The 56,598-nt window shown below is 68.1% G+C and carries 51 protein-coding genes and 1 riboswitch (2 of these 52 only partly in view); of the genes, 12 read left to right on the forward strand and 39 right to left on the reverse strand.

Annotated features, from left to right (window positions below; genetic code table 11):
• From astA to BM060_RS00845, 14 genes are all read right to left on the reverse strand, one after another.
• Positions 1-827, reverse strand: the 5' portion of a protein-coding gene (gene astA, locus BM060_RS00780; RefSeq protein ID WP_074976402.1) for an arginine N-succinyltransferase. The gene continues 193 nt to the left of window position 1, outside the view; 827 of the gene's 1,020 nt are visible here — the first part of the coding sequence; it begins with the start codon at positions 825-827; its stop codon lies off the left edge, out of view.
• A gap of 98 nt (positions 828-925) precedes the next feature.
• The gene (gene aruF, locus BM060_RS00785; protein WP_074976404.1) at positions 926-1,942 is read right to left on the reverse strand and encodes an arginine/ornithine succinyltransferase subunit alpha; all 1,017 of its coding nucleotides are present in this window, start codon (positions 1,940-1,942) and stop codon (positions 926-928) included.
• 159 nt (positions 1,943-2,101) lie between these two features.
• Positions 2,102-3,322, reverse strand: coding sequence for an aspartate aminotransferase family protein (locus BM060_RS00790; protein WP_074976406.1), 1,221 nt, complete (start codon positions 3,320-3,322; stop codon positions 2,102-2,104).
• A gap of 646 nt (positions 3,323-3,968) precedes the next feature.
• A complete protein-coding gene (argR, locus tag BM060_RS00795) occupies positions 3,969-4,952 on the reverse strand; it encodes a transcriptional regulator ArgR (RefSeq protein ID WP_074976408.1) in 984 nt (327 codons plus the stop codon).
• A 34-nt stretch (positions 4,953-4,986) separates the two neighbouring features.
• Complete coding sequence (aotP, locus tag BM060_RS00800; protein ID WP_009620746.1) at positions 4,987-5,751, reverse strand: arginine/ornithine transport ATP-binding protein AotP; 765 nt, start codon at positions 5,749-5,751, stop codon at positions 4,987-4,989.
• Positions 5,752-5,766: 15 nt separating this feature from the next.
• Positions 5,767-6,879 carry a succinylglutamate desuccinylase/aspartoacylase family protein gene (locus BM060_RS00805; protein ID WP_074976410.1) on the reverse strand — a complete coding sequence of 371 codons (1,113 nt, stop codon included), beginning with the start codon at positions 6,877-6,879 and terminating at the stop codon, positions 5,767-5,769.
• A gap of 16 nt (positions 6,880-6,895) precedes the next feature.
• Entirely contained in the window at positions 6,896-7,594 is a 699-nt protein-coding gene (locus BM060_RS00810) for an ABC transporter permease (RefSeq protein ID WP_043267718.1), read from the reverse strand.
• 13 nt (positions 7,595-7,607) lie between these two features.
• Positions 7,608-8,297: an ABC transporter permease gene (locus BM060_RS00815; protein ID WP_009620741.1), complete on the reverse strand. Its 690-nt coding sequence runs from the start codon at positions 8,295-8,297 to the stop codon at positions 7,608-7,610.
• A 425-nt stretch (positions 8,298-8,722) separates the two neighbouring features.
• Positions 8,723-9,502 (reverse strand): ABC transporter substrate-binding protein, encoded by a 780-nt coding sequence (locus BM060_RS00820; protein WP_074976413.1) that lies wholly within the window; start codon positions 9,500-9,502, stop codon positions 8,723-8,725.
• Between the two features lie 777 nt (positions 9,503-10,279).
• Entirely contained in the window at positions 10,280-12,235 is a 1,956-nt protein-coding gene (gene acs / locus BM060_RS00825) for an acetate--CoA ligase (RefSeq protein ID WP_074976416.1), read from the reverse strand.
• A gap of 149 nt (positions 12,236-12,384) precedes the next feature.
• Complete coding sequence (dctM, locus tag BM060_RS00830) at positions 12,385-13,665, reverse strand: C4-dicarboxylate TRAP transporter large permease protein DctM (RefSeq protein WP_074976418.1); 1,281 nt, start codon at positions 13,663-13,665, stop codon at positions 12,385-12,387.
• Positions 13,662-14,294: a TRAP transporter small permease gene (locus tag BM060_RS00835; protein ID WP_074976420.1), complete on the reverse strand. Its 633-nt coding sequence runs from the start codon at positions 14,292-14,294 to the stop codon at positions 13,662-13,664. Before BM060_RS00835 ends, dctM begins: the two co-directional genes overlap by 4 nt.
• 31 nt (positions 14,295-14,325) lie before the next feature.
• A complete protein-coding gene (locus tag BM060_RS00840; protein WP_074976422.1) occupies positions 14,326-15,324 on the reverse strand; it encodes a TRAP transporter substrate-binding protein in 999 nt (332 codons plus the stop codon).
• 225 nt (positions 15,325-15,549) lie between these two features.
• Entirely contained in the window at positions 15,550-16,497 is a 948-nt protein-coding gene (locus BM060_RS00845) for a LysR family transcriptional regulator (RefSeq protein ID WP_058488791.1), read from the reverse strand.
• A gap of 322 nt (positions 16,498-16,819) precedes the next feature.
• On the opposite strand from BM060_RS00845, the gene BM060_RS00850 reads away from it, so the two are divergent.
• Together BM060_RS00850 and BM060_RS00855 are read left to right on the forward strand one after the other, a co-directional pair.
• Complete coding sequence (locus tag BM060_RS00850) at positions 16,820-18,988, forward strand: FUSC family protein (RefSeq protein ID WP_074976425.1); 2,169 nt, start codon at positions 16,820-16,822, stop codon at positions 18,986-18,988.
• A 773-nt stretch (positions 18,989-19,761) separates the two neighbouring features.
• A complete protein-coding gene (locus tag BM060_RS00855) occupies positions 19,762-20,025 on the forward strand; it encodes a DUF2790 domain-containing protein (protein WP_074976796.1) in 264 nt (87 codons plus the stop codon).
• Positions 20,026-20,101: 76 nt separating this feature from the next.
• Here the strand turns inward: BM060_RS00855 and BM060_RS00860 are convergent, their stop codons facing one another.
• Positions 20,102-21,400: a phospholipase C/P1 nuclease family protein gene (locus BM060_RS00860; protein ID WP_074976427.1), complete on the reverse strand. Its 1,299-nt coding sequence runs from the start codon at positions 21,398-21,400 to the stop codon at positions 20,102-20,104.
• Between the two features lie 206 nt (positions 21,401-21,606).
• Here BM060_RS00860 and BM060_RS00865 point away from each other — a divergent pair, with 206 nt between their 5' ends.
• Positions 21,607-23,271, forward strand: coding sequence for an MFS transporter (locus BM060_RS00865; protein ID WP_074976429.1), 1,665 nt, complete (start codon positions 21,607-21,609; stop codon positions 23,269-23,271).
• A gap of 239 nt (positions 23,272-23,510) precedes the next feature.
• On the opposite strand, the gene BM060_RS00870 is transcribed toward BM060_RS00865, so the two are convergent.
• The 11 genes from BM060_RS00870 to BM060_RS00920 form a co-directional block, all read right to left on the reverse strand.
• A complete protein-coding gene (locus tag BM060_RS00870; protein WP_074976431.1) occupies positions 23,511-24,245 on the reverse strand; it encodes an adenosylcobinamide-GDP ribazoletransferase in 735 nt (244 codons plus the stop codon).
• Positions 24,242-24,847 (reverse strand): alpha-ribazole phosphatase family protein, encoded by a 606-nt coding sequence (gene cobC, locus BM060_RS00875; RefSeq protein ID WP_074976433.1) that lies wholly within the window; start codon positions 24,845-24,847, stop codon positions 24,242-24,244. The genes BM060_RS00870 and cobC overlap by 4 nt, the downstream gene beginning before the upstream one ends.
• Positions 24,844-25,899, reverse strand: a complete 1,056-nt coding sequence (cobT, locus tag BM060_RS00880) for a nicotinate-nucleotide--dimethylbenzimidazole phosphoribosyltransferase (RefSeq protein ID WP_074976436.1) — start codon at positions 25,897-25,899, stop codon at positions 24,844-24,846. The genes cobC and cobT overlap by 4 nt, the downstream gene beginning before the upstream one ends.
• Entirely contained in the window at positions 25,896-26,417 is a 522-nt protein-coding gene (gene cobU / locus BM060_RS00885; RefSeq protein ID WP_074976438.1) for a bifunctional adenosylcobinamide kinase/adenosylcobinamide-phosphate guanylyltransferase, read from the reverse strand. The genes cobT and cobU overlap by 4 nt, the downstream gene beginning before the upstream one ends.
• A gap of 119 nt (positions 26,418-26,536) precedes the next feature.
• Complete coding sequence (locus BM060_RS00890) at positions 26,537-27,997, reverse strand: cobyric acid synthase (protein ID WP_074976799.1); 1,461 nt, start codon at positions 27,995-27,997, stop codon at positions 26,537-26,539.
• A gap of 8 nt (positions 27,998-28,005) precedes the next feature.
• Positions 28,006-28,992, reverse strand: coding sequence for a threonine-phosphate decarboxylase CobD (cobD, locus tag BM060_RS00895; protein ID WP_074976440.1), 987 nt, complete (start codon positions 28,990-28,992; stop codon positions 28,006-28,008).
• A complete protein-coding gene (cbiB, locus tag BM060_RS00900; RefSeq protein WP_074976442.1) occupies positions 28,985-30,022 on the reverse strand; it encodes an adenosylcobinamide-phosphate synthase CbiB in 1,038 nt (345 codons plus the stop codon). Before cbiB ends, cobD begins: the two co-directional genes overlap by 8 nt.
• Complete coding sequence (gene bluB / locus BM060_RS00905) at positions 30,019-30,669, reverse strand: 5,6-dimethylbenzimidazole synthase (protein ID WP_074976444.1); 651 nt, start codon at positions 30,667-30,669, stop codon at positions 30,019-30,021. The genes cbiB and bluB overlap by 4 nt, the downstream gene beginning before the upstream one ends.
• Positions 30,666-31,961 (reverse strand): cobyrinic acid a,c-diamide synthase CobB, encoded by a 1,296-nt coding sequence (locus BM060_RS00910; RefSeq protein ID WP_074976446.1) that lies wholly within the window; start codon positions 31,959-31,961, stop codon positions 30,666-30,668. Before BM060_RS00910 ends, bluB begins: the two co-directional genes overlap by 4 nt.
• Positions 31,961-32,572 carry a cob(I)yrinic acid a,c-diamide adenosyltransferase gene (gene cobO, locus BM060_RS00915; RefSeq protein WP_074976448.1) on the reverse strand — a complete coding sequence of 204 codons (612 nt, stop codon included), beginning with the start codon at positions 32,570-32,572 and terminating at the stop codon, positions 31,961-31,963. Before cobO ends, BM060_RS00910 begins: the two co-directional genes overlap by 1 nt.
• Positions 32,573-32,800: 228 nt before the next feature.
• Positions 32,801-33,021, reverse strand: a riboswitch (cobalamin riboswitch).
• Between the two features lie 22 nt (positions 33,022-33,043).
• Complete coding sequence (locus BM060_RS00920) at positions 33,044-35,083, reverse strand: FUSC family protein (RefSeq protein WP_074976450.1); 2,040 nt, start codon at positions 35,081-35,083, stop codon at positions 33,044-33,046.
• A 131-nt stretch (positions 35,084-35,214) separates the two neighbouring features.
• On the opposite strand from BM060_RS00920, the gene BM060_RS00925 reads away from it, so the two are divergent.
• The 4 genes from BM060_RS00925 to BM060_RS00940 are packed head-to-tail and all read left to right on the forward strand — an operon-like array spanning position 35,215 to position 38,704.
• On the forward strand, positions 35,215-36,363 hold the full coding sequence (locus tag BM060_RS00925; protein WP_074976452.1) for an MlaE family ABC transporter permease: 1,149 nt from the start codon (positions 35,215-35,217) through the stop codon (positions 36,361-36,363).
• Positions 36,360-37,148 carry an ABC transporter ATP-binding protein gene (locus tag BM060_RS00930; protein ID WP_074976455.1) on the forward strand — a complete coding sequence of 263 codons (789 nt, stop codon included), beginning with the start codon at positions 36,360-36,362 and terminating at the stop codon, positions 37,146-37,148. The genes BM060_RS00925 and BM060_RS00930 overlap by 4 nt, the downstream gene beginning before the upstream one ends.
• Entirely contained in the window at positions 37,149-38,087 is a 939-nt protein-coding gene (locus BM060_RS00935) for an MlaD family protein (protein ID WP_074976457.1), read from the forward strand. It begins immediately after the preceding gene.
• Positions 38,084-38,704, forward strand: a complete 621-nt coding sequence (locus BM060_RS00940) for an ABC-type transport auxiliary lipoprotein family protein (RefSeq protein WP_074976458.1) — start codon at positions 38,084-38,086, stop codon at positions 38,702-38,704. Before BM060_RS00935 ends, BM060_RS00940 begins: the two co-directional genes overlap by 4 nt.
• 199 nt (positions 38,705-38,903) lie before the next feature.
• Here BM060_RS00940 and BM060_RS00945 read toward each other — a convergent pair whose 3' ends face one another.
• The 9 genes from BM060_RS00945 to hflK (BM060_RS00985) form a co-directional block, all read right to left on the reverse strand.
• Positions 38,904-39,929: a Fic family protein gene (locus tag BM060_RS00945; protein WP_074976460.1), complete on the reverse strand. Its 1,026-nt coding sequence runs from the start codon at positions 39,927-39,929 to the stop codon at positions 38,904-38,906.
• A gap of 90 nt (positions 39,930-40,019) precedes the next feature.
• Positions 40,020-40,787 carry a precorrin-6A synthase (deacetylating) gene (gene cobF, locus BM060_RS00950; RefSeq protein ID WP_074976801.1) on the reverse strand — a complete coding sequence of 256 codons (768 nt, stop codon included), beginning with the start codon at positions 40,785-40,787 and terminating at the stop codon, positions 40,020-40,022.
• Between the two features lie 2 nt (positions 40,788-40,789).
• Entirely contained in the window at positions 40,790-41,047 is a 258-nt protein-coding gene (locus BM060_RS00955; protein WP_009618451.1) for a hypothetical protein, read from the reverse strand.
• A 103-nt stretch (positions 41,048-41,150) separates the two neighbouring features.
• Positions 41,151-41,354 carry a hypothetical protein gene (locus BM060_RS00960; protein ID WP_009618454.1) on the reverse strand — a complete coding sequence of 68 codons (204 nt, stop codon included), beginning with the start codon at positions 41,352-41,354 and terminating at the stop codon, positions 41,151-41,153.
• A 69-nt stretch (positions 41,355-41,423) separates the two neighbouring features.
• Positions 41,424-43,394, reverse strand: a complete 1,971-nt coding sequence (locus tag BM060_RS00965) for a cation-translocating P-type ATPase (RefSeq protein WP_074976462.1) — start codon at positions 43,392-43,394, stop codon at positions 41,424-41,426.
• 12 nt (positions 43,395-43,406) lie between these two features.
• Positions 43,407-43,895: a hypothetical protein gene (locus BM060_RS00970; RefSeq protein WP_245322964.1), complete on the reverse strand. Its 489-nt coding sequence runs from the start codon at positions 43,893-43,895 to the stop codon at positions 43,407-43,409.
• A gap of 99 nt (positions 43,896-43,994) precedes the next feature.
• The gene (gene hflK, locus BM060_RS00975; RefSeq protein WP_074976464.1) at positions 43,995-45,020 is read right to left on the reverse strand and encodes a protease modulator HflK; all 1,026 of its coding nucleotides are present in this window, start codon (positions 45,018-45,020) and stop codon (positions 43,995-43,997) included.
• Positions 45,013-46,038, reverse strand: a complete 1,026-nt coding sequence (gene hflC, locus BM060_RS00980) for a protease modulator HflC (RefSeq protein WP_074976467.1) — start codon at positions 46,036-46,038, stop codon at positions 45,013-45,015. The genes hflK (BM060_RS00975) and hflC overlap by 8 nt, the downstream gene beginning before the upstream one ends.
• On the reverse strand, positions 46,035-48,008 hold the full coding sequence (hflK, locus tag BM060_RS00985; protein WP_074976470.1) for a protease modulator HflK: 1,974 nt from the start codon (positions 48,006-48,008) through the stop codon (positions 46,035-46,037). Before hflK (BM060_RS00985) ends, hflC begins: the two co-directional genes overlap by 4 nt.
• Positions 48,009-48,198: 190 nt before the next feature.
• Here hflK (BM060_RS00985) and BM060_RS00990 point away from each other — a divergent pair, with 190 nt between their 5' ends.
• From BM060_RS00990 to BM060_RS01010, 5 genes are all read left to right on the forward strand, one after another.
• Positions 48,199-49,197: a D-cysteine desulfhydrase gene (locus BM060_RS00990; RefSeq protein ID WP_074976472.1), complete on the forward strand. Its 999-nt coding sequence runs from the start codon at positions 48,199-48,201 to the stop codon at positions 49,195-49,197.
• Positions 49,198-49,309: 112 nt separating this feature from the next.
• On the forward strand, positions 49,310-50,113 hold the full coding sequence (tcyJ, locus tag BM060_RS00995) for a cystine ABC transporter substrate-binding protein (protein WP_074976474.1): 804 nt from the start codon (positions 49,310-49,312) through the stop codon (positions 50,111-50,113).
• A complete protein-coding gene (gene tcyL, locus BM060_RS01000; protein ID WP_174672424.1) occupies positions 50,113-50,784 on the forward strand; it encodes a cystine ABC transporter permease in 672 nt (223 codons plus the stop codon). The genes tcyJ and tcyL overlap by 1 nt, the downstream gene beginning before the upstream one ends.
• Positions 50,781-51,545, forward strand: a complete 765-nt coding sequence (gene tcyN, locus BM060_RS01005) for an L-cystine ABC transporter ATP-binding protein TcyN (protein WP_074976477.1) — start codon at positions 50,781-50,783, stop codon at positions 51,543-51,545. The genes tcyL and tcyN overlap by 4 nt, the downstream gene beginning before the upstream one ends.
• Before the next feature lie 129 nt (positions 51,546-51,674).
• Complete coding sequence (locus BM060_RS01010; protein WP_074976479.1) at positions 51,675-52,373, forward strand: pirin family protein; 699 nt, start codon at positions 51,675-51,677, stop codon at positions 52,371-52,373.
• 49 nt (positions 52,374-52,422) lie between these two features.
• Here the strand turns inward: BM060_RS01010 and rffA are convergent, their stop codons facing one another.
• The 4 genes in view from rffA to BM060_RS33505 are tightly spaced (at most 10 nt apart) and all read right to left on the reverse strand, a layout consistent with a single transcriptional unit that may run on beyond the window.
• Positions 52,423-53,568 (reverse strand): dTDP-4-amino-4,6-dideoxygalactose transaminase, encoded by a 1,146-nt coding sequence (rffA, locus tag BM060_RS01015; protein WP_074976481.1) that lies wholly within the window; start codon positions 53,566-53,568, stop codon positions 52,423-52,425.
• 4 nt (positions 53,569-53,572) lie between these two features.
• Positions 53,573-55,201: a hypothetical protein gene (locus tag BM060_RS01020; protein ID WP_074976483.1), complete on the reverse strand. Its 1,629-nt coding sequence runs from the start codon at positions 55,199-55,201 to the stop codon at positions 53,573-53,575.
• Positions 55,198-56,154 (reverse strand): lysylphosphatidylglycerol synthase transmembrane domain-containing protein, encoded by a 957-nt coding sequence (locus BM060_RS01025; RefSeq protein ID WP_083426700.1) that lies wholly within the window; start codon positions 56,152-56,154, stop codon positions 55,198-55,200. The genes BM060_RS01020 and BM060_RS01025 overlap by 4 nt, the downstream gene beginning before the upstream one ends.
• Before the next feature lie 10 nt (positions 56,155-56,164).
• A protein-coding gene (locus BM060_RS33505; RefSeq protein WP_074976488.1) for a CatB-related O-acetyltransferase crosses the window boundary here: on the reverse strand, positions 56,165-56,598 show its 3' portion. 259 nt of this gene lie beyond the right edge of the window; the window shows 434 of its 693 coding nt (coding positions 260-693); the start codon falls outside the window, past its right edge — the gene reads right to left on this strand; the stop codon is at positions 56,165-56,167.

The following is a 56,598-nucleotide window of genomic DNA, read 5'->3' on the forward strand; positions in this document are numbered from 1 at the left end:
GCCAGCACCAGCGCCTGGCTGTCGGCGATGGCGCGGATCTTCTCGGTCGGCGCCTCGATGGCCGGGCCTGCGTCGAAGATGTCGACGTAGCCCTGGTAGCTGAAGCCCTCGGCCTTGAGCATGGCCAGCGCCGGCTCGGTGTCCGAGTGCACGCGGCCGATCACGTTGCGCGCCTCTTCCGAGAGGAAGCAGGTGTATAGCGGGAACTTCGGCATCAGTTCGGCGATGAAGGCCTTGTTGCCGACACCGGTCAGGTAGTCCGCCTGGCTGAACTCCATCTTGAAGAAGTGCCGGCCCAGGCTTTCCCAGAACGGCGAGCGGCCGTCGGCGTCGGACATGCCGCGCATCTCGGCGATCACCTTGTCGCCGAACAGCTCGCGGAACTCGGCGATGAACAGGAAGCGCGCCTTGGACAGCAGGCGGCCGTTGAGGCCCGTGCGGTGGTCGGCATGCAGGAACAGCGAGCACAGCTCGGACTGCCCGGTGAGGTCGTTGGCCAGGAACAGCGTGGGGATCTCGCGGTGGATGCCCAGTTCCTGGGAGGCGCTGACGGTGAGGCCGACGCGGTAGTTGTACCAGGGCTCGCGCAGGCCGACGGCGCCGGCCACGGCGCAGATGCCGACGACCTTGCCGGCATCGTCCTCGAGGACGAACAGGTAGTCGGCGTCGGCGCGCTCGGCTTCGCCGCGGAAGGCCTTCTCGGCCCAGCCGACGCGGTGCGCCAGGCGCTGTTCGTTGGCCGGCAGCGTGGTCAGCCCGGTGCCGGTGCTGCGCGCCAGTTCGATGAGGGCCGGCAGGTCGGCGCTGGTGACAGGACGAACGATCATATTCACTCCGTTTCGGCTTCAGGCCGCAGGCTGCAGGCCACAGGCGAAAGCTTCCGTTTGGGCCCGCAGCCTGCCGCTGGCAGCCTGCAGCCCCTGACTCATACCGCTACCAGACGCACGCTGGCGCCTTCGCCGATGCCCAGGGCCTCGGCGGTTTCGGCGCTGAGGGTCACCGGCTTGCCGGGCACCCAGTCCAGTTCGGCGACCACGGCGCGGTAGTCCTGCAGCAGGCCGTTGGTGACCAGGTAGCTGCGCGTGGCCTTGGGCACCTCGCCGATGCGCACCGGCACCAGGCGGCTCTGGGCGATGGAGCGGATGCCCGAGGTGCGCGCATGCAGGGTCGGGCCGCCATCGAAGATGTCGATGTAGTTGTCGGTCTCGAAGCCTTCGCGCATCAGGATGTCGAAGGTGATCTGCGCCCGCGGGTGCACCTGGCCCATGGCTTCCTGGGCCTCGTCCGGCAGCAGCGGCACGTAGATCGGGTAGTGCGGCATCAGCTCGGCGAGGAAGGTGCGGCTCTTCAGGCCCGAGAGCTTCTCGGCCTCGCTGTAGTTGAGGTCGAAGAAGTTGCGCCCCACGGCGTTCCAGAACGGCGATTCGCCCTGGTCGTCGCTGTAGCCGACGATCTCGGTGACCACGGCGTCGGCGAAGCGCTCCGGGTGGCTGGCCATGAACAGCAGGCGGCCGCGGGAGTTGAGTTCGGCGATGGACGTGTTCACCAGCTCGCGCTGCACGTAGAAGCTGGTCAGCAGGCTGTTGCCGGTGAGGTCGTGGCACAGCGAGAGGACGTGGATCTTGTTGTGGATCTTCAACTCGCGCGAGGCGTGCACGAAGGTCTCGTTGCGGAAACTGTAGAAGGGCTCGGAGAAGCCGGCCGAGGCGACTATGGCCGAGCAGCCGACCAGTTGCCCGGTCTGCGTGTCCTCGAGGACGAAGAAGTAGCTTTCCTCGCCGTTGTAGCTGACTTCGGCGGCGAACGAGGCCTCCGAGGCCAGGATCTTTTCCTTCAGCCGTTCCGCGTCGTCCGGCAGCGACGTGACGCCGACCGGGCTGTCCGCGGCGAGACGCTGCACCTGCTGCAGGTCGGCCACTTGGGCGGGGCGCATCACCAGCATGGCGTCACTCCTCTAACCAGACAAAACCATATGAACTTCCCCGTCGCGTCGCGGGCACGGCACAGCCTGCGCCAACGCATTCGGGGCCTGCGAAAAACGGCCGGGCAAGCCGGCCGCGTCGAACCGGCGCCGGCGGGATGCCCGGCGCCGTACTGCGGATCAGCCGCGGGTGAGCTTGGCCACCGCGCGTTCCAGGCGATCCAGGCCTTCGTCGATGTCGGCGTCGTCGATCACCAGGCTGGGCGCGAAGCGCACCACGTCCGGGCCGGCCTGCAGGATCATCAGGCCTTCGCGCTCGGCGGCGTTGAACACGTCCTTGGCCTTGCCCTTCCAGGCATCGGCCAGCACCGCGCCGATCAGCAGGCCGAGGCCGCGGACCTGGGTGAAGATGCCGTATTCCTGGCCGAGCTTCTCCAGGCGCGCCTTGAAGCGCTCGTGTTTGGCGCGCACGCCTTCAAGCACTTCAGGCGAATTGATCACATCGAAGGCCGCGCCGGACACCGCGCAGGCCAGCGGGTTGCCGCCGTAGGTGGTGCCGTGGGTGCCGACGACCAGGTGTTCGGCGATCTTCGCGGTGGTCAGCATGGCGCCGATGGGGAAACCGCCGCCCAGGCTCTTGGCGCTGGAGAGGATGTCCGGGACCACGCCGTAGTGCTGGTAGGCGTAAAGGTAGCCGGTACGGCCGAAACCGCTCTGCACTTCGTCGAAGATCAGCAGCGCGCCGTTGTCGTCGCACAGCTTGCGTACGCCTTCCAGGTAGGCCTTGTCGGCCGGCAGCACGCCGCTCTCGCCCTGCACCGGCTCGATGATGACCGCGCAGGTCTTGTCCGAGATGGCCGCCTTGAGCGCGTCCAGGTCGTTGAACGGGATGTGGGTGATGCCTTCGACCTTCGGCCCGAAGCCGTCGGAGTACTTGGCCTGGCCGCCGACGTTGACGGTGAACAGGGTGCGGCCGTGGAAGCTGTTGACCATCGAGATGATCTCGTACTTCTGCGGGCCATAGACGTCGTGGGCGTAACGGCGCGCCAGCTTGAGCGCGGCCTCGTTGGCCTCGGCGCCGGAGTTGGCGAAGAACACCCGCTCGGCGAAGGTGGCGTCGATCAGCTTCTGCGCCAGGCGCAGGGCCGGCTCGTTGGTGAACACGTTGGATACGTGCCAGATCCTGTTGGCCTGCTCGGCCAGCGCGCCCACCAGCGCCGGGTGGCAGTGGCCCAGGGAGTTCACGGCGATGCCACCGGCGAAGTCCACCAGCTCGCGGCCGCTCTGGTCCCAGACTCGCGAACCCTGCCCACGCACCGGAATGAAAGCGGCCGGGGAGTAGTTGGGGACCATCAGCTGGTCGAAGTCGGAGCGTTGTACCTGAGCGTGCGGAGCGGACATCGGTGTTCTCCTGCCTGGTGAGGCGGCTATCGATGGAAGGATTGTAGGGACGAAAGACCGGTTGGCATTGCCGCCAAGCGACAACTTCTTATAGCGCCAACCCGTGGATTTCCGAGGCTTTCGGAAATGCGACAGAAAGCGTCGGTAAGGCGCAGTGTAAAGCCAGGGCGGGCCTGCGGGTACAAGGCGCGGGGGAATTTGTTCGATGGTCGGACGGGGGAAGGTTGGGTGGGGTTTTCGTGGGGGAGAGAGGACGCCTGGCCCTTCCTCTCCGGGACGCTCGGCGTTGCCGGGAAATCCCGATTGTTCGCGAGCAAGCTCGCTCCTACGAAAAGCCCACGCAGCACCGCGCTTGCTCTTGTAGGAGCGAGCTTGCTCGCGAAGGGGGTTCCCCGGTGGCTACGGTGCCTGGGCTCGGCTCCGCCCCTCTCCCCAACCCTCTCCCTGAAGGGAGAGGGGGCTTGTCCGTGCCGAGAGGAGGCATGGTTTCAGCCGGTAATTTCTGTGCTAGCCGGCTAACGCCGAAACATCAGCATCTGCCCAACGGCCCCCTCTCCCTTCAGGGCGGGGCGCGCAGCCAAGGGCTAGGGAGAGGGAACGCGGCCACGCCCAACATCAGCGTAACCGGGAGCCTCCCCCACTCAGCTCACCCCCGCTCCCCCGGCCCCAGCGCACCATCGGCAGCCCCCTGCCCACGACGCTGGTTCCGGTCCTCACGAGGGGTAACGCCAAAGAAATTACGGTAAGCACTGGAGAAGTGCGGCCCACTGGAAAACCCGCAGGACAGCCCGATCTGGATGATCGACTTGCTGGTCTGCATCAGCATCTGCCGCGCTCGGTTCAGGCGCAGTTCCAGGTAGTACTGGCTGGGCACGCGGGTCAGGTACTGTTTGAAGATGCGCTCCAGCTGGCGGCGCGACACGCAGACGTGCTGGGCGATCTCGTCGGTGGTCAGCGGCTCTTCGATGTTCGCTTCCATCAGCAGCACCGCCTGGGTGAGCTTCGGATGGCTGGAACCGAGGCGGTTCTTCAGCGGGATGCGCTGGCGCTCGCTGCCTTCGCGGATGCGCTCGACCACCAGTTCCTCGGATACCGCGCCGGCCAGTTCCGCGCCGTGGTCGCGGGACAGCACCGCCAGCAGCAGGTCGAGCACGGCCATGCCGCCGCAGGCGCTGAGGCGGTCGCGGTCCCACTCGAACAGGTGGTTGGTGGCGATGACCTTGGGGTAGCGCTCGGTGAAGTCGTCGTGCCAGCGCCAGTGCACCGCGGCGCGGTAGCCGTCGAGCAGGCCGAGCTGGGCCAGCGGGTAGATGCCGGCGGACAGCGCGCCGACGCTGGCGCCGCCGCGGGCCAGCTGCTTGAGCGCGGCGGCCAGCGGCGCGGAGACCTGCTGCGGTGCCTCGTCGGCGACCAGGAAGACGCGCTGGCACTGCTCCAGCACGCCCAGCCAGGCCTGCCCCGGCAGGCGCCAGCCCTCGCCCTCGGCGGGTTGCTCGGCGTTCATGAACACCGGGTCGTAGAGCGCTTCGGGGTGCAGGCGCCGGGCGACCCGCAGGGCCTCCTCGGCGAGCGCCAGGGTCAGCGCGCGGGTCTGGGGCCAGAGCAGGAAACCGATGCGTTGGGCAGTCATGCGGAGGCTTCTGTCGACGTCGTCGGGGGACAGCTTACTTCAAGCTGCCGGAAAGGAACTGCTTGAGGCGGTCCGATTGAGGATTTGCCAGAACTTCCTTCGGGCAACCGCGCTCTTCCACCAGGCCCTTGTGCAGGAACACCAGTTGGTTGGAGACCTCGCGGGCGAAGCCCATCTCGTGGGTCACCACCACCATGGTGCGGCCTTCCTGGGCCAGGTCCTGCATGACCTTGAGCACCTCGCCGACCAGCTCCGGGTCCAGCGCCGAGGTCGGCTCGTCGAACAGCATCACCTCCGGCTCCATGGCCAGGGCGCGGGCGATGGCCACGCGCTGCTGCTCGCCGCCGCTCATGTGCGCCGGGTAGGCATCCTTGCGGTGCGCCACGCCGACCTTGGCCAGGTAGTGCTCGGCCTTCTCCAGGGCTTCCTTCTTCGACACGCCGAGCACGTGCACGGGCGCCTCGATGACGTTGTCCAGGGCGCTCATGTGCGACCACAGGTTGAAGTGCTGGAACACCATCGACAGGCGCGAGCGCATGCGCTGCAGCTGGCGGGTGTCGGCGGCCTTGAGCGCGCCGTCCTTGTTCGGCACCAGCTTCAGCTCCTCGCCGTTGAGCAGGATCTTGCCGGCGTGGGGCTGCTCCAGCAGGTTGATGCAGCGCAGGAAGGTGCTCTTGCCCGAGCCGGAGGAGCCGATGATGCTGATCACGTCGCCCGCTTTCGCCGCCAGGGAAACGCCCTTGAGCACTTCGTGGGTGCCGTAGCGCTTGTGCAGGTCTTGGATTTCCAGTTTGTACATGTCGGTTACTCGAATTCAGTCGTTGATCAGCCGGCCCGTACGGAACGGCTCGCGCCCGGCCACCTTGGCCATCCAGTGTCCCGCCAGCGCGTAGCGCCCCCGCTCGAGGGCGAAGAGCACGCCGGCGGTCCCGGCGTACACGGTGCTGACCTTGTCGTTCAACGGGTCCACCACTTCGAACAGCGCCTCGCCCTTCTCCACCCACTCGCCGGCGCGTCGCAGGAAGCTGACCACCCCGGCGTGGGGCGCGGCGAGGTATTCGGTGCCCTCGAAGGGCATGCCTTCGCAGCATTCGGCCGGCGCTTGCGGCCATTCGCCGGCGATCAGCCCCTGTTCGGCGAGGAAGGCCAGGATCGCCTCGGCGTTGTCACGCGCCTGCTCGACGCGGGTATCGCCCATGCTGCCCAGCTCGACCGTGGTGGCCATGCATGCCGCAGGCACGGCGGCCTGTGGATAAGCACGGGCCAGGCGCAGCCAGGGCAGCGAGCAGGATTCGTCGAAGGAGTTGCCGCCGGAGTCCTCGGCCAGCAGCGCCACGCCCGCCTTCAGCCGCGCGGCCAGGGAACGCCACTGCGGCCAGTGCTGCGGGATGGCGTAGAGGTGGATGCAGGCCTCGAAGTCGCAGTGCAGGTCGAGCACCACGTCGGCGTCGCAGGCATGGCGCAGCAGCAGGCGCTGCATGGCTTGCAGCTCGGAGGTGGCCGGCGCCAGCGCGTCGAGGACTTCTCGCATGTGCTGGCGGATCAGTTGCACGTTGGCCTCGGCATCGGCGCCCAGCTGGCCGGCGACGCGCGGCTCGACCAGGGATGCCAGGTCGACGAAGCCACGGTTGAAGTTCTGCCCGCTGTTCGCCTCGAAACGCCCGAGGTGGCTGGCCTGCAGCCACTGGCCGAGGCCGATGGGGTTGGCCACCGGCACCAACTCGACCGTGCCCCGCAGGCGGCCTTCGGCCTCCAGCGCGGCCAGGCGCAGCTTCAGCTCCCAGGCGGTGCGCATGCCCGGCAGCTCGTCGGCGTGCAGGCTGGCCTGGATGTAGGCCTTGCGCGGGCCGGCGCCGTAGCGGAACACGCTCAGGCGACGTTCGCTGCCGAGGCTGGCGCAGGGCAACAGGTGATCGATGCGTTGCATGCTCCCCTCCTCCGGCTCAGTGCTTGCGCGGCGCCAGGTAGGCCAGCCAGCGGCGTTCGGCGGCCTTGAACAGGCGCACCAGGATCAGCGTCAGGATCAGGTAGAAGACCCCGGCGGTGATGAAGGCCTCGAACGGCAGGTAGTACTGCGAGTTCACGGTGCGCGCGGCGCCAGTGATGTCCACCAGGGTGACGATGGAGGCCAGGCTGGTGGTCTGCAGCATCATGATCACCTCGTTACTGTACTGCGGCAGCGCGCGGCGCAGCGCCGAGGGCAGGAGGATGCGGCGGTACATCTTCAGGCGCGACATGCCCATGGCCTTGGCCGCCTCGATCTCGCCATGGGGCGTGGCCTTGAGGCTGCCGGCGAGGATTTCCGCGGTGTAGGCGCTGGTGTTGATGGCGAAGGCCAGGCAGGCGCAGAAGCTGGCATTGGACAGCCAGGGCCAGAAGACGCTGTTGCGCACCGCCTCGAACTGGGCCAGGCCGTAGTAGATCAGGAACAGCTGCACCAGCATGGGCGTGCCGCGGATCACGTAGGTGTACAGCCAGGCCGGCAGGTTCACCGCCGGGCGCTTGGACACCCGCATCAGCGCCAGCGGCACGGCCAGCAGCAGGCCCACGGCCAGGGAGATCAGCAGCAGCTTGAGGGTCACCAGCAGGCCGCCGAAGTACAGCGGCAGGTTTTCCCAGATGACGGTGTAGTCGAAGATCATCGCGTGGCTCCCCTTACAAATCCGCGACCTTGACGCCCACCGAGTAGCGGCGCTCGAGCAGGCGCAGCAACAGCAGCGAGACGCTGGTCACCACCAGGTAGAGGGCGGCGACGAACAGGTACCAGGTGAACGGCTCGCGGGTAGCGTCCGCGGCCTGCTTGGCCTTGAACATCATGTCCTGCAGGCTGACCACCGAGATCAGCGCGGTGGCCTTGACCAGCACCAGCCAGTTGTTGGTGAAGCCGGGGATGGCCAGGCGGATCATCTGCGGCACCTGCACGCGGAAGAACACCTGCAGGTGGCTCATGCCGTAGGCGAAACCGGCCTCGGCCTGGCCCTTGGGGATGGCCATGAAGGCGCCGCGGAAGGTTTCCGAGAGGTAGGCGCCGAAGATGAAGCCGAGGGTGCCGACGCCGACGACGAAGGGGTTGAGGTCGATGTAGTCGTCGTGGCCCAGCAGCGGCGCGACGCGGTTCACCAGGTCCTGGCCGCCGTAGAAGATCAGCAGGATCAGCACCAGGTCGGGTACGCCGCGGATCACCGTGGAGTAGGCGTCGCCGCACCAGGCCAGCCACCTGACCGGCGACAGGCGGAAGGCCGCGCCGACCAGGCCGAGCACCGCCGCCAGGGCCATCGACAACAGGGCGAGCTGGAGGGTCAGCCAGGCACCATCGACGATGGTGGCCGCGTAACCGTTGAACATGGTCAGCACCTCATGCAACCGCTCGCCGCAGCGGCGAACGCAGAACGACGGGCCACGGAGCCCGGGAAAACCGGCCGCGGTCGCCCAGCGTCCGCCGCCCAATAAAAAAGTGGCACAAACAGCAGGGACCGTTACCGTTTCGTCACGGCCGCGCCGGAACAATTTTTTGCGCGGGGCAAGGTGCACGCGTCACGGCTCGGTCATCCCAGATGAACAGCGAGCGAGGCCCCCGCACAAAAAATAGCCCGTCCCTTCGGGTTGCGCGGCAAATGACGCCATGCGTCGTTGCGGGATTTGGCAAGGGAACACCATTGCCTGCATCCCGCGCCTAGCCTGGCGTCATTTGTCACAGCAACGCGACTCGCGCCGAAACGGCAACGGTCCCCGGGCCTCGGCCCGGGTTTGCGCCACTTTCCGGTCAGGGGTCAGTTCGAGCCGTAGACGTCGAACTTGAAGTACTTGTCCTGGACCTGCTTGTACTTGCCGTTGGTGCGCAGCGCGGCGATGGCCGCGTTGAACTTGCCGGCCAGGGCGCTATCGCCCTTGCGCACGGCGATGCCCACGCCTTCGCCGAAGTACTTCTCGTCGGTCAGTTGCGGGCCGACGAAGGCGAAGCCCTTGCCGGCGTCGGTCTTGAGGAAGCCGTCGTCGAGGTTGACCGAGTCGGCGACCACCGCGTTCACGCGGCCGGCCACCAGGTCCATGTTGGCTTCCTGCTGGGAGTTGTAGCGCACCACTTCCACGCCGGCCGGGGTCAGCTCGCCGGAAGCGTAGCGGTCCGCGGTGCTGCCGCGCAGCACGCCGACCTTCTTGCCCTTGAGGTCGGTCAGCGGATCGTTCAGCGCCGAGCCTTCCTTCATCACGTAGCGGGCCGGGGTGTTGTAGTACTTGTTGGTGAAGTCCACGGACTTCTTGCGCTCGTCGGTGATGGTCATCGACGAGAGGATGGCGTCGATCTTGCGCACTTTCAGCGCCGGGATCAGGCCGTCGAATTCCTGCTCGACCCAGGTGCACTTGACCTTCATCTCTTCGCACAGGGCGTTGCCGATGTCGACGTCGAAGCCGGCCAGCTGGCCATCGGGGGTCTTGAAGGAGAACGGCGGGTAGGCCGCTTCGATGCCGATACGCACGGGCTTGTCGTCGGCGTGGGCCATAGCGGTGATAGCGGAGAGCGCCAGCGCGCCGAGAAGTGCGAACTTCTTCATCAGTAACTCCTTCGAGGGTAGGACTTCGATTGGCAGGAGAAAGGGGTTGGCCCAGGCTGCCCGTGCAGAAGTGAAGGTTCTTGTCGTCTGCGCGCATTGCCGTGGCGGGTTTCTCGTGGAAAACCACGCCATCCAGGGTGAGCGGCATTCTAGCGACAGCCCCTGGGCGGTTATTTCTTCAATGCGACAACTAATTATAGAAGCACCGGAGAGCGGGCTCCGACGTCTTGACGGGGCGGATTTTAGGTGATCAAGGCGGGAAGAGTAAAACCAATTTTCATTGCAGATATCGGGCCAACGGATGTACGCCTCAATGAATACGGGGCCTCCAGCCTGTGGGCGGTTTTCTGGAGTTCAGAAAAGGCGCACAGAAAGCGTGCGAAATGTTTCCAGGCGCCTCATTTTGTCGCAGCGGGGCGGGGCGGTGTTACCGCATGCCGTTCGGCGTCGGGCATCAACCTGTAGGAGCGGGCCCTGCCCGCGATTCGCGCGCAGGGCGCGCTCCTACATGGGAATGGCGTGGGCAGGGTGGCGTAGGAGCGGATCTCATCCGCGAATCGCGCCGGGACAGCCGGCTATCGCGGATGAGATCCGCTCCTACGTTGCAGGCGAGCATGGCTTCTCGTAGGAGCGAGCTTGCTCGCGAACACACTCCGCTGCGGGGCCCATTCGCGAGCGAGCTCGCTCCTACGAAGAGCATCCTGGCGCGGTCTGTCCTACAGTGGAAGAAAGAAAAACGCCCCGGCAAGCCGGGGCGTTTTTCGTTGCGGAGGCGGATCAGGCAGCTTTCATCGCCCGGTGGGTGTCCACCAGGTGCTGCACCACGCCCGGGTCGGCCAGGGTGGAGATGTCGCCCAGGGCGTCGTACTCGGCGGTGGCGATCTTGCGCAGGATGCGGCGCATGATCTTGCCCGAGCGGGTCTTCGGCAGGCCCGGGGCCCACTGGATGACGTCCGGGGTGGCGATCGGGCCGATCTCCTTGCGCACCCAGGCCTTGAGTTCCTGGCGCAGTTGCTCGTTGGCTTCCTCGCCGGCGTTCAGGGTGACGTAGACGTAGATGCCCTGCCCCTTGATGTCGTGCGGCACGCCGACCACCGCGGCCTCGGCCACTTTCGGGTGGGCGACCATGGCGCTCTCGATCTCGGCGGTGCCCATGCGGTGGCCGGAGACGTTGAGCACGTCGTCGACGCGGCCGGTGATCCAGTAGTAGCCGTCCTCGTCGCGGCGGGCACCGTCGCCGGTGAAGTACATGCCCTTGAAGGTCTTGAAGTAGGTGTCGACGTAACGGTCGTGGTCGCCGTACAGGGTGCGCGCCTGGCCCGGCCAGGAGTCGAGGATCACCAGGTTGCCCTCGGCCGCGCCCTCGATGATGTTGCCCAGGTTGTCCACCAGGGCCGGCACCACGCCGAAGAACGGCTTGGCGGCGGAGCCCGGCTTCAGCGCGTGGGCGCCCGGCAGCGGGGTCATCAGGCAGGCGCCGGTCTCGGTCTGCCACCAGGTATCGACGATCGGGCAGCGCGACTGGCCGACGGTCTCGTAGTACCACTGCCAGGCTTCCGGGTTGATCGGTTCGCCCACCGAGCCCAGCAGGCGCAGGCTGGAGCCGTCGGCGCCTTCGACCGCGGCCTTGCCCTCGGCCATCATGGCGCGGATGGCGGTGGGCGCGGTGTAGAGGATGTTGACCTTGTGCTTGTCGACGATCCTGGCGACGCGGCTGATGTCCGGGTAGTTCGGCACGCCTTCGAACAGCACGGTGGTCGCGCCGTTGGCCAGCGGACCGTAGACCACGTAGCTGTGGCCGGTGACCCAGCCGATGTCGGCGGTGCACCAGAAGACCTCGCCGGGACGGTAGTCGAACACCCGCTCATGGGTCAGCGAGGCGTACACCAGGTAGCCGCCGGTGGTGTGCAGCACGCCCTTGGGCTTACCGGTGGAGCCGGAGGTGTAGAGGATGAACAGCGGGTCCTCGGCGCCCATTTCCTTCGGCGCGCAGGTGGTGCCGGCGACCTTCATCAGGTCTTCGTACCAGACGTCGCGGTGCGCGTTCCACTTGATGTCCGAACCGGTGCGCTTGCAGACGATGATCTTCTGCACGCTGTTGGTTTCCGGGTTGGTCAGGGCGTCGTCGACGTTGGACTTGAGCGGGGTCTTCTTGCCGCCGCGCACGCCTTCGTCGGCGGTGATCACGATCTTCGAGCGGCAGTCGATGATGCGCCCGGCCAGGGCTTCGGGGGAGAAGCCGCCGAACACCACGGAGTGGATGGCGCCGATGCGGGTGCAGGCGAGCATGGCCACCACGGCTTCCGGGATCATCGGCATGTAGATGGTCACCACGTCGCCGCGGTGCACGTCCTGGCCGCGCAGGGCGTTGGCGAACTTGCAGACCTGCTCGTGCAACTGGCGGTAGGTGATTTCCTGGTGCTCGGACGGGTCGTCGCCTTCCCAGATGATCGCCACCTGGTCGCCGCGCTCGGCGAGGTGCCGGTCCAGGCAGTTGTAGGAAACGTTGAGCGTGCCATCGGCGAACCACTTGATGTCCACGTGATGGTCGTCGAAGGACGTCTGCTTGACCTTGGTGAAGGGCTTGATCCACTCCACCCGCTGGGCCTGCTCGCGCCAGAAGCCGTCGGGGTTGACCACCGACTGCTGGTACAGCTTCTTGTAGCTGGCTTCGTCGGTCAGGGTATTGGCGGCCACTTCGGGACGCACGGGATACACGGATGCCGCACTCATGACGCATTACCTCGGTTCGGAGTGTTGTTCTTGTTGGGACCAAGTTGTAACGGCCGGGGTGCGCAGGGACCATACGACCATGGTCTTACCAATCCTTAGTCGTAGTGATCGGCCCCATCAGCCCGGCTGACGGGGCCTGCGGCAATGCGTCACAGTCCCAATAGACGAGGCAGTCCGAGGGAGATCAGGGGTACGTAGGTGATCAGCAGCAGGAACACCAGCAGCACGCTCAGCCACGGCAGGGCCGCGCGCACCGTGGCACCCAGCGGCATGCCGGTGACCGCCGAGGTGACGAACAGGTTGAGCCCCACCGGCGGGGTGACCAGGCCGATCTCCATGTTCACCACCATGATGATGCCCAGGTGGATGGGGTCGATGCCCAGCTCCATGGCGATGGGGAAGAGGATCGGCGCCAGGATCAGGATCACCGCCGACGGTTCCATGAAGGCCCCGGCGACCAGCAGCAGGACGTTCACCAGCAGCAGGAACTGCCAGGGGCGCAGGCCCAGGTCGACCATCCAGGCGGTGACCTGCTGGGGAATCTGCTCGGTGGTCAGCACATGGGCGAAGAGCATGGCGTTGGCGATGATGAACATCAGCATCACCGACAGCTTGCCCGACTCCAGCAATACCCGCGGCACCTCGCGCCAGGCCAGGTCCTTGTGCACGCACAGGGCCACCCAGGCGGAGTAGACCGCGGCCACGGCAGCCGCCTCGGTGGGGGTGAACAGGCCGCCGTAGATGCCACCGAGGATGATCACCAGCAACAGCAGCCCCCACACCGCCTCGCGCACGGCGCCCAGCAACTGCGCCAGGCTGGCCCTCGGCAGCGCCGGCAGGCGGCGCACCCGCGCCACCACGTAGATCGCCAGCATCAGCACCAGGCCCAGCAGCACGCCGGGGATCACCCCGGCCATGAACAGCGTGCCCACCGACTGCTCGGTGGCCGCGGCGTAGACCACCATGACGATCGACGGCGGGATGAGGATGCCCAGGGTGCCGGCGTTGCACAGGATGCCGGCGCCGAAGGCCTGCGGGTAGCCGGCGCGGACCATGCCGGCGATGGCGATGGAGCCCACCGCGGCGACCGTGGCCGGGCTCGAGCCGGACAGCGAGGCGAACAGCATGCAGGCCAGCACCGCGCCTATGGCCAGGCCGCCGCGGATGTGCCCGACGCAGGCGTTGGCCAGGGCGATCAGCCGCCGCGCCACGCCGCCGGTGGTCATGAAGGCGCCGGAGAGCAGGAAGAACGGGATGGCCAGCAGGGTGTAGTGCTCGCTGGTCTCGAACAGCTTGATGGCCAGCGAGCGCACCGAATCCTGGCTGAACAGCATGAGGGTGAGCGAGCCGGCCAGGCCCAGGGAGATGGCGATGGGCACGCCGATGAACATCAGCGCGAACAGCAGGATGAACAGAACCAGCACCGTCATGGCCGCACCTCCTCGGCGTCCTGCAGCTTCAGCGCCTCGGCGGCCTCATCGGCCAGGCCGAGCCCGGTCTGCCGTCCGCGCAGGATGCGCACCAGCACCTGGAGGAAGCGGACGAACACCAGGGCGAAGCCCAGGGGCACGACCAGCGCTATGTGCCACTGGCGCACGCCGAAGTGGGCCAGGTCCTCGGCGCCGATGCCGGCGCCGCGCAAGGTGTTCACCCAGTCGAAGCTGCCCACCGCGAGCAGGCCGGCGTAGGCCAGGCAGCACAGGCAGGCGAGCAGGCCGAGCCAGCGCTGCACGGGGCGCGACGCCAGGCGCACCAGTACATCGACGCCGATGTGCCCGGCCGTGCGCACGCCATAGGCCAAGCCGAGGAAGATCAGGGCGGCGAACAGCGCCTTGGTCAGCGCGTTGCTCCAGCTCATGTCCTGGGCCAGGCCGAGGATGGCGTCGCCCACGGCGTAGCTCGGGCCGCTGAGCGCCGGCCAGGCGTCGCCCAGGTCGTAGAACAGGGTGAAGACGTTGGTCACCACTACGTAGAAGAAGGTCACCAGGGCCATGGCCGCCAGCAGCAGGGCGATGAGGCCCTCCTCCAGGCGCTCGCAGGCACGCTTGAGTCGTTGCATGACTTCGCTCCGGGATGGTTCGGGGGAGGATTCAGAGAGGATGGTTGGCCGCTTCCGCGGCCTGGATCAGCTCGGGGCCGATGTCGTCGGCGAACTTGCGCCACACCGGCTGCATGGCCTGGCGCCAGCTGGCGCGCTGGGCCGGGGTGAGTTCGTGGATCTGGCTGGCGCCGCTGCCGGCGATCTGCTGGCGGGCCTGCAGGTTGAGCTCGGCGGCCTGGCGGTTGACCTCCGCCGAAACCTCGTCCATCACCGCCTGCAGCGGCTCGCGCAGGTCCGCCGGCAGGCCGTTCCAGAAGGCGGCATTGGTGATCACCATGTAGTCCACCAGCCCGTGGTTGGAGGCGGTGAAGTGCTTCTGCACCTCGAAGACCTTCTGACTGGCGTAGTTCGACCAGGTGTTCTCGGTGCCATTCACCACGCCGCTCTGCAGGCCTTGGTAGACCTCGGCGAAGGACATCTTGCGGGAGATCGCGCGCAGGGCGCGGAACTGTTCGTCGAGCACCGCCGAGGCCTGCACGCGGAACTTCAGGCCGCGGGCATCGGCCGGCTCGAGCAACGCGCGGTTGGCCGACAACTGCTTCATCCCGTTGTGCCAGTAGCCCAGGCCGAGGATGCCCTTGTCCTGCATGCTGGCCAGCAGCGCCCTGCCCTGCGGGCTGCGCTGGAAGCGGTCGACGGCGTCGATGTCGTCGAACAGGAACGGCAGGTCGAAGACCTGGATGGATTTGGCGTAGTGCTCGAACTTGGCCAGCGACGGCGCCAGTATCTGCACGTCGCCCAGCAGCAGCGCCTCCATTTCCTTGCCGTCGCCGAACAGCGAGGAGTTCGGGTAGACCTCCACGCGCACCCGGCCGGGCAGGCGCTCCTCGGCCAGGCGCTTGAACAGCAGCGCGCCCTGGCCCTTGGGGGTGTTCTCCGCCACCACATGGGAGAACTTGATGACCACCGGAGCCTCGGCAGCCTGCGCCAGGCCGGCGCCGAACACTGCCAGGACGCCCAACAGCGCCCGTAAAGTCGAACCTAACATCGCGTCACCCTCGTTTTTCTTGTATTGGCGAGGCAGGCCGCAGGGCGGCCGGGGCTGCCCAGACTGACGCAACGATGGCGTTCGGAGAATTCGCGATTTCCCAAGGCCGCATTCGGAACTCCGGAATGCGGGCACGAAAACGCCGAGGGCCGGGGGATGTAGGAAAACTCGGGAAGAAGGAAGGCGCCGCCCGGGCGGACGGCGCGGATCAGACGGCCTGGCGCCTCAGTTGGGCAGGCGCGCGCTGTGTTCGAGCATCAGTTGCTCGTCCTCGGCGAGCATGCCGGGGATGCAGTCGCGGAGGAATTCGACCCAGGTGCGGATCTTCGCATCGAGGAACTGCCGCGACGGGTAGAGCGCGTAGATGTTCAGGTGGAACAGGCTGTAGCCGGGCATCACCCGCACCAGGCTGCCGTTGCGCAGCCCCTCCACCGCCGAGTAGACCGGCAGCGCGCCTATGCCCATGCCGGCCACCACCGCCTCGGTCAGGGCGTCGGCGGTGTTGACCTGGAAGTGGGTGTGGTCGATGTGCGCCAGCTCTTCGCCGTCCGGGCCGTGGAACAGCCACTTGTCCAGCGACATCACGCTGTTCACCAGGCGCAGGCAGCGGTGCCCGGCCAGTTCCGCCGGCACCTTGGGCGAGCCATGCCGCGTCACGTAGGCGGGGGCCGCGCAGAGCACGCTGTGGGTCTGCCCCAGGCGCTTGGAGACGAAGCCGGAGTCGGGCAGCTCGGGGGCGATCACCACCGAGATGTCGTAGCCCTCGTCGAGGATGTCGGTGGTGCGGTTGGCCAGGGTCAGGTCGAAGCTGACTTCCGAATACATCTCGCTGTACTGGGAGATCGCCTTGATCAGGTAGTGCTGGCCGATGCCGGTCATGGCATGCACCTTGAGCTTGCCGGCCGGGCGCGAGTGGGCGTCGCTGGCCTCGGCCTCGGCTTCCTCGATGTAGCCGAGGATCTGCTGGCAGCGCAGCAGGTAGCGCTGGCCGGCTTCGGTGAGGGCGATGCGGCGGGTGGTGCGGTGCAGCAGGCGGGTACGCAGGTGGGCTTCGAGCTTGGCCACGGTACGCGAGACGTAGGCCGTGGTGAGGTCCATGCGCTGGGCGGCGGCGGTGAAGCTGCCGGTCTCGGCGACACAGACGAAGGCACGCATGTTGTGCAGCAGGTCCATCATTTCTCCTGAGAGCCTGTCCGCGCGCCGTGCCGGGCGATGCCGGCTACAGCAAAGTCTTGTTACAGATTCGCGACAGGCGGCGAATTGTCGCATAACTGCCCACGGCGAATTGTTGTTTTTCAGGCAACAATAATTCGCCCAACTGTCAGCTTATCCTGCCTCCGGCGGTTTTCTAGAATCGCCTCCCCACCGCGGCCCCTCCGCAGTTCCCAGGATTCACAGCTGTGTTCCGCCATACGCGCCAGGCTCGTTTCGCCCCTGCTCCGTCGCCCTTCCCGCAGCCCTGCGGTTGCACAGTTCCCGACTCGCCGCTGCCCCGATGAACAGCCTCACCCGCATCAGCGCGCGCCTGCCCGGCGCCGACGCGCTGCGCCAGGCGGCGTCCGCCTGGGCCCATAGCGACGGGGTGACCTGGGTGTTCATCGGCAAGACCCTGCTCACCGCCTTCCTCGCCCTGTGGCTGGCCTACCGCCTGGAGCTGCCGCAGCCGAACACCGTGCTGGTCAGCGCCTTCATCGTGCTGCAGCCGCAGAGCGGGCAGGTCCTGGCCAAGAGCTTCTACCGCATCCTCGGCACCCTGGCCGGGCTCACGGTGATGGTCACCTTCATCGCCCTGTTCGCCCAGGAGCGCGTGCTGTTCCTGCTCTGCGTGTCGATCTGGGTCGGCCTGTGCACCGCCGGCGCCGCGCGCTACCGCGATTTCCGCGCCTACGCCTGCCTGCTGGCCGGCTACACCGCGGTGATGATCGGCATCCCCGCCACCCTGCACCCGGAGGGCGCCTTCATGGCGGCGCTGTGGCGGGTGCTGGAGATCACCCTGGGCATCTTCTGCACCGGCTTGGTCAGCGCACTGGTGCTGCCGCAGACCAGCAGCGCCGTGCTGCGCAATGCCCTGGACACACGTTTCGGCGACTTCGCCGGTCTGGCCGCCGCCGGCCTGGAAGGCACCCTCGACCACGCCCGCTTCGAGCAGGCCGCCGCGCGCATCGCCGCCGAGGCCGTGGGCCTGGAGAACCTGCGCAACGTCACCGCCTTCGAAGACCCGCACATGCGCCTGCGCAGCGGCCGCCTGGCGCGCCTGAACAGCGAGTTCATGCAGTTGACCACGCGCTTCCATGCCCTGCAGCGCCTGCTCGACCGCCTGCGCGAACGCCAGGCCGGCGCCGTGCTGGAAGTGCTGATGCCATGCCTGGTGGAGGTCGGCGGCCTGCTCGCCGGCTGGCATGGCCGGCCGCTGCGCGACGCCGACGCGGCCTTCCTCGCCGCCCAGCTGGAGCACTGCCGCCAGCAACTGATGCCGCACATCCGCGAGGCCCGCGCCAGGCTCGCCCACGCCTGCCCGCGGGAGGCCGACCAGTTGGACTTCGAGACCGCCGCCGAGCTGCTGTTCCGCTTCGCCGGCGACCTCCACGACTACGCCCAGACCCACGCCTCCCTGGCCGCCCACAGGCACGCCCGCGAGCAGTGGAAGGAGCGTTTCACGCCCAAGGCCAACGCCGTGGCCGCGGCGGTGGCCGGGCTGCGCTGCGCGCTGCTGGTGCTGGTCGGCGGGGTGTTCTGGATCGAGACCTCGTGGCTCAGCGGCGCCACCTTCACCCTCACCTCGGTGCTGATCGCCGCGCTGTCCTCGGCCTCGCCCAACCCCAAACGCCTGTCGCTGCAGCTGACCTTCGGCACCCTGCTGGGCGCCACGCTGGGCTTCATCCTCACCTTCCGCGTGCTGCCGCACCTGGATGGCTTCCCGCTGCTGTGCATGGTGCTGGCGCCGGTGTTCGCCCTCGGCGCCTTCCTCATCACCCGCCCGCAGTGGAGCGGCTACGGCGTGGGCCTGCTGGTGTGGTTCTGCATCGCCTCGCTGCCGGCCAACCTGGCGCGCTACGACGCCTACACCTTCATCAACGAATACCTGGCCATGCTGCTGTCCATGGGCATGGCGGTGGTGGCGGCCATGGTGATACTGCCACCGAACCGCCCCTGGCTGTGGGAACGCCTGGAGGCCGAACTGCGCATGCGCGTGGTGCACACCATCAGCGACCCGCTGAAGGGCCTGTCGGCCGGTTTCGAAAGCGGCACCCGCGACCTGCTCAACCAGGCCTACGGCCTGGCCAGCGGCCGCCCCGACGTGCAGCGCCGGCTGCTGCGCTGGATGTTCCAGGTGCAGGAGGTGGGCCTGGCGATCATCGAGCTGCGTCGCGAGCAGGCGGTGCTGCCCGACGAGCCCTGGTACGCCGAGCACATGCCCTGGCGCCGCGCCATCCGCGCCATGGGCCGGGCGCTGATCCGCCTGTTCATCCAGCCCAGCGAGCACAACCGCCTGCGCGCCCTGGCGGCGGTGGAGCACGCCATCCACAGCACCCGCAGCACCCAGGAACCGCGCCCGCCGCACTTCGACACCTCGCCGCTGCGGCGCATGTGCAGCTACCTGCACTTCATCCGCACCTCGCTGCTCGACCCCAGCTCGCCGCTGCGGGAGAGCTCGCGGGGTTGAGGAAGCCGCGCGCTCCTACCGGCTTCTCGTAGGCGCGAGCTTGCTCGCGAACAAACGCGGTGCCATGCGGTTCGCGAGCAAGCTCGCTCCTACGAAGAGCACCTCGGCGCAGTCGACAAGACAGTTGCTCCGTGAGGCATGACATTTCCCCGTAGGAGCGGACCTTGTCCGCGATAGCCGGAACCACCGGCGCGATTCGCGGATGAGATCCGCTCCTACGCCGCCCCACCCACGCCATTCCCCTGTAGGAGCGCGCCCTGCGCGCGAATCGCGGGCAGGGCCCGCTCCTACAGCAGAGAACATAACGCCAACGGTTCCCGGGAAGCACAGGCGTAGGAGCGGACCTTGTCCGCGATAGCCGGACGTACCGGCGCGATTCGCGGATGAGATCCGCTCCTACGCCGCCCCACCCACGCCATTCCCCTGTAGGAGCGCGCCCTGCGCGCGAAATCGCGGGCAGGGCCCGCTCCTACACCGGCCCCTATCGCACAACGACCGCGACACGACCGCGCAGCGTCATCATGGCCACCCTCGCCCCGCGAACCCGCGCCGTTGCTGGATTGTTGCCTTTTAGTACGAGGTATTTTTGGCTTCCAGGCATATGAATATGCCCGCCGCGGACCTACCATTTGCTTGCTGTTGAAGCGCGCCGCAACACCCAAGAACCCGATTGCAACATCCCTAAAGACATCTTCCCGATGAAGCCGATGAACTTCGTCCTGGCCGCGTGCGCCCGGATGCGGCTCCCGCTCGGGAAAAAGGCAGGAAAATTCATGAAAGCCCTAGTCGTTCTGGCCCTGGCCAGCCTCTCCTCGCTCGCCCTCGCTGCGCAGGCGGACGATGCTGTCCAACCTCAGAGTCCGGCAGTGGAGCAATACACCTATGGAATGAACCTGGACGTCGCCCACGTGGTTTCCACCACCGACGTCTCCAACCAGTGCGGGGTCGTGCCCGCGCAGATGACCTACGACGACTCGAAAGGCGAGCGTCACACCATCGAGTACCAGGTCTGGGGCAACGGCTGCACTGGCGGCTAGGCCCATCCGGAACGCAACCGCGAAGGGTCCACGCCCCCTTCGCGGCGCGTTGCAGGTTCTCTCCCCTCCCCCTTCCCTAACGCTGCAGCACCGACCTCGCCAGGTTGCGGCTGTGCACCCCGAACGCCCGGATCAACGCCAATAGCTGTTCGTCCAGCTGCGCATCGTGCTGCAGCGGCGCCAGTTCGTTGCCGGCGCTGAAACCGACGCCGGCATCCGCCGGGACCGTCGCCAGCCAATGACCGATCGCCGCGTCGAAGGCCGCCGCATGGGCATGGGATTCGACCGCCACCACCTCCCTCGGGTAATCGGCCGAATACGCCGGATAGCCCCCGTCGCCGGAAGCATCGGCATAGGCGGCGAGCAGCGCCGAACCCTGCGGCTTGCGCAGCGATTCCAGCAGCCAGTCCAGTTGGTAGCGCTCCACGCCCAGGTGGCGGCTGGCCACGCGGCTGATGGCGGCCTTCTTGTCGGCGTCGAAACCGGCCATGGCCTTGAGCGCGGTCCACAGCATGCTGGCGGTGGTTTCGCCGGGTAATGGCGTGCTGTGGTAGGGCTGCGTCAGGTCCTGGAGGTAATGCATCGACCAGCCGAGGAAGCGGTAGCCCCAGTACGGGTGGCCATGTTCGAAGGCGTAGCGCGCCAGGCCGTGGAACTGGTAGGCGCGCCATTCCGGCCAGCTGCGCTGCAGGTAGGGCGCGCCGGCGAAGATGATCGGCGACTCGTGGTAGAAGCCCATGTGGAACGGCGCCTGGGAGCTGAACTCGTAGCCCGGGTCGCCGAACGGCTGCGGGCCGAAGCCATAGCGCTGGCCAGCCGTGCCAGGGTTGTCGCTGAACAGGTGGATGTCGTGGCCGAAGTCCGGCTCGTCGCTAGCGCTGGCCAGCACCGCCAGGGCCGGCACCGGCTCGCCCGGCTGCAAGGCGATGAAGCGCCAGCGCACCCAGCCGGCGAGGTCGTGGAACACCAGCACGTCGGACGCCTTCAGGTGCGGCCGCCCGGGCTGGTCGTGCCCCGGCGCGGGCTGGATGGCATTGGCCAGCTTGATCTCCGGGTTAAGCCGCAGCGCCGTGAGGAAGGCCAGGCGCAAATCCTGCTCCGTGCCGGTGAAGCGCAGCGCGTCGGGCCGCGCCGGGTACTGGCGGAAGTGCTCGCGGGCGAAGCGCTCCTGCTCGTCGAGCAGTGGTACCAAACCCTCGCGTTCGGCGGCGAGGAAGGTCTCCAGCGGCTCCATGGGCGCCGCCGGCGCAGCGGCCACGGCCGGCAGTCGGGCCAGGGCCTGGTAGCTGCCCAGGGCATGGTTGGACCAGGCCCAGAGGCAACGCGGCAGGATCAGCAGGGACAGCAGCAGGCAAATGCGCAACCGGTGGCTCATGGGGCCTCCACTCTTCTCGGACGATGCCCCGCAGCCTAGCAATCCCGGCGCCGCGGGGCACTGTCGCAGAGGGCCAGGGCGATTCACCGATAAGGCCAGGCTGACCATCATCAATGGCGAGCGCGGGGCCAGCCACTACACTTGCCGGGCATGACCTGCCGGCAGGGCGCCGTCGTCGCCGGCCATCGCAAGAAGGCATTTCCCCCATGCTGCAATCCGTTTCACCGAAGAACGACCTGCCGCTGAAGAACGAGGCCGATCCCCAGCGCAGCGGCGTGCTCGCCCCGTTCGGCATCGCGGCCTTCCGCATCATCTGGATCTGCAACCTGTTCGCCAACCTGGGCACCTGGGCGCAGTCGGTGGCCGCCGCCTGGGTGGTCACCGAGGCCCACGCCAGCCCGCTGATGGTGGCGATGATCCAGGTCGCCTCGGCGCTGCCGCTGGTGCTGCTGTCGATCCTCTCCGGGGTGCTGGCGGACAACCACGACAGGCGCAAGATCATGCTCGTCGGCCTGTCCATCGAACTGTCCGGCGCCGCCCTGGTGACGCTGCTGGCGTTCCTCGGCTACCTCGACCCGCTGCTGCTGATCGCTTCCATCCTCTGGCTGTCCCTGGGCAGCTCCATCACCATCCCGGCCTGGCAGGCGGCGGTGAACGAGCAGGTGCCGGCGCGCCTGGTGGGCGACGCGGTGCTGCTCAACAGCGTCAACTACAACGTCGCCCGCGCGGTCGGCCCGGCCATCGGCGGCCTGCTGCTGTCGGCCACCGGCGCGCCCTGGGTGTTCCTGTTCAACTGCCTGTGCTACGCCTCGCTGATCTGGGCCATCTGGCAATGGCGCCGCGAGGTGCCCAAGCGCACCCTGCCGCCGGAGCACATCGTCGAAGGGGTGGTGGCGGCGCTGCGCTTCACCCAGTACTCCAGCGTCACCCGCCTGGTGATGCTGCGCTCGGCGGTGTTCGGCCTGTCGGCCAGCGCGGTCTGGGCGCTGCTGCCGCTGCTGGCGCACCGCAACCCCGACGGCAACGCCTCGGTGTACGGCTACATGCTCGGCGCCCTGGGCCTGGGCGCCATCCTCGGCAGCACCCTGGTCGGCCGCCTGCGCAAGGTGATCGGCACCAGCCGGCTGATCAGCCTGGGCGGCGGCACCCTCGGCCTGGTGCTGCTGGTCCTCGGCACGGTGGACAACCTCTGGGTGCTGTTCCCGGCGCTGATCCTCGGCGGCAGCTGCTGGATAGCCGCGGTGGCCAGCTACAACTCGGCGGTGCAGATACTGGTGCCGGACTGGGTCAAGGCGCGCGCCCTGGCGCTGTACCAGACGGCCATCTACGGCGGCCTGGCGCTGGGCTCGTTCCTCTGGGGCCACTTCGCCGGCACCCTGGGCGTGCAGGGCGCGCTGCTGGCCGCCGGCTGCCTGCTGCTGGTGTCGGTGGCGCTGCTGTACAACTCGCGCCTGCCGGAGCTCAACCCCGGCAGCATCGCCCGCGCGCCCAGCACCCTGCCGGGGGAGCCGACCTTCGTCTTCGACACCCAGCGCGGCTCGGTGCTGGTGACCATCGAATACCGCATCCCGGCCGAGCGCACCCGCGACTTCGTCCGCGCGGCCAAGGCGCTGCGCCGCCTGCGCCTGCGCAACGGCGCCGAACGCTGGGCGCTGTACCGCGACATCAGCGACAAGGAGGCCTGGCAGGAGGTGTTCCTGGTGGACAACTGGATCGCCCACCTGAGGATGCTCGACCGCATGACGCTGGAGGACAAGACCATCATCGACACGGTCACCAGCCTGCATGCGGGGGATGCGCCGCCGAAGATGCGGCATGGGGTGAGCTATGAGTCGGGGAGCTACGAGGCGCCGCCGGAGACGTTGGGGTGAGGGTGTTCGCCTGAGGGTGAGGTGCCCGGCGGGAAGTCCGCTCCCTCTCCCTAACCCTCTCCCTGAAGGGAGAGGGGACCGTTCGGAGCGCTTGGATGTTTTGGAGTCAGCCGGCAACACCGAGGGTTTCAGGCTGAAACCATTCCTTCTCTCGGCACGGACAAGCCCCCTCTCCCTTCAGGGAGAGGGCTGGGGAGAGGGTTGCGCGGTCGAATCACACACCACAGGGTTCCGGCTGATTAGATCGCCAACCCCACCAACACCGCACACTCCACCAACTCCACCAAAGCCCCCGCCGTATCCCCGGTGGTGCCGTCCAGCCGCGCCATCAGCCGGTTGCGCCACCAGAGGAACACCGCCAGCGCCACCACCAGCGCCACCAGGCCGCTCAGGCCGGTGAGCGGCATCAGCGCGGCGTTGAGCACCAGCATCCAGGGCAGCGCGCGGCGCGGCAGGTGGTCGGCCAGGGCCTGGCCGAGGCCGCCGGGGCGGGCGTAGGGAGTGGTGAGGAACAGCAGCGGCAGGGCCACCCGCGCGAGCCAGGGCGCCAGCAGCAGGGCCCAGAAGTGGTGGGCGTCGAGCAGCGCCGCGATGGCGCAGAACTTCACCAGCAACAGCACTACCAGCACCACCACCGCCACCGGGCCGCTGCGCGGGTCCTTCATGATCGCCAGGGTGCGCTCGCGGTCGCCCAGGCCGCCCACCCAGGCGTCGGCGGTGTCGGCCAGGCCGTCCAGGTGCAGGGCGCCGCTGAAGGCCACCCATACGGCCAGCAGCAGCGCGGCGTGCAGCAGCAGGTAGGTCTCGCCGAAGAAGTAGCCCAGCGCATAGAGCCCGCCCCCCATCAGCGCCCCCACCAGCGGGTAGAACAGCGTGGCGCGGCCGAACTGCTCGGGCGTGGGCACCTCGCCCAGGCGGATCGGGATGCGGCTGAGGAACTGCAGGGCGATCAACGGCAGGAACAGGTTGCTCATCGGGGCGCGCTCACGGCGGACTCGACCGGTTGGATGTTCCAGCCGCCGGCCTGCGGCTCGATGCGCAGCGCCAGCCGTTCGCCGTGGGCGACGCTCACCTGCAGCAAGTACTCGCGCGGCAGGCCCTGGGCGCGCGCGCCGAGCAGGCGCATCACCCCGCCATGGGTCACCAGCAGCAGGTGCTTTCCGGCATGCGTCGCGTACAGCCGCTGCAGGGCGGCGAACACCCGCGCCTCGAAGGCCGCGAGCGGTTCGCCGCCCGGCGGGGTGAAGGCGTAGGGGTCGTTCCAGAAGCGGGCTAGCGCATCGCTATCAGTCTCCATCAGCTTAGCTGCGGAAAGCCCTTCCCACTCGCCGAAATCCATCTCGCGCAGGTCCGGTTCCAGGTGCAATGGCAGGCCGCTTGCGGCCGACAGGCGCTCGGCGAAGGCGGCGCAACGGCGCAGCGGCGAGCTGACCAGGGCCTCCCAGGGCTGCTCCAGGCCCAGGCCGGCCTGCATCTGCGCCCAGCCGGCGGCGGTCAGGGCGTCGTCCAGGCGGCCGCGGAAGCCGCCGCCCAGTTCGGTTTCGCCGTGGCGCAGCAGGTCCAGGCGCAGGCTCATGCCGGGCGGTCCGACACCGCCGCCTCGGCGAAGGTGGCCATCCCGGCGTGCAGCCGGCAGGCCTGGCGCAGCAGCGGCACGGCCAGGGCGGCGCCGCTGCCCTCGCCCAGGCGCAGGCCCAGGTCCAGCAGCGGCTGCGCCTCCAGGGCCTGGAGCACGCGCTGGTGGCCGGGCTCGGCGCCGCTGTGGGCGAACAGCAGCCAGTCGCGGCACTGCGGGTTGAAGCGCACCGCGCAGAGCGCCGCGACGCTGCAGATGAAGCCGTCCACCAGGGCGACGATGCCCTTCTGCGCGCAGGCCAGGTAGGCGCCGGCCAGGGCCGCCACCTCGAAGCCGCCGAGGCGGCACAGGGCCTCGAAGGGGTCGGCACAGTGCCCGCCATGCAGGGCCAGGGCGCGTTCGATGACCTCGGCCTTGTGCGCCACGCCTCGCGCGTCCAGGCCAGTGCCGGGGCCAACCAGAGGCGCCGCGCGCTCGCCCAGCAGGCCGCAGGCCAGCGCCGCGGCGCAGGTGGTGTTGCCGATGCCCATCTCGCCGCCGATGAACAGCTCGCTGCCGGCCTGTTGCGCGCGGCGCACGGATTCGCGCCCGGCCTCCAGGGCGATCAGGCACTGCGCGGCGGTCATCGCCGGCTCGCGGGCGAAGTTCAGGGTGCCGGCGCCGACCATCAGGTGCAGCACGCCGGGCAGCGGTTCCAGGGGCACGGCGGTGCCCAGGTCGATCACTTCCAGGCGAGCGCCCAGGTCGCGGGCCAGCACGCTGATGGCCGCGCCGCCGCGCACGAAGTTGCGCAGCATCTCGCCGGTCACCGCCTGCGGGTAGGCCGAGACGCCCTCCTCCACCACGCCGTGGTCGCCGGCGAACAGGGCGATCCACAGGTGCTCCAGGCTCGGCCGCTCGCGGCCCTGCAGGCTGGCCAGGTGCACGGCCACCTCTTCCAGGCGGCCCAGGGCGCCGCGCGGCTTGGTCAGCTGGTCCTGGCGCGCGGCGGCCTTGTCGCGCGCCACGCGGTCCGTGGGTTGGCACGCTTCGCGCCACCATTGCAGGCTCATACGGGGTCTCCCTTGAGGGTCATGGGCAGGCCGGCGACGGTGAACAGCACCCGCTCGCTGGCCTCGGCCAGGGCCTGGTGCAGCCAGCCGGCCTCGTCGACGTAGCGCCGCGTCAGCTCGCCCAGGGGCACCACACCCAGCCCGGTTTCGTTGCTGACCAGCAGGATGCGGCCCGGCAGGGCCGGCAGCGTGGCCAGCAGTTCGTTCACTTCGTGTTGCAGGTGCGCGCCGTCGTCGGCGAGCAGCAGGTTGGTCAGCCACAGCGTCAGGCAGTCCACCAGCAGGCAGCGGTCCGGCGCGGCGTGCTCGGCGAGGGCCCGCGCCAAGTGCAGCGGTTCCTCCACCAGGCCCCATTCGGCGGGACGGCGGTCGCGGTGCTGGCGGATGCGCTCGCCCATCTCGCCGTCGCCGATCTGCGCGGTGGCGAAATAGGTGACCGGCAGGCCGCTGTCCCGGGCCAGGCGCTCGGCCAGGCGGCTCTTGCCGGAACGGGCGCCGCCGAGGATGAGTTCAAGCATGGGTTTTCTCCGGGGAAGTCATGTCCTGTAGGAGCGAGCTTGCTCGCGAACCCGCCTCGCTGCGATCCCGTTCGCGAGCAAGCTCGCTCCTACGAAGAGCGGTAACTGCGGCCCTTGGCTCAAAGGCCACACAGGGATTTCAGCTTCTGCGTGTCCAGATACGCCTCCACCTGGTCCGCCAGGCGCTCGATGTCGCGCTCGCGCAGGGCGTGGTAGTCCTGCTCGACCACCTCGCCCAGGCCGGCCCAGCGCAGCAGCGCGGCGCAGGCGGCGGGGGATTCGAACAGGCCGTGCAGATAGGTGCCTATGACCTGGCCGTCGGCGCTCAGGGCGCCATCGCAGCGGCCGTCGTCCAGGCGCACCGCCGGGCTCTCCAATGCGGGCCCGCTGGTGACGCCGGCGTGGATTTCGTAGCCGCCGACCTCGGCGTCTTCCAGGGCCAGTCGGCCACGGACGTTGCGCAGCTGCTTCTCCGGCTCCAGCACCGTGTCCAACTCCAGCCAGCCGAGGCCGGCGCTGCCGCCGGCGGCGCCTTCCAGGCCGTGGGGGTCGGACAGCGTGCGGCCGAGCATCTGCAAGCCGCCGCAAATGCCCAGCAGCTTGCCGCCGTAGCGCAGGTGGCGCTCGATGGCGGCGTCCCAGCCCTGGGCGCGGAGGAAGGCCAGGTCCGCGCGCACGCTCTTGGAGCCGGGCAGGATGACCAGGTCCGCCGCCGGCAGCGGCTGGCCGGGGCCGACGAAGGTCAGTTGCACCTGCGGGTGCAGGCGCAGCGGGTCGAAGTCGGTGTGGTTGCTGATGCGCGGCAGCACCGGCACCGCCACCTTGAGGCTTTCCCCGGCCTTGGCGGCCTGGCGGGTGTCGATGGCGTCCTCGGCTTCCAGGTGGAAGTCCATCAGGTAGGGCAGCACGCCCAGCACCGGGATGCCGGTGCGTTCCTCCAGCCAGTCCAGGCCCGGCTGCAGCAGGGCGATGTCGCCGCGGAAGCGGTTGATGACGAAGCCCTTCACCCGCGCTCGCTCGCTTTCCGAGAGCAGTTCCAGGGTGCCGACCAGATGGGCGAAGACGCCGCCACGGTCGATGTCGGCGATGAGGATCACCGGGCAATCCACCGCCTCGGCGAAGCCCATGTTGGCGATGTCGTTGGCGCGCAGGTTGATCTCCGCCGGGGAGCCGGCGCCTTCCACCATCACCACCTGGTAGGCGTCGAGCAGGCGCTGGTGGGATTCGAGCACAGCCTGTTTGGCGACCCTTTTGTAATCGTGATAGGCGGCGGCGTTCATGCTGGTCACCGCGCGGCCGTGGATGATGACCTGGGCGCCCACGTCGCTGTTGGGCTTGAGCAGCACCGGGTTCATGTCGGTGTGCGGCGCCAGGTGGCAGGCCTGGGCCTGCACCGCCTGGGCGCGGCCGATCTCGCCGCCGTCGGCGGTCACCGCGCTGTTCAGCGCCATGTTCTGCGGCTTGAACGGCGCCACCGCCACGCCCTGGCGGCGGAGCCAGCGGCACAGCGCAGTCACCAGGGTGCTCTTGCCGGCGTCGGAGGTGGTGCCCTGCACCATTAAAGTAGTGCCTTGCACCATCAGGGTGGTCATGTCGGGCTCCATTCGCCGAGGGCCTGGCCCAGGCGCTGCCAGCCGGCTTCGTCGGCGGGCAGGCCGAAGCGCAGGCTCGGCGGGCTGTCGAAAAGGCGTACGAGGATGCCGCGGCGAGCCAGGTGCTCGTGCAGTTCGTCGGCCCGAGGGTAGGCAAGCCACTGGAACAGCGCGGTGCCCTGGGTCAGCAACCGGTGCGTTTTCAGAAGCGCGGCCAGGCGTGCGCCGGCCTGTTCCAGCGCTGCGCGGCGTTCACCTTGCCGCGCATGGTCGGCCAGGGCGTGCTGCGCCACCCAGCGCGTCGGCCCGCTCACCGCCCAGGGCCCGAGCAGCTCGGCCAGGCCCCGCAGCAACGCCGGCTCGGCGAAGGCAAAGCCCAGGCGCGCGCCGGCCAGACCGAAGAACTTGCCCAGCGAACGCAGCACCACCAGGCCCGGCTGGCCGCCGGCCAGGGGCAGCAGGCTGTGGCCGGGGGTGCAGTCCATGAAAGCCTCGTCCACCACCAGCCAGCCGCCGCTGGCCCGCAGGCGCTCGTGCCAGGCCAGCAGGCGTTCGCAGTCGAAGCGACGGCCGGTGGGGTTGTTCGGGTTGACCAGCAGCAGCACGTCGAGTTGGTCGACCAGGCCGTCCACCTCATCGTCGGCCAGTTCCAGCAGTTCATGACCATGCTGTTTCCAGGCCGCCGCGTGTTCGGCGTAGCAAGGCGCGAGCACGCCGACCCGGCCCGGTGCGCGCAGGCGCGGCAGGGCCTGGATCGCCGCCTGGCTGCCGGGCAGCGGCAGCAATGAGTCACAGCCGTAGTAATCGCGCGCGGCCTGCTCCAGGCCGTCATCCTCTTCCGGCAGGCGCTGCCAGGCGCTGGCGGGGATGTCCGCCAGTGGCCAGGGCCAGGGCGCGATGCCGGTGGACAGGTCGAGCCAGTCCTCCAGCGCGATGCCGTAGCGCTGCGCGGCCGCGCGCAGCTTCCCGCCGTGCTCAAGCATGCAGCAGCGCCCCCAGGCCGAGGATCGCCAGCAGCCACAGCAGCACGCCCTGGCGCACCAGGGCCAAGGCCCGCCAGATGTCGCGGGCGCCCGGCGCCGGGCCTTCGCCCAGTTGCGGGCGTTCATGCAGTTCGCCGTGGTAAACGGCGTTGCCGCCCAGGGCCACGCCGAGCGCACCGGCGCCGGCGGCCATCACCGGGCCGGCGTTGGGGCTGTCCCACTGCGGCGCCTGGCGGCGCCAGCTGCGCAGGGCCAGACGGGTGTTGCCGAGCAGCGCGTAGGTCAGCGCGACCAGGCGTGCGGGGATGTAATTGAGGGCGTCGTCGATCTTCGCCGCCGCCCAGCCGAAGCGTTCGAAGCGCGGGTTGCGGTAGCCCCACATGGCGTCCAGGGTGTTGCTCAGGCGGTAGAGCACCACGCCTGGCGCGCCGGCCACAGCGAACCAGAAGAGCGCGGCGAACACCGCGTCGCTGCCGTTCTCCAGCACCGATTCGGTGGCGGCCTTGGCCACCGCGCTGTCGTCCAGTTCGGCGGTCTCGCGGCTAACCATGTAGCCCACGCGCTTGCGCGCCTCGGGCAGGTCGCCGTCGCGCAGGGCCAGGGCCACGGGTTCGGCGTGCTCGCCCAGGCTGCGCAGGCCGATGGCGGCGTAGAGGGCGATGGCGGAGACCAGCCAGCCTAGATGAGGGACCAGGGTCAGCAGCCAGGTGAGGAAGGTCAGTGGCAGCACGGCCAGGGCCCAGGCGGTGACGCCGTGGCTGCGCCAGCCTAGGCCGGGGGTGTGGTTATCGGAGGTTGGGGAGGTTGGAAGAAGAGCGCCCTCTCCCCGGCCCTCTCCGGAAGGCGGCCCCCCCTGAAGGGAGAGGGGGCTTTCCGTGCCAACCGGCAAGTCTGGCGTACGTGAACGGTTGAAGCGGCGTTCCAGGCGGTCGGCCAGGCGGCCGAAGGCCACCAGCGGGTGCCAGCGCTTCGGCTCGCCGAGCAGGCCGTCCAGGGCCACGCCGGCGACGCTCAGCAGGGCCAGGCTCATGGGCGTTCTCCCCAGTGATTTTCGTAAAGCAGTTCGTTCAGCGGGCGCGGCTGGCGCCAGCCTTCCAGGGCCAGCATGGGCGCCGGGTAGAACTCCGCCACCGGGCCCAGGCAGAGCACCGCCACCGCCTCGCTGCCGGCGGGCAGGCCGAGCAGTTCGCCCAGGGCGGCGGGTTCGAACAGCGACACCCAGCCCATCCCCAGGCCTTCGGCGCGGGCCGCCAGCCAGAGGTTCTGGATGGCGCAGGCCAGCGAGGCCAGGTCCATCTGCGGCAGGGTGCGGCGGCCGAAGACGTGGGCCTCGCGGCCGTCCGCCAGGGCCGCCACCAGCAGCTCGGCGCAGTCGCGGATGCCCTCGACCTTCAGCCGCATGAATTCTTCGGAACGCTCGCCCAGGGCCTCGGCGGTCTTCACCCGCTCCGCCTCCACCAGGCCGTGGATGGCCTCGCGCAGTTCCGGGCGGGTGATGCGGATGAAGCGCCAGGGCTGCATCAGGCCGACGCTGGGGGCCTGGTGCGCCGCTTCCAGCAGGCGCGCCAGCAGCGCCGGGGCCACCTCGCCGCCGCTGAAGTGGCGCATGTCGCGGCGCTCGGCGATGGCGCGGTAGATGGCCGCGCGTTCCTCGGGGCTGTAGGCGTGCTCGTTCATGGGCGGAAGATCGCGGCGGCGGCCGCCGGGTTCGACGGCAGGTAGAAGTGGATGTAGGTCGCGGTCAGGCGGCCCAGGCGGAACACCGCCTCGGCCACCGGCTTGGCGTTCGGGCAGGTGCCGCGCAGGGCCGGTTCCAGTTGGCTGTCCAGCAGCGAATGGTGGAAGGTGTGGCCGCGCAGCGGGCCTTCCGGCAGCTCCACTTCCTGCAGGGCCAGGGCCGCGAGGCGCTTCTGCAGGGTGGCGCGGCCGGGCAGCAGGCCGAGCAGCCGACCGCTGCGCCCCTCGGCGTCGGTCAGGCCGTCGAGCAGGTAGAGCATGCCGCCGCATTCGGCCAGCAGCGGCTTGCCGGCGGCGTGGTGGGCGCGGATGGCCTCGGCCATGGCGCGGTTGTTCTCCAACTGCGCCAGGTGCAGTTCCGGATAGCCGCCGGGTAGATAGAGGCTATCCACTTCCGGCAGGCGTTCGTCGGTGAGCGGCGAGAAGAACTTCAGCTCGGCGCCCAGTTCGCGCAGCAGGTCGAGGTTGGCCTGGTAGAGGAAGGCGAAGGCGGAATCCCGCGCCACGCCGATGCGCACACCGGCCAGGGACGCTTGCAGTTCGCGCTCGGTGGGCGCGGCGAAAGTCACCGGCGGCGGCAGGTCCACCGCGCTGCTGGCGGCCAGGGCATCGGCGGCGGCATCCAGGCGCGCGTCCAGATCGGCCAGCTCCTCGGCCTGCACCAGGCCCAGGTGGCGGCTGGGCAGTTCCAGGTCGGCGCTGCGCGGCAGCGCGCCGTACCAGCGGATCCACTCCGGCAGGCTGTCGCGCAGCAGGTCGCTGTGGCGCTGGCTGCCGACGCGGTTGCCGAGCACGCCGGAGAACGGCAGGCCCGGCTGATAGGTGGCCAGGCCCACGGCCAGGGCGCCGAAGGTCTGCGCCATGGCCTGGCCATTGATCACGCCGAGCACCGGCACATTGAAGGTGCGCGCCAGGTCGGCCGCCGAGGGCGTGCCGTCGAACAGGCCCATTACCCCTTCGATGAGGATCAGGTCGGCCTCCCCCGCCGCTTCCCAGAGCAGCCGGCGGCTCTGCGCCTCGCCGACCATCCACAGGTCGAGCTGGTGCACGGGCGCGCCGCTGGCGCGGGCGAGGATCATCGGGTCGAGGAAGTCCGGGCCGACCTTGAACACCCGCACCCGGCGCCCCTGGCGCGCGTGCAGGCGGGCCAGGGCGGCGGTGACGGTAGTCTTGCCCTGCCCCGAGGCGGGAGCGGCGATCAGCAGCGCCGGGCACTGGCGCGCCTGGGTCATCAGAACTCCACCCCTTTCTGCGCCTTGATGCCGGCCTTGAAGGCGTGCTTGACCAGGCCCATCTCGGTGACGGTGTCGGCGGCGTCGATCATGCCCGGCTGGGCGGCACGGCCGGTGACCACCACGTGCTGGTGCGCCGGGCGTGCAGCGATGTCGGCCAGCACGGCGTCCAGTTCCAGGTAGCCGTGCTTGAGGGCGATGTTCAACTCGTCCAGCAGCACCAGACCGACGGCCGGGTCGGCCAGCAGTTCGCGGGCCACGTCCCAGGCCTGCCGGGCTTTCTCGATGTCGCGCTGGCGATCCTGGGTCTCCCAGGTGAAGCCCTCGCCCATCACGTGGTAGCGCACCTGCTCGGGGAAGCGCCGGAAGAAGGCTTCCTCGCCGGTGCTCGCGGCGCCCTTGATGAACTGCACCACGCCGGCCTGCATGCCGTGGCCGAGGGCGCGGGCGAGCATGCCGAAGGCCGAGCTGCTCTTGCCCTTGCCGTTACCGGTGAGCACCAGCAGCACGCCGCGCTCGTCCCGGGCCTGGGCGATCTTCTCGTCGATCACGTCCTTCTTGCGCTGCATGCGCGCGCGGTGGCGCTCGTCCTTTTCCGGGGATTCGCTCATCGTTGTGTCTCCTGGCCGAAGGCGGCCGTGCTCGCGATGCCAAGGCACCGGGGCTGAAGGGGCGTGCGGGAGTGACGAAGGAAAGCAGCCGCGCGGCGCGGGGCCATGGCTGGAAGGAGAATGCTCATCTGCCTGATCGCTCCACCGCTCTCACCCGCGCGGCTAGTAAACCGGGATGACGCGGGGCGATCGGAGCGCGGCCTGGGCAGCGCCCGACGGCTTCCTGCGCGTCGTCTTGCGCTACGGGCCGGTCTCCGGGCTCGCGAGTGAAGGTCATTGGACCTCTGCGGCTGCGCCTTCCCATGCCGTTGGCACAGTGGCTGTTGCGTCCGCGTGACTCGCCTACCGTTGCGGGGGCAGCGCCGGAATGACCGAATTGGCTCGGTTGCACCGGCTTCCCTGTTTCACCTCCAGCCGTGGCTGGAGGCACCTGTAGCAGGCGCGCAGCTTAGAGGCTGGCGGGGTGGCCGGTCAATCGGCGGCGGCGATGGGTCGCGCCGCCGGCGCGGGCGCGGCGGCCGGGTCCTGGCGGCACCAGCGCAGCCAGATGAACTGCAGCTGGACCAGGGTGGCGCGGGCCAGCTCGCGCTCTTCGGCGGGCAGCCGGTGGTCGTTTTCCAGGGCCTTGAACAGCGCCACGCTGACCGCGTCCAGGGCCTGCTCGCGGCCGGCGCGCGGGCCTCCGGCGAGCAGCAGGTCGTGCAGACGCAGCAGGTAGGCGTCGCGGGCCCGGCGTACGGGGCCGCGGGCAGCGGCCAGGCGCGCACGGAGGAACAGCAGCTCGTCGCCCAGGTCCAGCCCCAGCAGCCCACCGCGCCAGCGCGCGCGGCGCTCGGCCGGCAGGTTCTTGTAGAACTGCGCCAGGCGCAGCAGGCGGTCGGCGCTGCGGCCGTCGAACCACACCTCCGCCACCGGCAGCGGGCCGCGGGTGAGCCGCGCCAGGTCGGCGAGGATGGCCGCCAGCACGCGGCGGTAATGGCGCTGCCCGGGCGCCAGGCGCACCAGGTTGAACACCAGCACGGCGAAGGCCACGCCGACCACGGTGGCCAGCGCCGAGTTGAGGAAGTGGCCGAGGTCGTAGCTCATCTCGTTGCTCGGCCCGATGTTCTTCACATAGAAGATGCAGAAGGACGAGGCGATGGCGGCGATCGGCGGCCGCGTCATGCACAGCGCGGCGATGAACAGCGGCACGCCCAGCACCAGCGCCAATGCCGGGAAGCCATCGCACAACGGCAGTATCACCAGGCCCGCGACACCGGCGAAGGGCACCGACAGCACGATGCCGCGCAGGAAGTTCAGCCCGGCGCCGGCCGGGTTGTCGCGGCTGGCGAACAGGCTCAGCACCACACCGGTGATGGACACCGCGCCCAGGCCGCTGGGCCAGGCCGTGGCCAGCCAGAAGGCCGACACACAGAGGAACGCCAGGGCGCTGCGCAGCCCGTAGAGCAGGCCGCGTTCGATGTCGCGGTGCCAGACGATCACCCCCGGCGCGTTGCGCGGCGCCTCGCCGTAGACCAGCGCCTGCATGCTGCGCTGGGCCTCGCCGGCCATCTCCAGGGTGCGCGCCAGGCATTCCAGGCACAGGCGCTGCTGGGCGTTGTCCAGTTCCCGAGCGGCGACGCCAAGGCGTTCACGGCAGTCCTCGAAGGCGCGGTACTCGGCCTTATCCAGCAGAGCCATGACCTCGCACCGCCAGGGCTCCAGCGCGGCCGCCGCGGCCTGGTCCAGCAGCCGCCATTCCCGCGCCACCTTGCGCGCCGCACGCAGCAGGCCCAGCAGGTCGGCATTCAGCACCCGCAGCGCCTGGGCCCGGCGCCGGCCGCTCTCGCCCTCGAACCAGGCGTGCTCGCGCTGCGCGTCCACCGCCACGATGCGGCCCATGGCGCGGATCAGCGGGCCGCGCTCGTCGGCGCCGGTCAGCTCAGCGGCCGCCGCTTGCAGGCCGGTTTCCCAGGCGCCCCTGCCCTGCTCCGCCAACTGCTGCTGCACGCGCCGCGGCCAGAGCACGATGCTGACCAGCGAGGCGCAGAGAATGCCCAGGCCGATCTCCGAGCAGCGCGCCACGGCCTGGTCGAACACCGTCATGGGCGCGGCGCTGGAAGGCAGCGCGATGATCGCCGCGGTGTAACCGGCGAGGACGAAACCGTAGGAAGAGAAGTTCTGCAGCAGCGAGGCGCCGGCAGTGCAGAACGCCAGCCAGGCGGCCATGGCCAGGAGGAAAGGCAGCGGCGCCTGGCCGAACAGGGCGATCAGCGCCACCGAGACCATGGCCCCGATGCAGGTGCCGAGCAGGCGGAACACGCTCTTGGCCAGCACCATGCCGCTCAGCGGCTGGCTGACCACGAACACCGTGACCAGCGCCCATTGCGGTTGCTGCAACTCAAAGCGGAACGCCAGGTAGAGCGCGAGAATGCCGGCCAGCAGCGACTTGCTGGCGAACTGCAGGTCCGTGCGGCGCGGGCGCAGCACGGCGCGGAAGAACTCGGTGAACAGCGAGAGGAAGGCAGGCATGCAGACATACCGGCAAAATCGTTGACCGAACTATTAAATAGCTTGCTAACAATGTCAAGAAACATCCTGTAACCTCCCTGAGTGGAAGGCGACGGATGGTCCCGTCACACAACTCCGCTAGACTCCGTGGGATGACCGAAACCGCTCAAGCCGGCCAGCTGCGCCTGGACACCTCCGCCTCCCCGCCCCTGCTGCAAGTCAGCGGCGACTGGACGCTCGCCCATTTCGCCGACCTGCAGCGCCAGGTCGGCGCCCTCGACGGCCAGCGCGCCCATGCCGGGGGCTTCGACTTCAGCCAACTCGGCGCCCTCGACACCGCCGGCGCCAGCCTGCTCGCCGACCTGATCGGCGCCAGCGGCCTGCAGCGCCTGGACGAGATCGCCGCCGACGTGCCCAGGGAGCGCCGCGACCTGCTGCGCGCGGTGGGCAGCTCCATCACCCAGTGCCGCCTGCACGAGAAAAAGCCGCCGCCGGGCAATGCCCTGGCCGACCTGCTGGAACGCATCGGCCGCGCCATGGAGGTCTTCTGGAAAGACCTGGTGGGCGTGCTCGGCTTCATCGGCCTGACCCTCGAAAGCCTGGCGCGCTGCGCCCTGAATCCCCGGCGCTGGCGGCCCACCTCGCTGGCCGCGCACATGGAGCAGACCGGCCTGGACGCCGTGCCCATCGTGGCCCTGCTGACCTTCATGGTCGGCGCCGTGGTGGCCTTCCTCGGCGCCACCGTGCTGAACAAGTTCGGCGCGGCCATCTACACCGTCGACCTGGTGGGCTTCTCGTTCCTCCGCGAGTTCGGCGTGCTGCTCACCGCCATCCTCCTCGCTGGGCGCACCGCCAGCGCCTTCACCGCGCAGATCGGCTCGATGAAGTCGAACCAGGAGATCGACGCCATCCGCGCCCTGGGCCTGGACCCGATGGAACTGCTGGTGCTGCCGCGGGTGCTGGCGTTGCTGCTGGTGCTGCCGCTGCTGACCTTCCTGGCGATGCTTTCGGGCATCGTCGGCGGTGGCGTGGTCTGCGCGCTGTCGCTGGACATCTCGCCGCGCATGTTCATGGTCATGCTGCAGAACGACATCGCCGTGCAGCACTTCCTGGTGGGCCTGGTGAAGGCGCCGATATTCGCCTTCGTCATCGCCGTGATCGGCTGCCTGGAAGGCTTCCGCGTCAGCGGCAGCGCGCAGTCGGTGGGCGAGCACACCACCTCGGCGGTGGTCCAGTCGATCTTCGCGGTGATCGTCATCGACGCCATCGCCGCGCTGTTCTTCATGGAGATGGGCTGGTGAGCGAAGAAGCCATCATCCAGGTCCGCGACCTGTGCAACCGCTTCGGCGACCACGCGGTGCACGAGCACCTGGACCTGGACGTGCGCCGCGGCGAAATCCTCGGCGTGGTCGGCGGCTCGGGCACCGGCAAGTCGGTGCTGCTGCGTGCCATCATCGGCCTGCGCCGGCCCCAGGAAGGGCAGATCCACGTGTTCGGGCAGAACCTGCTGGAACTGCCGCCGGAGCAGCGCTCGAAGATCGAAAGGCGCTTCGGCGTGCTGTTCCAGAACGGCGCGCTGTTCTCCTCGCTGACCGTCAGCGAGAACGTCTGCCTGCCGCTGATCGAGCACGCCGGGCTGTCCCGCGACGACGCCGAGTACCTGGCCAAGGTGAAGATATCCCTCGCCGGCCTGCCGCCGGAGGCCGGCGCCAAGTACCCCTCGGAGCTGTCCGGCGGCATGGTCAAGCGCGCCGCCCTGGCCCGCGCCCTGGCCCTGGACCCGGACATCCTGTTCCTCGACGAGCCCACCGCCGGCCTCGACCCGATCGGCGCGGCGGCCTTCGACCAGTTGATCCTGACCCTGCGCGAGGCCTTCGGCCTCACCGTGTTCCTGGTCACCCACGACCTGGACACCCTCTACACCATCTGCGACCGCGTCGCCGTGCTGTCGCAGAAGCGCGTGCTGGTGGTCGGCAGCCTCGACGAGGTGGCGGCCAACCCCGACGCCTGGGTCCAGGACTATTTCCACGGCCCGCGCGGCCGTGCCGCGCAGCAGGCGGCGGACCGCCTGCGGGAGGAGAACTGAATGGAAACCCGCGCCCACCACGTGGTCATCGGCCTGTTCACCGTGCTGGTGGCGGCCGGCGGCCTGCTCTTCGGCCTGTGGCTGGCCAAGAACAGCAGCGACCAGCAGTACAGCTACTACGACGTGATCTTCACCGAGGCGGTGACCGGCCTGTCCCAGGGCGGCACCGTGCAGTACAGCGGGATCAAGGTCGGCGACGTGGTCAGCCTGCGGCTCGACCCGCGCGACCCGCGCAAGGTGCTGGCGCGCATCCGCGTGTTCGACCAGACGCCGATCCGCCAGGACACCCGCGCCAAGCTGGCCATCACCGGGGTCACCGGCACCGCCATCATCCAGCTCAGCAACGGCTCGCCGGAAAGCCCGCCGCTGGTGGGCAAGGACGGCCAGGTGCCGGTGATCAAGACCATCCCCTCGCCGCTGAGCAAGCTGCTGGCCAACGGCGAGGACATCGCCACCAACGTCAGCAACCTGATCAACAACGTCAACCGCATGTTCTCCCAGGAAAACGTCGACCGCATCAGCCGCACCCTCGACCACATCGACCAGGCCACCGCGGTGATCGCCGAGCAGCGCGGCGACATCCGCCGCACCGTGCAGGAACTGGCCGCGGCCAGCGAACAGGCCAAGCTGACCCTGGCCAACGCCAGCCAGCTGCTGGGCAACGCCAACCAGTTGCTCGGCAGCCAGGGCAAGGATTCGCTGGTCAGCGCCCAGCAGACCCTTGCCGCGCTGCAACGCAGCAGCGAGAAGGTCGAGCGCCTGCTCGACAGCAACTACGACTCGGTCAACGGCGGGCTGAACGGCCTGGGCGAGATAGGCCCGGCGGTGCGCGAACTGCGCGCCACCCTGGAGAACCTGCAGCGGGTCACCCGACGCCTGGAAGAGAACCCGACCAACTACCTGTTCGGCGGCAACCGCACCAAGGAGTTCCAACCATGAAGGCCCCCCTGCGCCTGCTCGGCTACAGCGCCCTCGCCGCCCTGCTCGGGGCCTGCTCGATCCTGCCCAAGGCGGAGACCCCGGACATCTACCTGCTGCCGGCGCAGCAGCAACCGCCGCGCGCCACGCCGGCGGTGGACTGGTCGCTGCGGGTGCTGGCGCCCAGGGCCAGCCAGGTGCTGGACAGCAACCGCATCGCCGTGCAGCCCAGGGGCGACCTGCTCAGCGTCTACAAGGGAGCGCGCTGGGCCGACGGCGCCCCGCCGCTGCTGCGCGACCGCCTGCTCGACGCCTTCCGCGCCGACGGCCGCATCCAGGCCCTGAGCAGCGACGAAGTCAGCCTGCAGGCCGACCTGGAACTGGGCGGCGACCTGCGCGCCTTCCAGGCCGAATACCGCGACAAGGGCGTGGAAGCGGTGGTCATCCTCGAAGCCCGCCTGGTGCGCAGCGCCACCCAGCGCATCATCGCGACGCGACGCTTCGAGGTCCGCCAGCCGTCCGCAGGGGAAAAGGTGCCGGAAGTGGTCACCGCCTTCGGCCAGGCCACCGACCGCCTGGCCGCCGAGGTGGTGGGCTGGACGTTGCAGCAGGGGCAGGCGCAGAAGTTCGAGCGGTGAAAGACCGCACCCCATGGCACGTAGGGCGCATAACGCCTACGGCGTTATCCGCCGTTTGGCCTCGGTCCCCGGCGGCGCCAAGGCCAACCGTGGCGTTGGCTGTGGCCTCGGCGTATCGGCGTATAACCGCGAACGGTTATACGCCCTACGGAGCGCCTTTCGTAGGATGGGTTGAGCGAAGCGATACCCATCGCCACGGCTAGTCGGAAACTCGCCTGCGCCAACCCGGATCGGTCAAGCGATAACACTGCAGGGGACTGCGCGGAGAATCCGGTTGGGTCATTTCCAGCAATCCGGACACCATCGCCGGCCCCAGGTAGTTCTTCCGGAAGGTTGGCCGGTGCGACAACCCCAACCTGCGCATGATTTCCGAGGACTTGAGGGCTTCTCCCTTGCTGAAAGCCTGCAACAGCTGTTGCACGCTCTCGTTTACTTGGTCGGTAACTTGATCGCTTACTTGTTCGGTCTGCGCGACTTCGTCCATGGCTGCCAGTAATGCCCGCAACATGTAGTCAACGAAGGGCGTCGCCTGTGCAACATGATCGGCCTCGGCCAAGGCCGCGTAGTAGGCCTCCTGCTGGGCATGGATGACCGTCTCCACCGGCAAGTAAGCCAACAGCGGATTCCAGCGACTGAGTATCAAGGTCTGCCAGAGTCGTCCCATGCGCCCGTTGCCATCGGCGAACGGGTGAATGAATTCGAACTCGTAATGAAAAACACAACTCGCCAGTAGCGGGTGCCAGTCCGTATGGCCCAGCCACTCCAGCAACTGCCCCACCAGCGTCGGGACACGGTTGGCCGGCGGCGCCATGTGTAGCAATTGGTCACCCCGGTAGATGCCGACACCACCCTGTCGAAAATGCCCCGCGTCGTCGATGAGCCCTTCCATCAGGCTGGCGTGGGCTGCCAATAGATCGGGTTGAGAGGTCGGGTGCCAGGAAGGCAGGTATTCATAGGCGCGAAAGGCATTGCGCACTTCCTGGATTTCACGGGGCAATCCCAGCACCCGCTTCCCCTCCAGCACGGCAGTGACCTGCTCGACGCTGAGGGTGTTGTTTTCGATGGCCAGAGAGGCCTGGATGGTACGGATACGGTTGCCGCGCCGTAGTTGAGGCGTCAATGCCGAGTCGCCACCCACCGAAAGCCGACCGACCCGCTCGCAGATTTCACCGACCAATCGCAGCAGTGAAGCGGAAAGGGCAAGCGGTGGTTCATAGGCCTTCATGGCGATATCGGGTCCGAGTCTGCGCAGGCATCCGAAGCGATAGTGCGTACATTGGCGGCACTGCCACCCGTGGCAAACACCGAGCGCACGTTATTGGTTCTCCACCCGCCGCAACAGATAGGTATCCATGATCCAGCCATTGGCCTCGCGGGCCTTCAGGCGGGTGTCGCGGATGCGTTCGGCGACTTCGTCCAGGCGGCCGGCGATCAGCAGTTCGTCCGGGGTGCCGACGTAGGCGCCCCAGAAGATTTCCAGGTCCTGGCCGCGCAGGCCGGTGTAGCTGTCCTGGGCATCGAGCATCACCACCACGTCCTGCACGCCGGCGGGCAGGCCTTCGCGGGCCAGGCGGCGGCCGGTGGTGATCTGCAGCGCGCCGCCTATGTGGTTGAGCGGGATGCGATGGCGCGCGGCCAGGGCCTGCACGCTGGTGATGCCGGGGATGACTTCGTAGTCGAAGCGCAGCCGGCCGCTGGCGAGGATGGCGTCGAGAATGCGGATGCTGCTGTCGTACAGCGCCGGGTCGCCCCAGACCAGGAAGGCGCCGCACCCGTCTTCGGCCACGTGCTCGTCGATCAGCCGCTCGAACAGCGCCTGCTTGGCCGCGTTGAGGTCCACCACGCTGCCGGCGTAGTCGGCCACGCCGCGCTCGCGCTCCGGCAGTTCGGCCTCCACCACGCGGTAATCGCTGCGCTCGACGTAGCGCTCGCAGATGTCGCGGCGCAGGTCGAGCAGCTTGGTCTTGCTGGCGCCCTTGTCGAGCAGGAAGAACACGTCGGCGCGGTTCAATGCCTTGACCGCCTGGAGGGTCAGTTGCTCGGGATCGCCGGCGCCCACGCCGATCAGCAGCAGTCGTTTCATGGTCATTTGCAGTGGTAGGGGCTTTCGCCTTCCAGTTCCTGGTCGGCGTCGATGTCACGGATGATCACCGTGGCCTTGGGATAGCTGGAGCAGAGCGCGTTGCGCACCGTGTAGATGCCGCTGCCCTGGGCCAGGAAGGACTTCTTGTTGAGCTTCTGTCCGTTGGCGTCGACGGCGTCTATCTCGTAGTGGCCGCCGAAGGTCTTGCAGCCGCCCAGCACCAGCAGGCTGGCGCCGAGCAACAGGGGAATCGCTTTCATTGCCTCTCCTTGTCTGCGACCGGCAAAGGTGCGAGCCGGTCATTCTGAGGATGTCGGGCCTGTTTCGACAAGCCCGGCGGCCATTTGCTCCCCGCCGGGGCGCTCAGCGCTTGCCCATGGAGCGGCGCGAACCGCGGGGCGCCGGCGGACGGCGTACATCCTTGTCGTGGGCCTTGCGCGGCTGGTAGCCGGCGGCGGCGTCCTTCTGCGCGGCGAGGGCGGCGCGGGTCAGTTCGGCCAGGGACAGCGGGGCCTGGGCCGGGGTGTCCGCGCTGTCGTCGCGCGGCGGCTGTTGCGAGGAAGTCATGATAGAGACCGGGTGAAAGATGCGGAAACGGCGCCCATCATACCCGATAGGCACCGTGCCCGCTGCTCCTCAGGCGCCGACCGGCTGGCCGGAAGCCCCCTCCGGGTGCGCCTGGCCGAGGCTTTCGTCGAAGCGCAGCAGGCGCCCGGCGTTGCCCAGCACCAGCAGGGTGCTGAGGTTGTGCAGCACGGCGGCGATCATCGCCCCGGCGGCGCCGAGCAGGCCGAAGGCGGCCGCCGCGACTATGGCCAGGGTCCAGCCCAGGCCGATCGCCACGTTCACCTGCAGGGTGCGCCGGCACTGGCGGCTCAACCGCACGCAGGTGCCCAGGCGGCGCAGGTCGCTGCCGATCAGCACCACGTCGGCCGAAGCCAGGGCGATGTCGGCGCCGCCGGCGCCCATGGCCACGCCCACCACGCCGGCCTTGAGCGCCAGCGAGTCGTTGATGCCGTCGCCCACCACCAGCGGGCGGAAGCCCTTGTCGATTTCCTCGCCGACACGGTGCAGCTTGTCTTCCGGCAGCGCCTGGGCGCTGACTTCGGCGATGCCCACCTCGCGCGCCACGCCTTCGGCGACGCTCTGGCGGTCGCCGGTGAGCAGCAGTTGGCGGCCCAGGCCCAGCTCGCGCAGTTCGGCCATGGCCTGCGGCGCTTCCGGGCGCAGGCTGTCGGCCAGCAGCAGCCAGGCGCGGAAGCGCCCGCCCAGGGCCAGGCCGGCGATGGGGCCGTCGTGCTCGGGCACCGGCGCGGTGGCGATGCCCAGTTGGGCGAACAGCTCGGGCCGGCCGAGGGCCGCCTCGCCCTGCGGGGTGTGGGCTATGACGCCCAGGCCCTGGCGTTCGCGGATGTCTTCCAGCGGGTGGTAGGCATCGTGGGGCACCAGCGCGGCCAAGGCGCGGCTGACCGGGTGGCTGCTGGCAGCGCCCAGGCTGGCGGCCAACTGGCGCAGCGCCGCCGGGTCTTCCCCGGGCTCGCCGCACAGGGCCTGCAGGCGCAGGCTGCCGTGGGTCAGGGTGCCGGTCTTGTCGACCACCAGCGAGGTCAGGTCGGCCAGTTCCTCGAGGAAGGCCGAACTGCGGATCAGGATGCCGTGGCGCGCCGCCACGGCGATGCCGGCGATGGCCGTGGCCGGCGCCGAGAGCACCAGGGCGCAGGGGCAGGCGGCGACCAGCACGGCGAGCATGGCCTGCGGGTCGTTGGTGACGAACCAGGTGACCGCGGCGATCAGCAGCACCAGCACCATGTAGCGCCCGGCGTAGCGTTCCAGCAGGCGGGTGATCGGCGGCTTGGCGCGCTCGGCGCGCTGCATCAGGGCGATCACCTTGCCCAGGGTGGATTCCTCGCCGGTGCGCGTCACCTCGATGCGCAGCAGGCCGTCGAGGTTGATGGCGCCGCCGTAGACTTCCATACCGGCCTGCGCCTCCAGCGGCACCGATTCGCCGGTGATGGGCGCGGTGTCCAGGCTGGCCTGGCCGTCCAGCACCCGGCCGTCGGCCGGCACGCGGTCGCCGGCGCGCACTTCCACCTGGTCGCCGGCGCGCAGTTGGGCGTTGTCCACTTCCTCCACGGCGCCGTCGGCGCGGATGCGCCGGGCCTGGCTGCGGGTCAGGCGGCCGAGGGCCTCGATGGCTTCCTGGGAGCCGATCACACTGCGCTCTTCCAGCACGTGGCCGAAGATCATGATGATTGGCAGCAGCGCGGCGGTCAGCAGGTCGCCGGTGGCCCAGGCGCCGAGCATCGCCAGGGCGATCAGCTGGTCGGTGATGCCGTGCAGGCTGGGGTGGCGCAGGCTGGCGGCGGCCGAGCGCAGCACCGGCACCGCCACCAGCAGCGAGGCGACGCCCAGCAGCATCTGCGCCACGCCTTCCTGCTGCGGCGCCAGCCAGCGCCAGAGCAGGCCGAGCAGCAGCAGGCCGAGGGCGAGCATGGCCAGGCTCAATTGGCGGGCGGCAGCGCGCTGCTCGTCGCGGCTGAGCATCGCTCCGGTGAGGTGGCCGTGGCTGTGGCCATGGTGGTGGCCGTGGTGGTGGTGTGCGCTCATCTATCGCTCAGGTCATTGGCTCGACGCGGTCTCGTCGTCCTTGAGGATGGTGGCCCGGGGCGGGAAGCGGGTGTCCGGGCGCTGTACGTATTCCTCGGCCTCGGCCTCGGTCAGCACCCAGATCTGGTTGACCTGGCCGCTGAGGCCGCTCTTCAGGGCGACGAACTTGTCCTTCAGCTGCGGCATCAGGCCGTTGACGATGAACAGGTTGTTCTCGTTGCGGATGCGCACCGAGACCGCCACCGGGTAGCTCACGGTCTTCTGGTACAGGCCCAGGCTGACCACCTGCTTGAGCAGGTTGGGCTTGGGCCGCTTGAGGGTGATGACCGGGAAGCTGGCGCTGTCCACCACGCCCACCAGCATGCCCGAGGGCAGTTCGCGGCCGGCCTCGGCGCTGCCGGTGCCGAGCAGCAGACTCAGGGCCAGCAGCAGCGCGCCCAGGGGGCGCCAGCGGTTGCCCCGCGACGAAGTGGAGGAGTGCCGGTAAGCGACAGCGTTCATGGAGTGTCCCGCCCTAGGTGTTTTCTCGGAATGTGGGTGTCGGGCCTGCGGCCCTCGGCGAGCCTAGCGCGTCCGTGTGACATCTGTCCGCCCATTGCTTCACGGCTGCGGCCCCTGGAGGATCAAGCGGCCGGCGTCGCGGGGGTCGACGGTGGTGACCGCGCCGGCCTTGCCGAGGATGCCGGGCACCCGCTCGCGATACAGGCGCAGCAGCAGGCCGGGGTCCTGGCTGGCGGCCAGGCTGGTGATGGTCGCGGTGTCGGCATGGGCCTTGGCCAGGCGCTCGCCGGCCTGGGCGCGGGCCACCTGCTGGGTGCGGTCGGCGGCCTGGGTGGCCGCCTGGGTCTGCCGCGCGGCGTCGTTCTGCGCGCTGGCGACGTTCTGCTCGGCCAACTGGCTGGCGGTGAGCACGGCGTTGAAGGCACTCACCGCCTCGCGCGGCAGCGAGGACTGCACGTCCACCCGCTCGATCTCGATGCCCAGCCCGCTGCCGGCGGCGGCCAATGCCGCCAGGCTCTGGTTGACGCCCTGCTGCAGGTCGCCGCGCAGGCGCTCGCGGCGCTCGGCCACGGCGCTGTCGCTGCCGACCAGTTCGGGGCGGGCGACCAGGATGGTGTCCAGGTCGCGGGCCGCGCACACGCTCACGGCGTTGCGCGCCACCAGGCGGTCGAGCGCCGGCAGCACGTGCTCGCCCTGGAGCACGTAGGCGTAGGGGTCGACCACCTTGTAGAACACCCGCACGTCCAGCTGCACGACGCCGGCGTCGCCGGTCAGCAGGTAGCCGGAGCCGGCCGTGGCGTCGTTGACCAGGCTGACGTCGAGGTCGGCCTTCTGCGCCTGGGCCGAGCGCAGCAGGGTTTCCACCCGGCGCTCGATGACGCGCTCGGCCGCCGGCAGCAGCACCACCTGCTCGAAGGGCCGCGGCCAGGCCAGCAGCAGGCCGGGGTTGGCGATGCGCTGCAGGGCGCCCATGCGCAGCACCACGGCGCGGCTGTCCGGACCGATCTCGCGGACGTTGGACAGCGCCCAGCCGAGCGCCGCCAGCAGCGTCACACCATAGAGCGCGACGAACGCCAGGCGCCCGGCCTGCAGCCAGGGGCTGCCGCCCTGCTCGCGCTCACTCATGCTGCGCGCCCGCCTTGGGCGCCGGCAGTTGCGGCGGGCCGTCGACCAGCACGCGGAAGGGCGCGGCGTCGGTGCGCAGGACCAGGCGGGTGCCGGAGTTGACGATGGTGCCCAGGGTATCCAGCGAGCGCAGCAGGTTGTACAGCTCGGGCGAGCCGGCGTAGGCCTTGGCGTAGATGTCCGCCGCCTCGACGCGGGACTGCGCCTCGATGTCGGCGGCCTTGACCGTGGCGTCGGCCTGCAGGATGCGCGCGTCGCGCTCGGCGGCGGAGCGGATCTCGGCGGCCTTGCGCTTGCCCTCGGCGGTGCGCTCGGTGGCGATGGTCTCGCGCTCGGCGCGCATGCGGTCGACGGTGGCGCCGAGGGTCACCGAGGGCAGCGTCAGGCGTTCGATGCCCACCTGCAGCACACGCACGCCGTAGGTGTCGCGCAGGGTCTTGTCGATCTGCCCGCGCAGGCGCTGTTCGAAATCGGCGATGCGCACCTTGCTGCCGTCGGTGTTCACCAGGTCGGCCAGGTCGAAGCCGCTGGCGGTGGTTTCCAGGGCCGAGCCGACGAAGGTGCGGATCTGCCGCGCCGCCTCGTCGGGCTGGTTCTGCACCGCGCGCATGAAGCGCTGCACGTCGTCCGCGTCGGGCTGCACCTGCCAGGCCACGTAGGCCTGGACGATGATGCGCAGGCCGTCGCGGGTGCCAACGTCCTGCAGGCCGCTGGAGGTAGTGCGCAGGCGCAGGTCCACCGGGATGGCCGCCTCGAACGGCACCGGCAGGCGCCAGGCCAGTCCCGGCTGCAGCAGCACGCGCACCGGGTTGCCGAAACGGGTGACCACGGTTGCCTCGCCGGAGCGCACCTGCACCAGGCAGGCGGTGGCGGCGGCGAACAGCACCAGCAGCGCGGCCAGGCCGAGGCGCCGCCAGGGCAAGGGCCCGGCGCCGCCGTGCTCATGCTCGTGATGGTAGTGGCCGTGCTCATGGTCGTGGTCGTGGTGCGCGTGATCGTGGCTGTGCGACGAACTCAAGGGGCGAGCTCCTGTTTGGCCGGCTTGCGCGCCGGATCGAAGGGCGCGGTGAAATAGCCGCGCAGGTCGAGGGTCGGCGCATCGCCGGCGCCCAGTCGATGGTCGATGACCAGGGCGTTGGCATTGCCCAGGCCCTGGCCCAGGCGGGCGAAATACTGTTCCAGCAGGAACGACTGGCCGGCGTCCTGCCAGGCCTTGCGCTCGGCGCCGAAGCGCAGGTCGGCGGCCCGCGCCGCGGCCAGCGTCTCGCGGGCGTCGGCATTGGCCTTGTCCACCGCCTGGCTGGCGGCCAGGCGGGCCTCGTTGCCCTGCTCGGCGGCCTTGCCGCGCTCGCGGGCGATCAGCGCCTGGGCGGTGATCTGCGCCGCCTGCACACCATGGTAGGCGTTCGCCGCGCCGGCCGGCGGGTGGATGGCCTCGACCACGGTGGCGAGGATTTCCACGCCGCTGTGCAGCTCGTCGAGGTCGGCCTGCACGGCCTTGCCGATGTCCTGCGCCAGAGCCTCGCGCTCGCCGCCGAGGACGCCGTCCAGGGTGCGCGAGGCGAAGTCATGGACCAGCACGCGGCTGGCGGTGCTGCGGATCAGCGCCGGCACGTCGGCGCTGTTGTAGGTCGCCGCCAGGGCCGCGGCATCGTCCAGGCCGATGCGGTAGACGAAGCGCACGTCCATGTTGACCACCTGGAAGCTCTGCTTGCCCTCGGCGGCGCTGGCGATCACCTGGGATTTCTCGCTGCGGTGGGAGGCGTCCCACAGGCGGTTGGCGCTGTCCGGCGCGGGGCCATCGGCCGGGCCCGGCGGGTCGGCGACGGCGGAATCGCCGGAGGTGGCCAGTTCGTGGATCACGCCGTTCTCCACCGCGATCACCCGCCCGAACGGCCAGGGCAGGCCAACATGCAGGCCCGGCTGCAGCACCGCCTCGGGCTTGCCGAAGCGCTCGTAGACGCCGCGGCCGTCCAGGGACACCTCGTGTATGCCGCTGAGCAGCCAGCCGACCAGCGCCACCAGCGCGGCCACCGGCAGGAAGGCGCGACGCATGAAGGCGAACGCCCAGACCTGGCGCAGGTCGATGCCGAAGCGCTGCTGCAGTTCGTCCTGCAGGAACTGCAGCGGCCGCGGCGGCCAGCGCAGTTGCCCGGCCACCAGGCTGCGGGCGACCAGGCGCGGCTCCTCGCGCTCGCGTTGCGGCAGGAAGGCGGAAAACACCGCGCGCGCCAGCAACTCCACGGCCACCGCGGCGGGCAGCAGGCCGAGCAATACCAGCAGGCGCACCGGCCAGAGGTTGTCGGCGCTGGCGAACAGCAGGCCGGGCAGCGACAGCAACTGCACGGCGATGACCAGCCGCAGCAGCGGCGCCAGGGCGGCTGCTTCCGGCCACTGGGCCTCGCCGCTGGCGGCGAAGTGGCGCTCCAGCACCAGCAGGCCGAAGGCGCCCAGCAACAACAGGCCGGCGCCAACATAGGCCGCCTGGCCGAGGTCGGCGCCCGGCAGCGCCAGGCTCCAGCCGGCGCGGATCACCAGCAGCGCGGCGACGCAGAGCCCCGCCAGCCAGAGCGAGCCCGGGCCGATGCGCCGCAGCAGCGAACGGATGCCACGGCCGATGCTGTCGAGGAAGCGGTCATAGGCGCTCAGCGCCTCGGGGGCTAGCGGTTCGTCCGCCGTCTCACGCCCGCCGAACCAGCGCAGCGAAGGCTCCTGTCCCAGGGCGCGCGCCCGCCAGGCGTCGACGCGCCAGGCCGACTGCGCCGCCGCGGCCAGTAGCAGCAAGGCCGCGGCGTTGTTGCACAACAGCGGCAGCCAGGGCGAGCGGGCGGCGAACAGGCCGATGAGAATCGCCAGGAGGAACAGCAGCACGGCCAGCACGCCGCTGCCCAGGGCCAGGGCGAACAGGCGCCGGGCATGCACCGCGGCCTGCTGGAAGCGCGGCAGCGCCTGCAGGTCCTCGCCCGCGGTGTCCAGGTCGACTCGCATCACAACTCCAGAGGCGGCCAGGAGGCCAGCCGGTACATCGGCGCGCAGGGAAACAAAATGTAACCTTATAACAATCGGCGTGAAATTCTCGTCGAGACGCGGCGCAAAGAAAAGCCCCGCCGGCGAATTGCCGCGCTCCCCTGCCCCGTTCTATCTTGGCGGATCGTTCAAATACCGCCGAGGTCCCCCGATGAGCAGCCTGCGCGAATCCCTCGCCCGCTTCCCCCGCCTCGACCTGGTCGGCGCCCCTACCCCACTGGACAAGCTGGAGCGCCTGTCGGCGCAGCTGGGCCGGGAACTCTTCGTCAAGCGCGACGACCTCACCCCGCTGGCCATGGGCGGCAACAAGGTGCGCAAGCTGGAGTACCTCGCCGCCGATGCCCTCGCCGCCGGCGCCGACGTGCTGGTGACCGCTGGCGCCATCCAGTCCAACCACGTGCGCCAGACCGCGGCGCTGGCCGCGCGCCTGGGCCTGGGCTGCCTGGCCCTGCTGGAAAACCCCATCGGCACTGACGACGCCAACTACCTGGGCAACGGCAACCGCCTGCTGCTGGACCTGTTCGGCACCCAGGTGGAAGCGGTCGCCAACCTCGACGACGCCGACGCCCTGCTGCAGGACGCCTGCGAGCGCCTGCGCGCCCAGGGGCGCAAGCCCTACCTGGTGCCCATTGGCGGCTCCAACGCCCTCGGCGCCCTGGGCTACGTGCGCGCCGGCCTGGAGCTGGCCGAGCAGGTACGCGCCAGCGGCCAGCACTTCGCCGCCGTGGTTCTCGCTTCCGGCAGCGCCGGCACCCATGCCGGGCTGGCCCTGGCGCTGGCCGAGGCGCTGCCGGAAACCCCGGTGATCGGCGTCACCGTCTCGCGTCCCGACGTCACCCAGCGGCCCAAGGTGGAAGGCCTGGCGCAACGCACTGCGGACCTGCTCGGCCGGCCGCTGGCAGCGCACTTCGCCGTGCACCTGTGGGACGCCTACTTCGGCCCGCGCTATGGCGAGCCCAACGCCGGCACCCTCGACGCGGTGCGCCTGCTCGCCGCGACCGAGGGCCTGCTGCTGGACCCCGTCTACACCGGCAAGGCCATGGCCGGCCTGCTCGATGGCGTGGCCCACGGCCGCTTCGCCGAAGGCCCGCTGCTGTTCCTGCACACCGGCGGCGCCCCGGCGCTGTTCGCCTACCCGTCGCGGCTGTGAATTCATTCAAGTTATATGAACAGGATATTTCATTATTTTATTGCATAACCATTGACCCCCTATAGTCGCGCAGCCTACTAACCTGCTTGAAACACCAAGAACGAGGGCAACCATGAACTTCTCCATCCTGCGACGCGGTTTCATCTTCGCCGGCCTGACCCTGGCCCTCGGCGCCAGCTTCCTCGGCCAGCAGGCCTCGGCCGACGAGGACCTGCTCAAACAGATCCAGGGCAACGGCGCGATCAAGGTCGGCCTGGAAGGCACCTACCCGCCCTTCAGCTTCGTCGACGAGAACGGCAAGCTGTCCGGCTTCGAAGTGGACTTCGCCGAGCTGCTGGCCAAGGAGCTGGGGGTGAAGGCCAAGTTCCAGCCGACCAAGTGGGATGGCATCCTCGCCGCCCTGGAGTCCAAGCGCCTGGACGTGGTGATCAACCAGGTGACCATCTCCGAGGAGCGCAAGAAGAAGTACGACTTCTCCGAGCCCTACACCGTCTCCGGCATCCAGGCCCTGGTGCGCAAGGGCGACGAAAGCAAGTACGACACGCCCGAGAAGCTCGCCGGGGTGAAGGTTGGCGTGGGCCTGGGCACCAACTACGAGCAGTGGCTGAAGCAGAACGTGCCGCAGGCCGACGTGCGCACCTACGAGGATGACCCGACCAAGTTCCAGGACCTGCGCAGCGGGCGCATCGACGTGATCCTGGTGGACCGCCTGGCCGCCTTCGACATGGTCAACAAGACCAAGGGCGCCATGGCCCTGACCGGCGCGCCCTTCGCCCGCCAGGAAGCCGGCATCGCCCTGCGCAAGGGCAACCCCGAGCTGCTCGGCGCGCTGAACAAGGCCATCGAGAAGTTCAAGGCCGATGGCTCGCTGAAAAAGCTTTCGGAGAAGTGGTTCCAGGCTGACGTCACCCAATGATCGACGAAAGCCTGCAGCTCGCCCTGGATTCCGCGCCCTTCCTGCTCAAGGGCGCGGTCTTTACCGTAGTCCTCAGCATCGGCGGGATGTTCTTCGGTCTGCTGCTGGGGTTCATCCTCGCCCTGGCGCGGCTGTATGGCCACGCGGTGTTCAGCTGGCTGGCGCGCATCTACGTGTCCTTCTTCCGCGGCACGCCGCTGCTGGTGCAGTTGTTCATGATCTACTACGGCCTGCCGCAGCTGGGCCTGGAGCTTGACCCGCTGCCGGCGGCGCTGATCGGCTTCTCGCTGAACATGGCCGCCTACGTCTGCGAGATCCTCCGCGCCGCCATTGGCTCCATCGACCGCGGCCAGTGGGAAGCGGCCTCCAGCATCGGCATGACGCGCGCCCAGACGCTGCGCCGGGTGGTGCTGCCCCAGGCCGCGCGCACCGCCCTGCCGCCGCTGGGCAACAGCTTCATCTCGCTGGTCAAGGACACCGCCCTGGCCGCCACCATCCAAGTGCCGGAGCTGTTCCGCCAGGCGCAGCTGATCACCGCGCGGACCTTCGAGGTGTTCACCATGTACCTCACCGCCGCGCTCATCTACTGGGTGCTCGCCAGCGTCCTGGCGCACCTGCAGAACCGCCTGGAAGAGCGGGTCAACCGCCATGACCGGGAGCACGAGGCATGATCGAGGTACGCAAGCTCACCAAGCAGTTCCGCGGCCAGGAGGTGCTCAAGGGCATCGACCTCTCCGTCGCGGCCGGCGAGGTGGTGGCGATCATCGGCCCCAGCGGCTCGGGCAAGACCACCCTGCTGCGCTGCCTGAACCTGCTGGAAATCCCCAACGGCGGGACCATCCGCGTCGGCGACATCGAGATCGACGCCTCGCGCCCGCTCAAGCCGCAGCAGGGGCTGATCCGCAAGCTGCGCCAGCACGTCGGCTTCGTGTTCCAGAACTTCAACCTGTTCCCCCACCGCACCGCGCTGGAAAACGTCATCGAAGGCCCGGTGATCGTCAAGAAGGAGCCCCGCGACAGCGCCGTGCAACGCGCCCGCCAATTGCTGGCGAAGGTCGGCCTGGCCGGCAAGGAAGACGCCTATCCCAAGCGCCTCTCCGGCGGCCAGCAGCAACGCGTGGCCATCGCCCGGGCCCTGGCCATGCAGCCGGACGTGATCCTCTTCGACGAACCCACCTCGGCCCTCGACCCGGAGCTGGTGGGCGAAGTGCTGGCGACCATCCGCGGCCTGGCCCAGGAAAAGCGCACCATGGTCATCGTCACCCACGAGATGAGCTTCGCCCGCGACGTCGCCAACCGGGCGATCTTCATCGACAAGGGCGTGATCGTCGAACAGGGCGACGCCAAGACGCTGTTCGCCCAGCCCCGCGAGGAACGCACCCGGCAGTTCCTCAGCAAGTTCCTCAATCCTGATCAGGGGCGATCTGAATAAATCTGTAAATTCGATAAATTAGCTCGGATATTTGCGCTTTTATATCGACTCAATCGGGATCAACATAGCCTCTATGAACCGCGCAGGCCGGCCAACTCGCCGGCCCAGCGCCCCAAGAGGACTGATCCCATGATCGAACGCAGACCCTTCGCCCAGCTCGGCGGCGCCCACCACGGCTGGCTCAACGCCAAGCACCACTTCTCCTTCGCCGAGTACTACGACCCCGAGCGCATGAACTGGGGCAACCTGCGCGTCTGGAACGACGACGAGATCGACCCGGGCACCGGCTTCCCGCCGCACCCGCACCGCGAGATGGAAATCATCACCTACGTGCGCCAGGGTGCGATCACCCACCAGGACAGCCTGGGCAACAAGGGCCGCACCGAGGCGGGCGACGTGCAGGTGATGAGCGCCGGCAGCGGCATCGTCCACTCCGAATACAACCTGGAGCAGGACGTGACCAGGATCTTCCAGATCTGGATCCTGCCGACGCAACGCGGCGGCACGCCATCCTGGGGCGCCAAGCCCTTCCCCAAAGGCGACCGCGCCGGCCGCTTCGTGATCCTCGCCAGCGGCGATGAAAACGACGAAGACACCCTGCGCATCCGCGCTGACGGCCGCCTGGCCGCCGCCACCCTGAAAGCCGGCCAGAGCGCCGAATACGCCCTGGGCAACGAACGCCGCGCCTACCTGGTGCCGGCGGCTGGCAAGGTGGAAGTCAACGGCATGCTCCTGGAAGCCCGCGACGGCGCGGCCATCGCCGAGGAAGCGGTGGTGAAGGTGACGGCGCTGGAGGACAGCGAGGTGATTCTGGTGGATGTTGCCTGATCCCCATCTACAACGAAAAGGCACGCCTCGGCGTGCCTTTTTCGGTCCATCAACCACTGCACTTAAGGCTGATTTTGATCTGTTCGACGACCTGGTTCTGCTCCGCTTCGGAAATCCCCAGCCACAAGGGCAAACGTACCAAGCGCTCGGATTGCCGTTCAGTCACCGCCATGCTGTCGTGAACTCGACCGTAGCGCTCACCTGCCGGGGAGGCATGCAGCGGCACGTAATGGAAAACGGCCCCTATCCCCTGTCGCTTCAGATCGTCCAGCAGTTGCTCCCGACTTGCAGCGGAATCCAGTAGCACATAGTACATGTGGGCGTTGTGCTGGCAGTCGGCAGGCACCACGGGGCGACGCAGGAGGCCTTCCTTCTCCAGCGGCTCGAGCAGTTGGTGATACAGCTCCCAGCATGCCAGACGCTCCTCGGTGATGCGTTCGGCTTCGTCGAGCTGCGCCCAGAGGAATGCCGCTATCAATTCGCCAGGGAGGAATGAGGACCCCACTTCCTGCCAGGTGTACTTGTCCACTTCGCCTCGGAAAAAGCGACTGCGGTCGGTCCCCTTTTCGCGAATGATCTCCGCACGCTGGACCAGCAGCGGCTCGTTGACCAGCAATGCCCCGCCCTCTCCGGAGATGACATTCTTGGTCTCATGGAAGCTATATGCCCCAAGGTCTCCAATGCTTCCCAGAGCACGCCCCTTGTAAGATGCCATCACACCCTGGGCAGCATCTTCCACGACCTTGATCTGCCGTTTATGCGCGACGGCCATGATGCTGTCCATTTCACAGGCGACACCCGCATAGTGGACCGGTACCACTGCACGGGTACGTTCAGTGATTGCCGACTCGATGAGGCGCTCATCAAGATTGAGAGTATCCTCGCGGATATCCACGAAGACCGGCACTGCTCCGCGCAAGACAAAGGCATTAGCTGTGGAAACAAAGGTGAATGAAGGCATTATGACTTCATCCCCCGGCTGGATCTTCAGCAACAGAGCAGCCATTTCCAAGGCCGCAGTGCAGGAATGGGTCAAGAGCGCCTTGGCCGATCGGGTGTATCGCTCCAGCCAGGCATGGCACAACTTGGTGTACTGACCATCTCCAGAAAGATGCCCGGAAAGATGAGCATTGGCGATATTGTAAAGTTCTCGTCCGGAAATGTACGGGCGATTGAATGGAAGCTTCTTCGACACAGGCTTATCCCTTGTTTCCGGTTATGCATCTGGCATTGACGACAACAATGCTGCCAAGATTCTTCACAACCTTGAGTTCCAACTCACCTTGATGCCGTTGCATGCAGTAGTTGCGAAGATATTCCCCCTGGGCTGGAATCGGTCTATCGGCATAGCCACTGAAGTCGAGGCCTTGCGAGGACAACAGGCGTTGCACGAACCAGCCCGGCTTCTCACTTTCCAGCCGATAGGCCAGCGAAGTCGGAGCATAGGTTCCGGATGAGAGGGAGTAAAAACGAAACCCTGCGTTGTGCAGATTACGATCAAACGGCGAGTAGACATATTCATAAGGGAAATAACCCCCCCAGGTTACGATCACATCCGTACCCAGCTCTTTGACGTCGCGCCGGATGTCCTGGACCATCCCGTCTATCTGCTGATGCTGTTTTACTGTTTGCCAAAAGGTACTGGCTGCCAAAGAACAAAGTGCTATATATGCCAGCCACCGGCGCGTACCTCGCAACGTCGACGCCTGTGCAATCATCCACAGGAGGCAAGCACTCAACGCTGGATAATAAGCCCAGAAGACACCTGGCCTACCTATATAACCGGTATAGAACAGACCAGCGTAAAATAAAAAAAGGCATAGCCACACTCGCAAACTACCCAATAGCGCACCGATGACCAGCCCTGCCAGCGCAAGTGGAAAAGCACGTGGATCCTGCCAAGCAGAACGGATGGATTCGATCCCTCTCCCAACGCTACGCGGCGCGCTGAGTTCACCCGGCACAGCCTGGCGCAACGCCTCCATGGTCCGCGAAGACGTCAGGTTGTCATCGACAAAGAACCAGTTCCTCAACAGGTCGAAGTCATTGACGCTCAACTCGCTGGAAGAATGCAGGGGAAGGGTTTTCAGATAGTCCGCCAGGCCATAGTCCGTAAGCTTCACCCTTACGGCATTGAAGGCGTTGTACTTCGCCCAACTGACATCCGAATAGGACGCGCGATCGAAAGCGATTGCCGCAAGGCTGGCAGCAGTAATTGCAAGGAACAGCAAGAGAAACGCCCGATCACGCAGGATACGGAGCGACAACCAGAGCGGTATCGAAACAGCAACGATGAAGAGAAACTCGTTCCATCGAATCAGATAGGACACCAGGGCCAGAATGAAGCACAGGAACAGTTCCCCGTTGCCACGTCGCTCCCGATAATCCAGCAGCGCCAACACAGCGGCCATCCCAGCCAGCCCTGAAACAACTGTGAACTGTGGGAAGACGCACGGGTAAAAGAATACGCTGAATACCGCAACCACGGCGGCCCAGGGGCCCATGCCTCGACGGATGAGAAAATGGCAGGCCACTAGCGCAACTGCCAGCAGAACCAGATAAGTGACCAACGAATATCCAAGTAGTCCACGGATACTCGGTATGCATTGAATGAACGCCCCCCATAGGGCATTGGAGAAGATCAGATTGCGGCTAGGCACGGCAATCGAGCCGAACCCTTGCACACGCATCGCCATGCCTACATCGTCGTTGGTCTGCCAGTAGGGCTCCCATACCGACAATGCACTCAACAACAATACACAGAGCAGCAACGGCAATGCCAATGGCAGGATACGCGCCCAGCGGACAGAAACCGATATCGAATTCACGTGCGTTTTCCAGCGCTGGTCAGGGTATGCACTGCCGCTACGGCACCACCGACCAGAGCAAGCGCCACACGATTGAGATACATCAGGAAGGCGAGCAGCACGGCGTCCGCGACTGGCACACCGATTCTTCCCAGCAACCAGACCATCACACCTTCCCGAACGCCTATGCCCCCCAGTGAAATGGGTAATACAGTTGACAGATAGATGATTGGAATGACTACCAGGCAGAGTGCCAGGGGCAGTTCCAGTTCCATGACATGCGCGAAGTAATAGAAAACCAGGATATCTGCGGCCTGGAACAAAGTGCTAAGCAGCAAAGTAGACAACAAGGTCCCAGACGGGAGACTCCATAACTTCTGGTAGAGCACCACCAATCCGTCCAGGCGCTGGCCGACAAACCTGCCGCCAAGCCATTTCAACAACCGTGGGGCACCGCTCAGCACCACGATTAAAACCAATAGCGAAGCCACAATCGTCGGGGCAATCAACAGGGCCTCCGAGCCTAGCTTTCGACGAAGGGCATCATTCAGCACAAGCACACCCAGCGAACCGACCAAAGCCACACCGCAGAGCCCCAGTCCGCGCTCGATGGCCACCGAAGCCAAAACCCTGGATACGGCTCCACGCTGGCGCGCCGCACACAGAGCCACCCGTACAGCATCGCCACCCAGCACACCGGGCAACATGACACCGTAGAAGGTGCCCACCAGATACAGATAGAGAGCACTCGAAGATCGCAGGGCGATACCTAAAGCGGCAAGAACCAGACGCCAACGATTGGCAGCCATGACCAGCCCCACGAGAAGAATCAATGGTCCAGGCCAAAGGCGATAGAGGCTCCCATCGCGCAGCAGCGAGGCGACAGCCGACCAGTCGAGAAAACGAATCAGATAGACGACCACGGCAACGGAAAAGCTTGCCTGGAAGACAACCAGCCACATACGACGAGACATCGACAATCCGTCAGCTTTGAGAGTTTTGGTTCAATAGGGCTTCCAGTGCGTTAGCATCGGGTGCCGAACTCAACAGATTGAAATGCCGCCGAATGTCATCGGCTGACCAGTCCCACCACTGCAACTTTTCCAGCTTCTGGATGATCGCTGCGGGGAAGCGGTACTTCACCACCCTGGCCGGAGCCCCGACCACCACGGCATAGGGTTCAACGTCAGTCGTAACTACGGCATTGGCTCCAACGACAGCGCCGTTACCTATGCGTACTCCGCGACAGACCACTGCACCCGCGGCTATCCAGACATCGTGTCCGATGCTCAACGGCAACGCGAAACGGTCATAAGGAATTTCTGCCGAGAACGGACGGAGCTGGTCATGATCGTTATATAAGAACGAGTGTTGAACGATGCGTGAATGATCATGCTCGCCGCCACCAATGCTGGCAT

Origin of the sequence: Pseudomonas citronellolis (genome assembly GCF_900112375.1) — a bacterium.
GTDB classification, from domain to species: domain Bacteria; phylum Pseudomonadota; class Gammaproteobacteria; order Pseudomonadales; family Pseudomonadaceae; genus Pseudomonas; species Pseudomonas citronellolis.

Bases quoted from the DNA above. Each gene is read 5' to 3' on its own strand.
- aruF (WP_074976404.1), bottom strand. From the start codon at position 1,942: ATGCTGGTGATGCGCCCCGCCCAAGTGGCCGACCTGCAGCAGGTGCAG.
- BM060_RS00790 (WP_074976406.1), bottom strand. From the start codon at position 3,322: ATGTCCGCTCCGCACGCTCAGGTACAACGCTCCGACTTCGACCAGCTG.
- argR (WP_074976408.1), bottom strand. From the start codon at position 4,952: ATGACTGCCCAACGCATCGGTTTCCTGCTCTGGCCCCAGACCCGCGCG.
- aotP (WP_009620746.1), bottom strand. From the start codon at position 5,751: ATGTACAAACTGGAAATCCAAGACCTGCACAAGCGCTACGGCACCCAC.
- BM060_RS00805 (WP_074976410.1), bottom strand. From the start codon at position 6,879: ATGCAACGCATCGATCACCTGTTGCCCTGCGCCAGCCTCGGCAGCGAA.
- BM060_RS00810 (WP_043267718.1), bottom strand. From the start codon at position 7,594: ATGATCTTCGACTACACCGTCATCTGGGAAAACCTGCCGCTGTACTTC.
- BM060_RS00815 (WP_009620741.1), bottom strand. From the start codon at position 8,297: ATGTTCAACGGTTACGCGGCCACCATCGTCGATGGTGCCTGGCTGACC.
- BM060_RS00820 (WP_074976413.1), bottom strand. From the start codon at position 9,502: ATGAAGAAGTTCGCACTTCTCGGCGCGCTGGCGCTCTCCGCTATCACC.
- acs (WP_074976416.1), bottom strand. From the start codon at position 12,235: ATGAGTGCGGCATCCGTGTATCCCGTGCGTCCCGAAGTGGCCGCCAAT.
- dctM (WP_074976418.1), bottom strand. From the start codon at position 13,665: ATGACGGTGCTGGTTCTGTTCATCCTGCTGTTCGCGCTGATGTTCATC.
- BM060_RS00835 (WP_074976420.1), bottom strand. From the start codon at position 14,294: ATGCAACGACTCAAGCGTGCCTGCGAGCGCCTGGAGGAGGGCCTCATC.
- BM060_RS00840 (WP_074976422.1), bottom strand. From the start codon at position 15,324: ATGTTAGGTTCGACTTTACGGGCGCTGTTGGGCGTCCTGGCAGTGTTC.
- BM060_RS00845 (WP_058488791.1), bottom strand. From the start codon at position 16,497: ATGGACCTGCTGCACAACATGCGTGCCTTCGTCTGTGTCGCCGAGACC.
- BM060_RS00850 (WP_074976425.1), top strand. From the start codon at position 16,820: ATGAACAGCCTCACCCGCATCAGCGCGCGCCTGCCCGGCGCCGACGCG.
- BM060_RS00855 (WP_074976796.1), top strand. From the start codon at position 19,762: ATGAAAGCCCTAGTCGTTCTGGCCCTGGCCAGCCTCTCCTCGCTCGCC.
- BM060_RS00860 (WP_074976427.1), bottom strand. From the start codon at position 21,400: ATGAGCCACCGGTTGCGCATTTGCCTGCTGCTGTCCCTGCTGATCCTG.
- BM060_RS00865 (WP_074976429.1), top strand. From the start codon at position 21,607: ATGCTGCAATCCGTTTCACCGAAGAACGACCTGCCGCTGAAGAACGAG.
- BM060_RS00870 (WP_074976431.1), bottom strand. From the start codon at position 24,245: ATGAGCAACCTGTTCCTGCCGTTGATCGCCCTGCAGTTCCTCAGCCGC.
- cobC (WP_074976433.1), bottom strand. From the start codon at position 24,847: ATGAGCCTGCGCCTGGACCTGCTGCGCCACGGCGAAACCGAACTGGGC.
- cobT (WP_074976436.1), bottom strand. From the start codon at position 25,899: ATGAGCCTGCAATGGTGGCGCGAAGCGTGCCAACCCACGGACCGCGTG.
- cobU (WP_074976438.1), bottom strand. From the start codon at position 26,417: ATGCTTGAACTCATCCTCGGCGGCGCCCGTTCCGGCAAGAGCCGCCTG.
- BM060_RS00890 (WP_074976799.1), bottom strand. From the start codon at position 27,997: ATGGTGCAAGGCACTACTTTAATGGTGCAGGGCACCACCTCCGACGCC.
- cobD (WP_074976440.1), bottom strand. From the start codon at position 28,992: ATGCTTGAGCACGGCGGGAAGCTGCGCGCGGCCGCGCAGCGCTACGGC.
- cbiB (WP_074976442.1), bottom strand. From the start codon at position 30,022: ATGAGCCTGGCCCTGCTGAGCGTCGCCGGCGTGGCCCTGGACGGCCTG.
- bluB (WP_074976444.1), bottom strand. From the start codon at position 30,669: ATGAACGAGCACGCCTACAGCCCCGAGGAACGCGCGGCCATCTACCGC.
- BM060_RS00910 (WP_074976446.1), bottom strand. From the start codon at position 31,961: ATGACCCAGGCGCGCCAGTGCCCGGCGCTGCTGATCGCCGCTCCCGCC.
- cobO (WP_074976448.1), bottom strand. From the start codon at position 32,572: ATGAGCGAATCCCCGGAAAAGGACGAGCGCCACCGCGCGCGCATGCAG.
- BM060_RS00920 (WP_074976450.1), bottom strand. From the start codon at position 35,083: ATGCCTGCCTTCCTCTCGCTGTTCACCGAGTTCTTCCGCGCCGTGCTG.
- BM060_RS00925 (WP_074976452.1), top strand. From the start codon at position 35,215: ATGACCGAAACCGCTCAAGCCGGCCAGCTGCGCCTGGACACCTCCGCC.
- BM060_RS00935 (WP_074976457.1), top strand. From the start codon at position 37,149: ATGGAAACCCGCGCCCACCACGTGGTCATCGGCCTGTTCACCGTGCTG.
- BM060_RS00940 (WP_074976458.1), top strand. From the start codon at position 38,084: ATGAAGGCCCCCCTGCGCCTGCTCGGCTACAGCGCCCTCGCCGCCCTG.
- BM060_RS00945 (WP_074976460.1), bottom strand. From the start codon at position 39,929: ATGAAGGCCTATGAACCACCGCTTGCCCTTTCCGCTTCACTGCTGCGA.
- cobF (WP_074976801.1), bottom strand. From the start codon at position 40,787: ATGAAACGACTGCTGCTGATCGGCGTGGGCGCCGGCGATCCCGAGCAA.
- BM060_RS00955 (WP_009618451.1), bottom strand. From the start codon at position 41,047: ATGAAAGCGATTCCCCTGTTGCTCGGCGCCAGCCTGCTGGTGCTGGGC.
- BM060_RS00960 (WP_009618454.1), bottom strand. From the start codon at position 41,354: ATGACTTCCTCGCAACAGCCGCCGCGCGACGACAGCGCGGACACCCCG.
- BM060_RS00965 (WP_074976462.1), bottom strand. From the start codon at position 43,394: ATGAGCGCACACCACCACCACGGCCACCACCATGGCCACAGCCACGGC.
- BM060_RS00970 (WP_245322964.1), bottom strand. From the start codon at position 43,895: ATGAACGCTGTCGCTTACCGGCACTCCTCCACTTCGTCGCGGGGCAAC.
- hflK (WP_074976464.1), bottom strand. From the start codon at position 45,020: ATGAGTGAGCGCGAGCAGGGCGGCAGCCCCTGGCTGCAGGCCGGGCGC.
- hflK (WP_074976470.1), bottom strand. From the start codon at position 48,008: ATGCGAGTCGACCTGGACACCGCGGGCGAGGACCTGCAGGCGCTGCCG.
- BM060_RS00990 (WP_074976472.1), top strand. From the start codon at position 48,199: ATGAGCAGCCTGCGCGAATCCCTCGCCCGCTTCCCCCGCCTCGACCTG.
- tcyJ (WP_074976474.1), top strand. From the start codon at position 49,310: ATGAACTTCTCCATCCTGCGACGCGGTTTCATCTTCGCCGGCCTGACC.
- tcyN (WP_074976477.1), top strand. From the start codon at position 50,781: ATGATCGAGGTACGCAAGCTCACCAAGCAGTTCCGCGGCCAGGAGGTG.
- BM060_RS01010 (WP_074976479.1), top strand. From the start codon at position 51,675: ATGATCGAACGCAGACCCTTCGCCCAGCTCGGCGGCGCCCACCACGGC.
- BM060_RS01025 (WP_083426700.1), bottom strand. From the start codon at position 56,154: ATGTCTCGTCGTATGTGGCTGGTTGTCTTCCAGGCAAGCTTTTCCGTT.